The following is a 48,041-nucleotide window of genomic DNA, read 5'->3' on the forward strand; positions in this document are numbered from 1 at the left end:
ATCTGCACAAAGCAAGCCCATGCGCAGCGGCCTCGCCTTACTAAGAATTAAGGCCATCAGATTTGATCAAAATTGACTAGTGCCCGCGCAGCCGCGCGAGGAAGGCTGGGGGCTCACTCCAGCCAGCAATTGGCAGAGGGCCACCAGCCACCGCAGCCGCGGGAGAAATGCCGCGCCTAATTGCCCCAACACAGGCCAACCGAGGGCGGCGGCGGCTGTCTGACGTCAGCCACAGCTCAGCTGTGGCAAGTTCACGGCAGCCGCCGGCGACCGCAGCACTGCTGTGTTCTCTAGCGCTAGCTCCATTCCTTTGAGCGCTGCTGGGCTAGTCCCCTAACGCCACTGCCTTGCCCCCCGCTTTGCATCGCCCTGCAACGCAATCCTCTGGGTGCCAGTGCTTGATCTGGCGCACCTTGGTGTGCGTGGATGGACATTCTTGGGTAGCTGCACCGCAAGGTGGGGCCAGCAAAGCCGATGACGCCTGAGCTCGCTAACTGCGTACTTGAGGGACTCCTGCTGCTCCATGAGGAGCTGTCGCAGGACCCTGAGTCGCCTTGGTACGTAGGCACACCAGACCAGACGCAGGTACTGCATGACGAGCTCTGGATCTTGGCTGGAGAGCTCTACCCCCGCTCCAGTGCTGCTTTGGTAGATGCCTGGTACCGGGTTGGCCGCTCTGCGTTATTGCCGGTGAACTGCACCGGGGAGCTGTTCAGTAGCCGGCACCTCCAGCTGGTGGGCTGATTAGCTCTGCTACTGCTTGCTCCTCCCTGTCCAAGGCGCAGAGGAGTTCAGCTAGCAGGCGGCCTGCCAACCCTCGTCAGCGCTGCACCTCCCAGTAGTGCCAGCAGCAGGTTGAGGGTGGAATCAAAACCCATCTGTAGTTTCTCAAGCGTGCCGGGGCATACCTGACCAACTGGCCGGCCCGCCAAGGCACGTTGACCGCAGACCCCAGCAGCAAGTGAATAGATCAAAAGCTGGGTGCAGATCACTACCGCCAGGGTCTTAAAGACAAAGCGCTCACGATCAAAGGGGGGCTTACTGCCCTGCTGGGCAGGTGGCAGCAAGGGCGGCAGCTCATCGCTCATGGACCTGCTCGCTGGCTCTGTCCTCTCTCTGCTTACGGCTGGCAGGTGAGCAGCCAGCCGGTGCAATTGCCATCGGCTTCCCAGCGGGGCTGCCAGTTCTTCCAGCTGTAGTGCTGGCCTGCTCCGTTGGTATTGGCGGTGTAACCACCTGCCACTAGATCAGCTTCTCCGTTTGGGTCGTTGTGAATGGCGACCGCCTCGGTGAAACCGATCACCACACTCCAATGGCCACCGCCTGATGGAGCAGATACAGAACCGTGATGCAGCCAGCCCACGGCAACTGGCCGTCCCAGGTTGATCTGCTGCTCCAAAGCTGCTCGATCACCGTTGGTCGCGAAGTTGGCCGTCAGCCCCAGTGAGCGCAGCGCTGAGAGTTGGGCCTCTGCACTTGTGCTGTCGCCGTATTTGGCACGGATGACGTTGTACTCATCGTCAGAACTGACCTTGCCCCAGAAGCGGGCGAGCATGGCGCAGCTACTGGAGAAGCACTCGCGGTAGCCGGTGCCTGAGGCATTGTCGTTCTGGTTCTCCCAGGCCACCGTCAGGGGATTGGCATTGCCTGATGTCTCTGGAGCCGAGGGTGCCGATGAGAAGGTCTGCCGCCAGGGTGCGGCCTCGGTGAGGATCGCTGGATCAGCGCTGATGACGGCGAGCCGCAACTGCTCAATCCCCTCGAGTTGCTGGGGCTCTGCCTTCCAGGCATTCCAGAACTGCTGCCAGCGTTCAGCTGTGAACGGTGCCTGGGCGGCAGGAGAGGTTGTTGTCATGGCAGCAGAACAGTCCTTTGCTGTTGCCGTGCCAGACCAGCCCGCTAGACCTAATTTCGTGTACTAGAAGTTGGACGAGTGGGCTGCAGGTTGTCAGCTTTTAGGAGGCGCGCGAGCTTTAAGGCGATGCTTGATTGCCTAGAGGCCGGCGCCGCTATCCAAGAGGCCAGCAGCTGATCCATTGGCTTCTGCTTGGATGGTTTAGCCCCGTTCCTGCCAACGCTTGGGATCTTGGCGTCCATGGACCGCCAGGACAATGATTTCTGTGGCTTCCTTTCGGAAGTAGATCGCGTAGGGAAAGCGCTGCAGAATCACGCGCCGAATTGGCCCCTGCACTTCCGGGTAGCGAAATGGGTGAGCTTGGATTCGCTCAACGGCATCAACCAATGCCACGGAAAACAATGTACCAAGACCCTCCTGTTGTTGCTCGTACCAATCACGGCTGTCGATGACGTCCTGCCGTGCCTCAGGTAGGAACCTGAGCGACATGTTCATGCCAGACCCAAGTCCTGACGAACGACATCCCAGCTAACGGCGCGCTCTGGGTGCTGCTGATGCTCGGCCCAGCGCCGCTCAAGTTCAGTGGCTAGCCCAGCATCAACTGTGAGTGCTTGCTCCTGTTCGGTGGTCTCCAGGCTGTGCCAAAGCGCCATAGCCAGTTGGACCCGCTCAGGTCCTGGCAATTGCAGCAGCTCATCCAGCGTGCTGGCCCCCATGAGAATTCGGGCTTCTGTTAGCTCAACCGTAGCGGCACTGGCTCGGCAATAGCCCCTGACCTCCCTGGGGCTGCTGCCCCCTGTGCCATGGGCCTCACCCTGATCGAGGCAGCCAAAGACGAGAACCGGCTCGAGCACCTGGCCGCGCTCACAGGGGCGGGTGACATTGGTAGCGAGCCGCTGCTAAACGATCTTTGTGCTGGTGGGCTCGACTTAGCCGTTATCTCAATCAAGCGGTCTGATCAGCTGGTTGCAAGCTGTACGAGCACAGGCAAATCAGTCTGGATCGCACCCAAGACCACACGGTCGCTCACTTTGAGATATTCGTGGGCCAGAAGATTGCGGAAGTCGATGATCTGCCTTCCCTCAGGGATTGCAGCAAATAGCTGGGGATCACGCTGGGCAATCACTTTGAGTGCTTCACCGATGATAATGAATTCACGCTCGACAGATGAACGGATCAGGCGCGTGGCGCTGTAGGTGCTTTCATCGATGCCCGCAATCGCATCTTGGATTGCTGACGCGGCTTCCAAAATGTCGTTGAGGTAGGCACTGGAATCACGCTGCATAGATCTCTTGCTTGCTTGCTTCTATCGTTTGCTTGATGTAGGGGTTACGCACCGCATCAGACATCACCAAGTCAACGCGAGCAGCGAGATCCTGCCGTAGATCGTTCAGCAGAGCGAAGTAAGCCTTATAGAGACTGGAAGCATCGAGCGGCTGGAACTCGACAAGCAAATCGATGTCACTTTCACCAGGCCTGTAGTCCGCTCGCAGCACCGAGCCAAAGGCATGCAGCCTTGCCACGTGGTGGCGTCTACAGGCAGCAGTGATGGCCTCCAGTTGGGGCTGTGCAAAGGAAAGGCTCATGCACCCATTGTGCCCAGCTCAAGGCCTCTTTTGGATGCTGCCGATGCCCTTGCCCAGCGAGGCTCATGTTAAGAGCTTGCCAAGCTTTGCCAGAGGGCCATCGCCAGCTCCAATTGCGCAGTGCCTGGTAGCGCCGGCAGCTCAGCCAAGGTGATGGCTCCCATCAGCAAACCTGGCCGCCACGGACTTTGACCCTAGCGGTAGCTTCTCGGCCCAGATGGGCCCTCGGCAATAGCCCCTGACCTCCCCGGGGCGCTGCCCCCTATGCCATGGGCCTCACCTTGATCGAGGCAGCCAAATACGAAAACCGTCTTGAGCATCTAGCTGTGCTCAAGACGTTTTCAGAGGGCGAACTGCTCGCCCAGCTGCCGTTCATGAATATTGCCGGCAGCGGCCTGTTCTATTCCGCTGAACAGGAGCTGCCATCTGTTGGCTTTCGCGCTGTCAACGAGGGCTACACCCAGAGCTATGGCGTGGTGGACCAGCGCGCAGAAGCGGTGCACCTATTTGGTGGTGACGTGGATGTGGATCGCTCGATCGTTGATCTGATGGGCCCTGAGGCCCGTGCCAGCCAGATCGAGATGAAGGTGCGCTCCATGCGGCTGACCTTGGAGGCAACGGTGATCAATGGCGATAGCAGCGCCAACCCCAGGGCATTTGACGGCCTCAGTAAGCGTCTGCAGCCAGGCGATGCGATGGCAATCGACAACGCCGGCAGTGGTGGCGGCAGCGGTGGCAGCAGCACTGCTCCTGGTGCACCGCTTGATTTTGATCGCCTCGATGAGTTGATCGATTCGGTGAATGCCTATGGCGGCAGCAAGGTGCTGGTGATGAGCAAGGCAATGCGCCGTCAGCTCAATGCCATGGCTCGCGCCTCCATTGGCGGTGGTGTTTATCAGACCAGTACCAACTCCTTTGGGATGACGGTGCACCGCTACCAGGACTGCGAGCTGGTCACGGTTGACCGCGATGCCCAGGGCATTGAGGTGATGGGTTACGACGAGGCGGGCGGCACCAGCTCGATTTACTGCTGCACCTTTGGTGATCAAGGCGTCACCGGTTTGCAGGGCCCCTTCCAGGGTCGCTATGGCATTTCGGTGCGGGACCTGGGCGAGGTTCCTGATGCCCCGGTGTTTCGCACCCGCGTCGATTGGTATGTGGGATTTGCCGTGCTGCAAAGCCGCGCTGCTGGTCGCCTCTTCAACATCACACCTGCTAATTGAGCCATGAACGGCAATCCCTTGCTTGATGCGGAGACCACCCTGGTGGGCTGGACCAACCGCAGCGCCATACGCAACTTGGAGCGCACCTTCCTCTCTGGAGAAGAGGTGCTGCTTACAACCAAGCTCGATGCGGCGTCACGCTTCTCAGTAGTAGCAAGTAACCCAGGCTCTGCTGCTGCAGTTGAGATTCAGGTGTCCTTTGCGCCTGTGCTGCGTGATGGCACAACTGGTAGCTGGGTGGTTGCAGCCACCGTGGCGCTGCCAGCAGAAGGCGGGCGGGTGGAGGCGTTCATCAGTGGACGTGACATCCAGCTCAATGCTGCTGATTTAGCCGATGTGGACCTGCCGGCGGTCTGCTTTGCCAAAGCAGAGGTGAGCCCCGAGACCCCAGAGGGGATGCACGTGGGACTGACCGCCACCATCCCCGCCTGAGTGCCATGACGACTCTTGTTCGCCATGACCTAAGTGATCCAGCCATTCCTGAGGGAATGGTGCGGATCAGTGCTGGAGCAGAGCACCGCTACATCTGGCCGGTGCACCTAGGCGGCTGGCAAAGCCTGGGCTGGCAGCTGCAAGAAGCTAGATCAGATCTACCAGATGCACCTACTAACGGTGCTGATCCGCCAGACGCACCTACCGGTGCTGATCCGCCAGACGCACCTACCGGTGCTGATCTGTCAGACGCACCTACCGGTGCGACACCAGAAGAGCTGCTGCCTGGCGTCGTCCCAACCGATCTGATCGCCCTGGAGCCAGAGGAAGTTGCTCAGCCACTGCTTGCAGTTGAACCAGCAGCAGTGCCAGAAGCGGACTGGGAACCAGAGCCCGAAACAGCAGCCGAACCAGCAGCTGAGCCCAAGCCAGATGCAGCCCCTGCGCCAGCAGCAGCGCCTGATTTTCAGGCCATGACCAAGGCGCAGATCCTTGAGCACTGCTCCAGCGTTTATGGCGTCGAGCTTGATGGCAGCCAAACCAAGGCAGAGCTGGTGGAGCAGGCCACGGCACTGGCGCAGCAACCCGAGCAGCCGCTGAGTGATCTGCTGCTGGATGCCCCCCTGATTTAACGAGGATCAGCAGATGACCATTGCCATGCGCACCAGCGTTGCGATCAGCAGTGGTGGCATCAGCGCGCAGCTGATCCGCCTGCTGCCACCTGCTGGCTGTCCTGGTGAGGCGGTGTGGGTGCCGTCCAATGAGGTGCAGCGCTGGGAGCAGCTGGGGTTTGGCCGTGCGCCTATCCCGGCGGCTGATCTGGAACTGAGCTGGCAGCCTGCTGGGGCGGAGTCGGGCGGGCTGATCCCGATTGAGCTGCTACTCAACCCACGCACCACGCCTCCCAATGCGGTGACGGTTGATTGGGGCGATGGGGTGAGCGAAACCCTGCCCTGGCCGGTTGGCGGCGATGGCAATGGCCGGCTCCAGCACGGCTACGCCAGCCGCAGCGACTACACGATCACAACAGAGCTCACCAGCAGCGGTGTTACGGCAACGCTGCTGGTGAGCTTGGCGGGCTGTCCGATTTGGTCACCGGAACCACCAGCACCAGGTCCTGGTCCAAATCCAGCCCCTGGCTCTGTGCTGCCGTTGATTCCTGGTGCTGGCCTAAGTGGCGCTGCTTACGACGGCAGCACAACCCAGCAGTGGAGACTGACGCCATGGAGTGGCGGCAGCAGTGCTGGTGGTGTGCCGCCCAGCGATGGCTCAAGCGCCTTGTTCCTTTGCGCTGATGGCACCTGGGCCATGCCGCCGGGCGGTAACGGCGGCACTCAGTGGTTTAACGGTGCTGGACCACCGCCGCTGACGATCAGTGGTGCTAACCCCGGTGACTACTACCTGGACAACCTCAGCGGCAACTTTTATGTGCTGGAGGGTTGATCGGCAATAGCGAGTAGGTCGCACCGCGAGGTGCGCTACGCAAATTCGCACCAAGGGGTGCGCGCGGCAACGTTGCAGCTGATTGATGCCCTGGAACCAGAGCTTGAACCTTGTTGGTCCAACAGGTCCTGCAGGTGCTGCTGGAGCAAGCGGAGAACCAGGTGCTGCTGGCCCGGCTGGAGAAAATGGTCCTGCAGGTGAAGTGGGCCCTGCAGGTCCGCAGGGTCCTGCTGGACCAGCGGGCCCGTCTGGTGAAAGTGGTTCTGCAGGTGTGGCTGGCCTAGCTGGTGATGTGGGTCCTACTGGCATAGATGGTCCCCCTGGAGAACCTGGCCCTGCTGGCCTTGATGGACCCCCCGGCGTCGCTGGACCCCCTGGCGAGCCTGGCCTTACTGGAGAAGCAGGACCAGCTGGCGCTGCCTGTAATACCGAGTTCCGCGTTGATGCAGGTGTCCCGCAGTACTACCTAGCAGCAGAAGGTCGCTGGGGAAACCTTGCTGTTTTGGCAGTGGCTTCTGCGCCCGCTACTGCCATGGCTGAGCTGGATCCAAACCTTGAGGCCCGCTCCCTTGATTCAGCCATAAGCCAAGACGACACCACCTCTGGCGCGGGTCAATGAGCTGGCTAGAAGCGCTCAACCTTGCCGGCCCAGCTGGTGCTGCTGGCGCACAAGGAGCGGCAGGAGCACCAGGCCCTGCTGGAGCACCTGGGGCAGCAGGGGCAGTAGGCGAGCCTGGTGCTGCCGGCCCTGCTGGCCCGCAAGGAGATCAAGGGCCCCTTGGCCCTCAAGGTCCCCAGGGCCCTCAAGGAGCGCCCGGCGTCCAAGGCAGCCAAGGCGCTAAGGGTCCCCAGGGACCGCAAGGCCTTGCAGGAAATCCCGGTCCAGCAGGAGTGCAAGGCGTCATGGGGCCTACTGGTGCAGCGGGGCCACAAGGCCCTGCAGCTACAAGTGATTTCCAGGTGCTTGCTGGCGTTCCCCATGCCTATATGGCAAATCAGGGGACTTGGGTGCCGCTTGGCATTGAGCCGCTTGCTCCTGTTATTCCAGAGGTGGGCGCACCGATTGGCGGCGGCTACTTTGCTGGCTTGATTAGCCATACGGCAGATGGCAACCCCACCCATTACCTAATCGTCGCGCCGCGTGATGCGGGTGCTACCGGCGGCTCTAATACCGGCACGCCCGAGGTGTATCCGCAGGCTTATAACCCGACCTATAGGGACTATGGGCCAAGCGGTGGTTGCGGCAGCAGGCATGACGGCTGGGCGAACACCGAGTGGATGATCCAAAATGGTGTTCACCCTGCTGCCCAGTGGTGTGCGGCATTAAATATCAACGGCTACGACGACTGGTACATGCCAGCGCACTACGAGCTGGAGATTGCCTACTTCCATCTCAAGCCAACCGCTACGCCGAACGTGGCTGATCCAGCCTATGGAGATGGGATCAACCCATATGCAGTGCCAAGGCGTGACTACCTATTCCCCCCATACGTGCCAGCCCAGTGCTTAAACCCTGCCTTTCAGTGGGGCGGCGCGGAAGCATTTATACCACTTATTCACTGGACATCATCAGAGAGGGATACGCGCGATTGCTATGTGTTGAGTATGGATAGTGGTTTGTTCTCTTGGATGCCCAAGGTGTTTATTTCGCCCGTGCGCGCCATGCGCAAGATCCCCTACGGGTCGCTCTAGTCCAGTCAGCTTGCTCAGCGTCCCTGCTGGTGCGATACGGCAATAGCTGCTGTTGACACACCGGGCTGCTGGCCCGTTTGACCATGGCTTGGGTAGCAGGCGGCTCTCTTAAAGGTCCGCAGGGTGAGCAAGGCATTCAGGGCGCCCAAGGCGTGCAGGGCCTTGCTGGCGCTGATGGCGCCCAAGGCGTCCAAGGACCACAAGGTGAGGCTGGTATCCAGGGTCCGATTGGTCCTGATGGTGTTCAAGGCCAGCAGGGCATCCAGGGTGCTGCGGGTTTGGGCATCACCTTTAAGGGCCAGGTGGCAACAGAAACGGAGCTGCCAGCTGATGCAGCCCAGGGCGATGCCTACATCGTGCAGGCCGATGACTCCTTTCAGGTGTGGGACCTCGCCACCAGCACCTGGGTGACTGGCGGCTCGATCCAGGGACCCCAGGGAATTGAGGGCCCTGCAGGCGTTGCTGGCATTCAAGGAGAAATAGGCCCTGCTGGAGCTCAAGGCGTGGAAGGACCAGCCGGCGTCCAGGGCATGCGCGGTACGGGCTGGTTCAACGGCAGCGGCGCTCCTGCGGAAGATATCCCTGGCTCTATTCCAGGTGACCTGTACCTGGATAAGGACAGCGGCAATGTGTACACGTTGAGCTAAGTGGCGAGCTGGTCGCTTGCTGCCAACCTGCAGGGCCCTGCTGGCCCGAGCGCTGTGTCGGCTGATGCCGGCAACAGCGCCAGGTTGGGCACTGACGCCAAGGTGTTTGTGCCCTCCTCCCTTTACGTCCTGCCCATCGCGACAACTTCGTTGTTGGGCGGCATCAAGGTGGGTGCTGGGTTGAGCATGACGGCCGATGGCGTGCTCAGCGCTGCGATGGCAACCACCTACGTCAATAAGGCTGGCGATGTGATGAACGGCCCGCTGCGCTTTGCCAATAGCGGCGGTGTTTCAACCTTCAATGGCCGGGACGTTTACCTGTACTACGACGGGACCTTCTTTCGCTGCCAGCTGCCGTCAGCTAGATCGGCCTGGCGAATTGAGAACAGCAGCGGCCAGGTGACCTTTGGCTCTTGTCCTGCAGCAGCTAGCCCGCCGGTTGCGGCCAGTGACCTGACCAATAAGGGCTATATCGACAAGCTCGTGAGCGCGCTTTTAGATGAGCTGCTGGGTCTCAAAGCAGAGGTGGCAGCCCTCAAGGCTGTGACCTGAGGCCTTGCTACTGGCTTGTTGTGCTCTCCGCAGATCGGTCCAGCGATCGCAACGCTGCACCAAGGCATCAATGCACCGCAATGTGCCACAGGGAACCTGGCAGTAGGCACCAGTTCACGCGAGCTTGAGCTCATCTCTGTTTTGAGTAGATGAGCTGGTCTGATCTGGAGCGGTTGGTGGCTGATGCAGAAAGCAGCCCGGCGCTCCAGCAGACCCTCAGCCAGTGCCGTAGTCGCCAGGAGCTCCTGCGCACCGCCCGCCAGCTGGGCTATCGGCTCACCAGATCTGACCTGCAAAACGCCTGGATGGAGCACCACAACACAGCGGAGCCGCAAGAGGTCGATCAAGCCTCCAATTACTAAGCCCAAACGCTTCTGCAAGGACTGGCGTGCTCTAGCCAGTCGCCTGCCCCAGCCAGTCCCCCGAGCCCGCTCGAGCCACACAGCGAAGCCGGGCGCGACAGCATGTAACGAAGTTGTTACATGGCTCTCATGACAGTCGGGGAAGTCTTTCTAGAGTCCATCTCTAGTGGTGTGATCACGGAGCATGAGATCTCCTGGGTTGCCTCCCATCAAGGCGCCTTTGCCCGCCACGAGGAAGCCCTGGCGCTACGGCTGGGGCGCTTAGTAGATGAGGGACAGATCAACCTCGGCTGCCGCCTGCCGAGTCGTCTTGTCCAGCACAAGCTTGTGCTCAACGAATGGATCGAACCGCTGGGCCGCCGCCGCGGCAGGGCCGCGGTTTGCGCCTGACGCCCCATCAGCTCCAATGACCCAAGCCAAAACACTGGATTACTGGCAGAACATGCGGATCGCCATGGAGGCGGCAGGGGCAACCTCAAGTGCCATCTACAAACGAGCCCTGGCGATCACCCAGGGGCTTCCAGATCCCCTTGCACCTCAGGATTCAGCTCGGTCGTAACCGCTTGTCCCCTTTCTGAGGCGGGGGACGCAGGTCCGGCGGCCCTTCAAGGAAGCCAGGTCAGGTGCACAACCCTCACCCCCTTGCCACAACCATTCACACCCTGTTACATTGGCAGTAACAATCCGTAACACACATGGCTGATTCCACCACCCGCTTTGGTTTCGTTGCTTTCGCTGAGACCTGGAACGGCCGTATGGCCATGCTCGGCTTTGTGATCGGTCTTGGCACCGAGCTCCTGACAGGTCAGGGCATCCTTTCCCAAATTGGTTTGGGTTGAGCGTCATGGAAACTGACTACACCGTTGCAATTTCAGTCGTTGCTCTGATCACTGCCGTGCTCTCTGCAATGACCATCTACGTGCTGAGTCGTCCGACTGATCTAGCCAAGAGGGTTGGATGATTTCCGCAATCACCATCGTTCTTATCGGTGCCTGGATTGTTGGTGCTCTCAACCAGCCAGATCTTGCCGATTGAGCTTGCAGCTCTCGTTTATTCATCTTCCAATAAGTTGCTCCGCCACCACAAGCCATGACCAACACTCCTTCTAACGACCCAGCGCTTGATAACAGCGCGGAACAGCTGACCCTCATGGAGCAGCTCAAGCAAGTTGAACTGTTTAACGGCCGCGCAGCCATGGTTGGCATCGTCACCGGCATCGTGGTGGAAGGCCTCACCGGCTTTGGTATTGCCCATCAAATTGGCCTAGGCGCCCTAGTGGATGGCTATGCCGCCTGCCGTACCCAGTTCCTGCCCTTCTGCTTCTGAGCTTCTGCAGACCTTTTATTTTCTGACCCCTAGGTATTGCCTTGGGGTTTTTTGTTGGATGCCAATGGATTAACCGGCGGCCTCCAAGACCGCCGGCTGGCCGGCTAGACGGACCAGCGCAGGGGAGGCTCAAGCTCTTGGGGCTCTTCTTCCAGCTGGATTAGCCACCAGGCGGCTGGATAGGCGGGCTCGGGCTGTGGCTCCTGCCATTGACCGGAAGCTTGTGCTTCTTCCCATGCATCAATGAGGGACTGCATGGTGGTGGAGAGCGGGAACATCGCTGTGATGCAAAGAACGCGCACCTGACACCCCGAGAAGCGGGGAAAACTGGAGAGCGGTTTTGCAGAGCCGATGGCACCCCTCCACCCAGCTGAGGTGCTGAATGGAAGCTTTTGCTCAGCGCACCTAGTGGTGCGGCAGCGGGCATGGGCCTTTGCGGAATGCCCGAGCGGGAGCGAGCGGCTGGAGCAGGCAGCCCGCTGCTCTACTTCCAGCTGACAAGCGGGCAGAAGGGGCAATGGAACCCGAGCAGGCGGGAGCGGTGGAATCCCCTGACGGGGGCGTCCCGCCGAGTGGTGTAAATCCCTGGGCTCAGCACCGGCGTAGCCGGTGCTGACGGTCCGTTGCTCAGAGCCCTTGCGGGGGAATGGGTGGGCTGGTCTGTGACTCTGGTCGGAGCACTACCACCTTCCCGAGACCAGACCATGCCCATCTCCGATTCTGCCGCCACGGAACTGGCGCAGCTGCTTGGCAGCGGCACCGCCGGCGAGCTGATCCCCGAACTGGTGCGCCAGGGGCTGCAGGCCCTGATCGAGGCCGAGGCCGCTGCTGCCCTTGGTGCCGATCGTCACCAGCGCACTGACCAGCGCCGGGGCCACCGCAACGGCAACCGTGATCGCCTGCTGGCTACTCCGGCCGGTGACATCCAGCTGCGCATCCCACGCTTCCGCACGGGCAGCTTCTTCCCCTCGCTGCTGGAGCCCCGCCGTCGGGTGGACCGGGCCCTATGGGCGGTGGTGATGGAGGCCTATGTCTCCGGCGTCTCTACCCGCAAAGTGGACGAGCTGGTGGTGGCGCTGGGCTGTGAGAGCGGCATCTCCAAATCGGAGGTGAGCCGCATCTGCCAGGGCCTCGACACCCAGGTGCAGGCCTTCCTGAACCGGCCCCTGGAGTTCAGCCGGTACCCGTACCTGTACCTCGATGCGACGTACCTGCACGGGCGTGACCAGGCCCGCAAGCAGGTGATCTCCAGGGCCGTGATCGTGGCGGTCGGCATCACCGCCACGGGCCAGCGGGAGGTGCTCGGCATCGAGGTGGGCGACAGCGAGGACGAGACCTTCTGGACCGCCTTCCTGCGGCGCCTGCGGGAACGGGGCCTCTCGGGCGTGCAGCTGGTGATAAGCGACGCCCACGCCGGCCTCAAGAAGGCCATTGCGCGCTGCTGCCAGGGCTGCAGCTGGCAGCGCTGCCGCGTGCACTTTGCCCGCAACCTGCTGGCCAAGGTGCCGAAAGGCAGCCAGGACATGGTGGCCGCCGCCCTGCGCTCGGTGTTCGTGCAGGCCGATGCCCAGGCCGTGGAGCAGCAGTGGGATCAGGTGATCACGATGCTCACCGAGAACTTCCCGGCCGCTGCGGCCCTGATGGAGCAGGCCAGGGAGGACGTCCTCGCCTTCCGCAGCTTCCCACCTGAGCACTGGCGCAAGATCTGGAGCACCAACCCGCTGGAGCGACTCAACAAGGAGATCAAACGCCGCACCCGCGTCGTCGGCATCTTCCCCAACGACGCCGCGATCACCCGCCTGGTGGGAGCGCTGCTGCTGGAGCAGCAGGAGGAGTGGCAGCTTGATGGACGCCGTGTCTTCTCGGAACTGTCGATGGCCAAGCTGGACAAGACCAGCGATCAGCTCCAAGATCAACCAACAGCTGCAATTGCTGCAGCTGCCTGATCACTGATCTCCGATCAGATCACAGGCCTCGGGATTTACACCACTCCAAGGGACGCAACCCCCCTGACTCGCTGTTGTCCAATAGGTCTGTCCGTGATTTGCACGGCTTGCACGGTTTATGTGCACGGTTTGCACGGTTTATTCAGCGGCTGCAAATGCCGCGGAACCCCGACCAGGCGGAAGCGGGTAGAGCAAGAAAGGCCGCTGCTCTGGAGTGTTTCCTGCTCTCTTTTGCTCCCCTGCCCGCTATTCCTGCCACCAAGCCAGCACCCCAATAAAAGGGGGCCGATGGCCCCCCTGATGGGCTCAGCAGACTGAGACGGTGACGCCGGGTAGGCCCTGGAACTTGCGGGCAAAGGCAAATGCTTTTTCAGCAGGAATTAACCGCATCTTCTTGACCGGCTTACCGCGCCTCCCGAAGTGCTCAACGGTGCAGGGCACAGCGCCACTCTTTTTGATACCGGGCGCATAGCGATGGACGATTAGCAGGCGGATATTGCAGACGGGGCCTTGTGGAGCTGCCATGGGAATTTTGGCGAGGAACCCCCAGGTGACGCCCCACGGCGCAGCAGCAGGCAAGGGTGGCGTAGCCACTTGCGTAGCCCTTTCCGTCTGCGAGCAAGTGAGGGCAACCTGCAAGGGGTGCTCGACCAATTACCAGCAGTGACCAACCCCAAAGGTGCTGGTTCTTTCCGCCTGCTGGTTGCTACGGCCAGGATCAACCAAGCAAGGGGGGGCTGAGTGCTGCCTCTACGCAGTAGGGGCGCGGTGAGAACACCTCAAGGGATGCGGTGCTCCGGCCAGGCAAGAAAAAGCACTTGCATTTCAGGCATCTGGTATCAGCCACGCATGAGTGCCCAGTAGGGGAAGGGGCCAGAGGCCCCATGAAACCGGCCTAGCCGGCTGGAGCTTCTGGCTCCGGGCAGATCAGATCCACCGCCTGCCGGGCTGCGCTGATCACCTGCAGCAACACCTTGGGGGATTGGCGCAGCACTGATATCCAGCTGTGGAGATAGGCGGCGTGATTAGAGAGCTCACAGCCGATCTGCAGCCGCTGCCCCAGCAGAACGCTGCCCAGCTCGGCCACAAGCTCTTCTCGGGCATAGCGGCTGGAGCCAAAGGAGCCGGATTGATCCCGCTTAAGCCGCGACTCGTGGCCGGTGGAATGAATGGCCTCGTGGCCCCAGGTGGCATAGAGAGCTGCGGCCCCGTGGAAGCTCTCGCGCAGCGGCAGCTGGATGCGATCGGAGCTGGTGGAATAAAAGGCCCGCTCACCGCCCCAGCTGGCTGGCACTGGCCAAGCAGAGAGAACGTGCTCGGCGCGGGCGATCGGCTCAATCTCTGGCCGGGCTTCTGTGGCTCGCCTCTTTGGGGATGGCATCCGTGCGGCGATCAAGCCAGCCAAGCCATCGCCCTCGAGATCGCAGGCATTGAATACCGGCACTGGCCGGTAACTAGCCCAGCTGTGGAGCACCTTCTCGCCATTAGACGCCTCCTTCTCGCTGGAGTGCAGCTGCGGCCGCAGGATGCGGACGGACTTTGAGCCTTTGCGGGGGAAGATGCCCAACTTCTTGGCCTCCCCAAAGCCACACCAGAAGGGCAGCTCGGCGCCACGCATGGCCATGCCGAGCTCCAAAAGGATTGGATTGCTGCCGCGGTAGACACGGCCTGTGAGCAGATTGATGTGAACACCGCCGGTGGGGCAATCCCAGGGCTTGCGCCATGGCGTGCTGCCAGCTTCTAGGAGCTCGATGAGATCACGAACCAGCGCTTCTTCTGGCGAAGGACCTGAGCTCTTGCTGCGTGATTTTGGTGATGCGGCCATTGGATAGGGCGCAAAGGACTTGAAGTGATCGCGCTGGTGAGAGCAAGGGCGGCGTTAGCCGCTCGCATAGCCCTTGCGCCACCTGCGCACACTGAAGTTCCCTGCGCGTACCAAACCCTTCCCCTACAGGCTCAGTCGCACCGCCAGGTGCGCTCTGTAAATCAGCACCGCTAGGTCCACTTGGCGGCGAAAGAGATAAAGCAGGCCGCCGATATGGCGGCCTGCAGGAACTCAGATAAGTGCCACCTCCCCAGGGAGCAGAACACGGCGCTTCTGAGCAGCTGCCAAGACTTCTTGGCGATAGAGCTCTTCTCCAGCAGCGCTAAGGGCTGAATCGATGGCATCGATTCGTGCCAAGCACTGAGCGATGGCAGGCAGAACTTCCTCTTCTAGGAGGGTGATTTCCTCTTCTCCATAGGGCTGCTCGCTCCAGGTGCGGCGCAGCGGCAGATCACGGCGCAGCAGCTGCTCGATAGAGCGCGAGGCGCGATCAAGCAGCAGGAAGGGATCTTCTTCTGGCCGGCAGAACTTGGACTGGGCAGCTAGTGATGCCATGGGATTCGGCGCCAGGTGTGGCGCAGCGATGGGACCGATCCCAGAGGCGTACTGACGCAGGAAGGAAGCACAATGGAGAGGACCCGGAGTAAGCCCCACCGGAAGCCGACCCAGCCAGAGCGAGGCTTCTGCACTGGTCAGGTCAAGGCGGCACAGATCAGATCTTGCGCAAGCGCGGCTTGCCAAGGTGATGCACCGCATGCACCACTACGCCAAAGAGACCTGAGCGATCAAAGACCTCCAGGTCCAAAGGAATTGCTGCCTCTCCTGGCCGCACCGGTTCAAGTAACCACTGCTCCCCCTGACGCAAGAGCGGCCGCATCAAGAAGCTGCCCTGGTGGGCAACAACGACGACATGGCCGGAGCAGGGTTCCACACTGCGGTCGATCACCATCAGATCGCCGTCGTTGATCCCGTGCTGACGCATGCCATTGCCGCTGGCCCGCATGTAGAAGGTGCAGACCGGGTTGGGAATCAGGGCGGCATGGAGATCCAATCCCTCACCCAACGAACCCAAGCAGAAGGGCACAGGCTCGCCAATGGGCAGGTCGGCCAAGATCAAACCAGCAAAGGCGGCAGTACAGCTGTTCTACTCCTGGTGAGGTGGGTTGGGTTGGGCCGGCTCAGCTGCCTGCTTCTGGCCAGGGAAGCAGCTTCATATCCCCCACCTTGTTCCAGGTTTTGCATTTGGGATCAGCCAGCCGGTAGAGGGTGTTGCCGTCTGGCCCGTTCTTGGTAACGACCAGAACCGGTGCACCAGGCCAGCCGATCCGCCAAAGCTGCTCACCATCTGCCAACACAATCAAATCGCCGGTGGCAGGGTGTTTGAGGTCTGGGCTCATCGCTGCAGCGTAGAAACCCATTGGCGGGTCTATACCAAACCGCAGCCCCCTCCGGCGCGAGCGGAACAAGGACAAGCCAAGGTGGATTGCTCGATGGATCTTCTGCTGGGTGGCTCAGTTTTCGATGTCGCCTGAAAGCCGCCGGGTGCTTAAGCAGGTCCACCGCTAGTGCCATAGCCGCCAGGAGCCCCTACGCACTGCCCGCCAGCTGGGCTACCGGATTACCAAAGGCGACCTGATGCCTGGTTGGAGCACCACAACGCAGCGGAAGTGCATGGAGGGGGTAAAGCCTCCAATTACTAAGCCCAAACGCTTCTGCAAGGACTGGCGTGCTCTAGCCAGTCGCCTGCCCCAGCCAGTCCCCCGAGCCCGCTCGAGCCACACAGCGAAGCCGGGCGCGACAGCATGTAACGAAGTCGTTACATGGCTCTCCGGCCAGTCGGGGAAGTCTTTCTAGAGTCCATCTCTAGTGGTGTGATCACGGAGCATGAGATCTCCTGGGTTGCCTCCCACCAAGGTGCCTTTGCCCGGCACGAAGAAGCCCTGGCGATTCGGTTGGGGCGCCTAATGGACGAGGGGCAGATCAACCTTGGCTGCCGCCTGCCAAGTCGACTTGTTCAGCACAAGGTTGTGGTGAACGAATGGATCGAACCGCTGGGCCGGCGCCGCGGCAGAGAGACCGTTTGCGCCTGAAATCGCAGTAGCACTAATGACTCAAGAGCAAAAACTCCACTACTGGCAGAACATGCGCACTGCCATGGAGGCTGCCGGCCAGACCTCAGGCGCCATCTACAAGCGCGCCCTTGCGATCAGCCAGGGGCTACCAGATCCTCTTGCAATCCCCGAGGGTGCTCAGCCCTGACTGCAGCTTCCATCAGCGGGTGGATGGCGGTCCTGGCCTTCTAAATTGTTTCTCTGAGATCGTCGCTGAGAAGGACTCTGCCCTGGGCCCTCCGATCGTCTACCACCCGGCCTATTCAGCTCCGCTGCCGAGCAGCCATCGCTTTCCGATGGCGAAATTCCAGCAGCTCCACTCCCTGCTGCTGAAGAAGGGGATAGCGTCGCCGAGCCAGCTGCACACACCTCTACCAGCACCCCGCCGCTGGCTCGAGCTGGTACATCAACGCAGTTACCACGAGGCTTTCGCCAGAGACAAACTCAGTGCCGCCGATCAGCGCCGTATCGGTCTTCCCGCCACCACTCCCTTAGTGCAGCGCACCTGGCTGGCGGTTGGGGGGACGGTGCTCACAGCCCGATTGGCGCTTCGCTACGGGGTGGCCTGCCACCTTGCCGGCGGCACTCACCATGCCTTCTCTGATTACGGCAGTGGCTTTTGCATCTTCAACGACTGCGCCGTGACGGCCCGTGTGCTCCTGGCCGAGGGCGCCGTGGAGCGGTTAATGGTGGTCGATCTCGACGTGCACCAGGGTGATGCCACAGCGGCGATCTTTGCTACGGACCCACGGGTGTTCACTTTCTCCGTCCACTGCGCCAGCAACTTTCCGCTGCGTAAACAGAGCAGCGACGTCGACGTCGACCTTGACGATGGGGTGGAAGACCTTGACTACATCAGAGCTATCGGCGATCTAATTCCCGACCTGCTCGATCAGCATCGGCCCCAACTAGTGCTCTACAACGCAGGGGTGGATCCCCATAGAGACGATCGCCTCGGACGGCTCTGCCTAAGTAGCGAAGGGCTACTAAACCGCGACCGGCTTGTGCTCAATGCCTGCCTAAGGCGCGGCATCCCAATTGCCACCGTGATAGGTGGCGGCTACGACCTATTGGAGCCACTCGTAGAGCGCCACAGCCTGGTGTTCCGGGCCGCCGCAGAGCAGGCCAGACTTCATCGGCTCTAAACAGATCTCAATCATCCGCCCAGATGTAGCTGGTGAGCAGGGCACAAGTGTTCGTGGCCTACGTGGGCCCTGATCACCTACGGCTGCCGGCCTGCGGAAGTTTTCTCCCTGAAGCCAAAGGTTTGCACGGCGACAATTAGATAGGCTGGCGCGTACGTAGTTGACACCGGGCAAAAGGTTGTTGGCACAGCAGCAGCGCATGATGGGACTATTAATTACTGCGGTGACGATGCATATTCTGGTGAATGGACCAAAGGCTGTTTCCCGATTCTGGTTCGAGAGGGGGCTGGGGAGGACAGAGAATGAGCCTGGTCAATTCCTGATTGCTCCACAACGCTATGCCTGCTGATGTGGTGATCGGAGGGAAAACGCTGCGATTGGTAAGGCGAAGCGATGTCGCCGTTGCCCTGCGTGTGGCAGCCCATTTCCAGCGCCGCATCGCTGAGGATGACTGGCGCCCCTACCAGAGCAGAAAGGATGCGGTACGGGCCTGGACCCGGCTGGGCGGCATCCGCCTTCAGGTGATGGAAGCACTGAGCCTGTTGAACGAATCCTGAACCTCTGCTGCGCCCACAGCACAAGGGCTTACGGACACGCAGGGCAGATCGGCTGAGAGCCGGGGTCTACTGGTCCTTGATCTCACCAAACAGCCGGGCGCTCAGGCAGGTCCTGCGCCAGTGCCATAGCCGCCTGGAGCTGCTTGCTATGCACTGCCCGCGTCCTTAGAGGAAGTCTGTCATTCGCAGCTGTACTCACTGCAGCCGCTGGAGCCATAAACAAAAGTCTATAATATTTAGAGATGTGTTAACTAACAATTTTTGCTGATCGTTGAAGTTCGGTAGTGGTGCGGCTTTCCGCCTCGCACCCACCAAGACGTGATCGCGAACATTGGGTGGTCTGACATTCATTCTTTCAAATGTCCACTGAAGTTAAAAATTGGGCAACGGTAGCAACCGCAATGGAAGCTCAGGGCGCAACGGATAGTCAGATGTACATCCGAGCAAGAGCTCTTGCCAATGGTGAGGTCGACCCATTGCCTACAAGCTTCCCCCCAGCCCCTTTTACAATCTCAGAAGTCCAATAGTAAAACCCATAAACAGCAAGGTCCCTTACATGGGGCTTTGCTCCACCAATAACATGTCCAATCACCGACTTTCACTGGAGCAAAAGTTCCGACTGGAGACAGCGTTCCGCGAGATTGATGCTTGCGATGACATTGAAATGCTTCGCGAAGTTGCAAAACAAATAATTACCTCCGAAGAAAATGAAAAAGCCGCAGTGCGGGAAGCAATCACGCAGATCAGGAGGGAACTGGAGGTAGAATTTAGTAATAAATATCGCAACCATAATAATTATGCATCTATTGCAAATCAGGATTTTTAGTAGTCCATTTTTGCCTATTACTTTGTTTTGGGAGCCCCAGTTGCAACAACTCAAACCCTAGTCACAGCCTTGATTTGACACCCGCGACGCCACCAAAAAAGTGACGGCGAGTGATAGAAGCCAAGGATTGCACTGGGCCCCGAGCTCAGCCCTTCACCTTGAGCCACACTGCCAGCAGCTTGTGGCGGTCCTGATTGCTACTCGCACAAAGTGGGGCCAATGAACTCAGAACAGCTTCAGGGCCTAGCTGTGCTGGCTCTGGCGATGGTGCCGGTGGCTCTGCTGTGGTGGGTCTGGATCCGGATGCTGGACTGATTGCTGCCTGCTGCCGCTGTGCCCAGTTCACCCCTATCGGCGCCAACCACGACGGCGAAACACCAAAAACTCTTCACGGAGTCGCTCGTGAAGGGGTGTGATGTCGACCATCTGCTCCCGTGCCGGCACATTCACGACAGACCCGGTCCGTTCCGCCTCCTTCCTGAGTTGACGCAACACCGGAATCAAGATCAGGGCAATGACGAGACTTGTCATTAACAGCACCGGCAGGACGCTGACTGTCATCGCCACGAACAAGGCCGCTGCCAGCACTTGTCCGGCGACTGCCAACCACCTTGGTCTCGCCCTACTCGGCAACTGCTTCATCCTTCAACCCTAAGGGGGCTCCTTTAACCCAATGCGCCCGTAGATTTATCTGCCTGGTTTTAGGTGTTTCTCGAAAACCGCTGGCACATATTTGATGCCCGCCACAACATCCCGCGCTGCGGCCGGGTGCTGATTGCCCGCGGCCGCGATGCTGCAGATGTGCCCTTTCTGCGCTCCTTTGGGGAGCATGAGCTGGTGGGGTTTGCGGTCACCACTGAGCTCGCTGCAGCCGCCCCGCTGCTGGCCTGAACTGACGGTGCTGAGCCGCTGGATCTGAGCCCCTTAGCTCAGAACCACTCCATTAGCGCCTTGGCCTACGACGAAGGCGGCAGCGGTTGGTGGCCGCTCTCCACGCTCGTGTTTGAGCAGTAACTGGGGAGGAGGGCCTCAGCCCCCACCCACCAGCTGCTTGCGCAGAGCCTCAAGAGCCTTCTTCTGGGCCCGCTGCACCGACATGGCGCTGATTTGCAGCTGCTCTGCTGCAGCCCGCAGCGATAGGCCCTCAAGGATGGTGAGCCTCAGGGCCGTGGCTTGAGCTGCCGGCAGCTGATCTACTAGCTGCTCCAGCGCCAGATCATCAGCGGGGCCGGCTGCTTCTTGCTCTGGGCTGGCCAGCTGATCGAGCAGGCAGGGCTCGCCAGCGGCGTGGCCATCAAGGCTGATATGACCCAGGGGGCATTGACCCTGCTCATGCAGCTGGCGTGGGATGCGCACCAGCCGCACCCGATCGCGCAGGTGATGCTGGAGGGCACCTGAAATGCAGCGGCGCAGATAGGGCTCAGCTGGCTCACCCGCTTTGCAGCGCAGCACTGAACGGAGCAGGGATTCTCTAGCTACCTGGATCAGATCCTCCCGCTCGACCAAAGGGAAGAAGCGGCGGGCTACAGCTGAAGCAACGGCATCAGCCAGAGGCAGGTGCTGGAGCACCAGGGCATCGCGGGCACGGAGGGCAGAGCGGGAAAGCGGGGCAGCCATCTGGGGACGGCAGAGAACCCCACCCCCAACGGCCAGCCGCAGGGATGTGACAAGGACGCCCCACCGGGGCGCATGGCCCGATCCTTGACGCAGCGCGAGGACTGGACGAGGGATTTAGGTGGGTGTTTGACGGCTCGGTGGCAACCAGCCCCAACGGCCCCGCTACGGCTGAAAGGTCCCAGCCCTAGGGATCTGCCAGCACGGCCTGTATCGGATGCCCAGTTGACACTGCTGCAGGGAAGCTGAGGCCGGCATGGCCATCAACGGGAAGCGGCAATCCCAGCCTCCTTTTTCGCATGAGAAATGGCTGCAAAGGGGAAGGGGTGGGCAACAGTGAACTCGCTGCGATTCACGGCCATGCAACTGATCCAACTGGAGCGGGACGACTGGAACTTCTTCTGCCCGGCTACCGGTGAGCCTGTTTTTAAGGAGACGGGAGAGCCCAATGCCTCAACGGTGCGTGGCTTCTGGTGCCATGAGGTGCAGCGGCGTCCCATGGAGTGGTGTAACTCGGGGGGATCAGCCCCGGCGTAGCCGGGGCTGACGGCTCGCCTCCCTCAGACATCAGCTGTGGCAATGGGTGGGCCGGTCTGTGACCCTGTTCGGAGAACTACCACCAAACCGAACACAGACCATGACCCTTACCCATAGTGGCGCCTCCGAGCTGAGCCAGCTCATGGAGGGCACCACCGCTGGCGCCCTGATCCCTGAGATCGTGCGCCGGGGCTTCCAGGATCTGCTGGAGGCCGAGGTCTCCGCTGCCATTGGAGCCACGCGCCATGAACGCTGCCCCGATGAGCGATCCACCCACCGCAACGGCTACCGCCAGCGACTGCTCACCACCCAGGTGGGGGATCTCAGCCTGGCCATCCCAAAACTGAGGCAGGGCAGCTTCTTTCCAGATTGGCTTGAGCCACGCCGCCGTGTCGATAAGGCCCTCTACGCCGTGGTTATGGAGGCCTACACCGGCGGCATCTCCACCAGGAAGGTTGATGCCCTGGTGGAGGCATTGGGCGGCGCCAGCGGCATCTCCAAATCGGAGGTGAGCCGCATCTGCCAGGGGCTCGATGAGCAGGTCAAGGCCTTCCTGCAGCGGCCGCTTGAGCATGCCCGCTTCCCCTACGTCTACCTCGACGCCACCTACCTACACGGACGTCTGGGGCAGAACATGCAGGTGGTATCGCGGGCGGTGGTCGTGGCCATCGGCATCAATGCCCTCGGCTACCGAGAAGTGCTCGGCATTGCCGTGGGCGACAGCGAGGCCGAGGGCTTCTGGCGCCAGTTCCTGGGCTCGCTCAAAGAGCGCGGCCTGGACGGCACTCGGCTGGTGATCTCCGATGCCCACTTGGGGCTGACGGCGGCGATCAAGCGCATGTTCCAGGGCAGTAGCTGGCAGAGGTGCCGGGTGCACTTTCTCCGCAACCTGCTCAGCCACGTTCCCAAAGCCGGCCAGGACATGGTGGCCGCTGCCATGAAAGCGGTGTTCGTCATCCAGGCCCCCGATCAGGTGCGCTCCCACTGGCAGCGAGTCACCGAGATGCTGCGCAAGCAGTTCCCGACAGCTGTGCCCGTGATGGACGCCGCCCGAGACGACGTGCTGGCCTTCCTCCACTTTCCCCAGGAGCACTGGCGCAAGGTGTGGAGCACCAACCCCCTCGAGCGCCTCAATAAGGAGATCAAAAGACGCACCAACGTGGTCGGCATCTTCCCCAACGACGCTGCGATCGTGCGGTTGGTAGGTAGCCAGCTGCTGGAGCAGCAGGAGGAATGGCAGCTGGAACGCCGGCGCTTCTTCTCCGAAGCCACCATGGCCAAGATCCCGGAGCCAGAAGAAGCACTGGAGCTCACTGATGCTGATCCGTCCGCCCAGCCAGGCGAACCCATCAACTGAAAGGCACCAGCTCCACACTCGATCTACACAAAACACATCGATCGCTGAGTTGCCAATTCAGCGATCAGGGTTCATAATGGATAAACGGAGCTGCGCAATCAGCTTCCAGGCAGTCATCCCCTGCCTGCCACTGTTCACCCTCCGGAGAGGGTCACAGGACCTCCTGAGTTACACCACTCAGAGGGGCGCTACCCGCTGCCGCCGCCGCACTCCAAGACCTAAAGACCGCAGGCCAACAACTGGCCGATGCAATCACCCGCCTGGCTGATGCAATGCAGCCCGAAGACGCTGCCTAGAGTTGCTACAACTCAGGCGCGAGTGATGAACACCATCCCGCAACGCGATCAATACACCTATCCGATCTGGCGTTGCGATGACGATGAGCCGCGCGTACCTGAACCCGATCCGAAGGCGAGCGCACAGGCGCGGAGAGCATGGCGAGCACCAAGCCCCGGCCAATGGGTCCTACCTGCCACTGCTTAGTGAGGGTTATCCGTGCCGCCCTTTCTCTCTAGATTAAGCTCCCAAATTATGGGACAGAACATCACAATAAGGAAGGATTGGCCGCGGCAAGCTATAAAAACCCCAACCCGTGTCCTTAACGGGTTCGCCTATGGCGTCCGGTCCCCAGCCTGTACGCAGATTCTGGGACAGATCTGTTCGTATGCCTACCGTCACCCTGGCTGATGCCGCCCGTGTTCTGGGGTTCAAAAGCAGGAGCACCCTCTACCGCCTGAAGGATGCGGGCCAGCTCGATCAGTACCTGAGGCCGGACGGCCCCAGCGGCCGCCAGCTGCTGGAGCTGGCGCCCAGGGGCCTGCCGCCACTACGGGAAGCGGTGGCCCGGCTGATCCGCCCCCAGGTCAACAACCAATTCGGAGCCCGGCAGGCCCGGCCGGATAAGCGCTGGAGCCTGGTAGCCGCGGCCCTGGGCGATGAGCTGGCCAACTGCGGGGGCCTACAGCTAACCGCCGCCGAGGCCCAGGCGATCGCCGCGGCCCTGCCCGATGCCATGGGCGAAGCCTTCGGGGCCCAGGGGCTGGAGCTGCTGCGGGTGGCCCTGGCTGATCGGGGCTGCTGGCTGGCTGGCCCCGGCACCCCCACCAACCCCGACGCGGAGCGCGAATGGTGGGCCGAATGGGGCCGCTACGAGCCCGGGGAGCCGGTGGAGGATGGGCCGTTCTGGGATTCGGTGGCCGGAATTGCTGGCGGAATGATGGGCCCCCCGTTCCATGGGATGAGCGGCCCCACAGCTGCAGAGCTGCATTTTCAAATGCGGGATGCGATCGACGAAGTAGGCCGCGGCGCCCGATGGGACCCGGCCCACTGGGATGCCGCGTCGGCCCGGTCACTGCTCGACGATGCCGACGTATCCGCCGGGCTGTGCCCTGATTCCCTGCCAGAGCTGGAGCGGCTGGCGGCTGGGGGCCTGTTGCCGCCTGATCTGCAGGCCCTGGCCGATGCCGCCCTGCAGCGTTACCAGCAGGGGGCCACCGCCGCGGCCTGAGGTGCGCCGTTTGCTGAGCTGGCCCCGGTTTAGGTGCCGTCGATCTTCTCTTCTACGGTGAAGCCCGCTGGGGGCTGAGTTGTGCTTCGTTTGCTGCTTGTGCTGGGTCTGCTTGCCTTTGGTGCCGGTGAAACAAGAGCGCAAACCTGCTCCAGCTTCCGTACCTGTGATGAAGCCATGCGCTCCCTGCAATCGGGTAACCGGGCTTTAGATCGCAACGGCGATGGGGTGCCATGCGAAACCCTGTGCAAGGGAGCAGGGGGAGCCTCAGCCCCGCGTCAGCAGGCCCCGCCCAGCTCTAGCGGGAGGCCTTCGGGTTCCTCTGCCCCCAAGCGATCCAGCCCCAGTCCCCAGCGGGAGGCCAAGCCAGTTGCTGCCGCTGCTGGCCCTGTGTCCCTGGTCAGCGTTGGCGACGGCGACACGATTCGGGTGAGAGGTTCCAACGGTCAGCCCGTCACGATCCGAATGGCCTGCATCGATGCCCCCGAAACCGCCCAGGGTGATAGCGGCACACAGGCCACCCTGGTGTTAAAGCAACTGCTGGGTGCTGGGGGGCTAGAGATCAGACCCCAGACGGTGGATCGATACGGGCGGACGGTGGCTGAGGTTTATGCCGGTGGCCGCAACGTCAACCTGGAGATGGTGCGACTGGGCATGGCTTATGCGTACCGGCAGTATCTGAGCGGGTGTGACGAGAACGCCTATTTAGGAGCTGAAGCACAGGCTGAGCGGGGCAGGCAGGGAGTGTGGCGCTGGGGGAACGAGGCCAAGCCCTGGGACTTCAGGAAGCAGCAACGGGCTAACTGAGGCCCTGGCCGCGGCCTGATCGGGCCGGCACCATGGCCAGACCTGCCTAGGCCTGCCGCGGCCCCTGCTCCAGCCGCTGCCGATGGGGAAGCCCGCGTCCGGTTCACGGTTGATCTGCCCCGATCGCTTCACAAGCGGTTAAAGCTGGCCGCGATAAATCAGGAACTGCCGATGCCCGACCTTGCCCGGCAGGCCCTGGGGGAGTGGCTGGATTCGCGGGGCTGATCGCCGCGGCCCCTGCTGCCTTGCTTGCTTGCTGCCTGCCTGACTTGCTGAACTGCTGAAACACGTAACGAATCGCCGGGTAGTCCGGCGCAGCTGGAGGTACTGGAACGCTTCGCTACGGTTTATGCGGCGGTGCTGGCCCTGGCTGAGGAACTGAAGGGAGACCGTCCGAGCTGAACGCGGATGGTTCGTGGGGCCAAGGCTAGTTGGGCTGTTGTGTTATTTCTGCTCTGCGACGGTTCCCTCTACAGGGCACGAGGAAAGAAGGAGCACTAAAATCAGGTTAGCGTTCCATCCATCGCTATTCACATTCCATCCATCGCCATTCGCAGAGCCCTAATCGCAACGCTTGCCAGCTTTGTGATCGCGCCAGAAGCATTTGCCCAGTGCGCGGCAAGTGGTTGGTGTGCTGGAGGTATTAGTGCCGAGGGTGACGCTACCTACATAAAGGTTTTGAGCCGCAGTGGTAAATATGTCACCGTCCAGAGTCAGAAGGTTCGATCCAACGGTGTCGTAGCGCAGGCCCGCGAAGTTTACGACTGTCAAAATGGTCGAGCGAGGTTGACAGCTGCCCTCATAAATGGGGTTTGGTTAACTATGTCTCGCATTGACTGGGATGAAGTTTTGCCAAACACCGTTGGGGAGGCTGACTTCAACGCGGCCTGTCGGTAGGGGTATTGGATCTGACCGCGGAGTCCGCGGACGATCCATGAACAGGTGTAACAGCCCCACTTGTACTAGGCACAACGAGCGCCGCACTGTTACCGCCCTAGCGCTGGAGGCGATCGAAGCGGCCCTATCGGGTGGCCTGCGGGCCCCTGGTGGCCCCTGCTGCTGGCCGGTACCGTCTGGCTACCCGATCGGGTACCCGTGCCCCTGGCTCAACTAAACCTGAAGCTGCCCCCTGTCGTGCTGGCGCAATGGCGGGCCCTGGCCGCGGCATCCACCCCAGTAGCGCGATTGTGCCAAACGCAGACGGTGGCAGAGACTTTCAATTCATCGGCGCTGCTTGGTTCAATGATCTACTTTTCCTCTATCGCTCGCCGGTTTGAGCCATGAGACGTAATCTAGCTATCCGACTATTCCTCACCGCAGTCGTCTCTTTCCCCATCTGGTTCGCACCAGTCCTCACGGCATCAATCAACGTTTCCGAAGGTAGAGCCCCGTGGGAGGACAAAAAGTTTGTCCTCGATATTGAAGCGGCAAAGCTTGCCCAACATGGCTACTACAGCTTTGAAGACGCACGACAAGGAATAATTGATAGTCGTGCGAGGGAGGAGCAGATCCGCGAATTTAAAGCGCAAGGTGTGAGCGAGTTCCTTTTAAGCGCGTTGGGCTTCATTGTCTTCACGGGCGTTTTGATCCTGATATGGCGCACGCCACCCCCCAAATCTTGAGCTACAAGCGCCCCCAGGCCATCGCGTAACGGTGGTGCTCAAGGAAGGCGAACCCGGCACCTGCGGCCCTCAGATGAACGCCCCATGCCCCGCCAGGTGCCAATTTCCCACCAATTTCCCACTTTCACCCAAAAGCCGGATCGAGAATAACTGCGCTGCAATGACTCTGGCCTACAGGCAGCTGCCTTCTAAGCAGCCGGTCGTTGGTTCGAATCCAACAGGGGGCGCTTTCCAAATCAACTGCACGGACGCGGTTGGCCGATGCGATGGAGCAGAAAGCTCAGAGCGGCTCAGTTCCCTCGCTGAGGATCGCCAGGTAGGCGTCGTAGGCGAACAGACGATTGCGCTGGCCGCCGGTGATTTCCCGGGCGATGCCGAGTTCCACCAGGATCTCGAGGGCCTTGCCGGCAGTGGGGAAACTCAGTCCGCTCAGCTCCTTGAGCTTCTTGGTGCTGGTGAGCGGCCGCCGGCGCAAAGCGGCATAGCCCAAGCGCACGCTGGGGCCTGATCGGCCCAGTGCTTCCAGCCGCGCTTCATCCGTATGAAACAGGGCCAGCAGCCGCTGAGCAGTAGCCACCGCGGCTGAGGCCGTGCTCTCCACGCCCTCCAGAAAGAACTCGATCCAGGCCTCCCAGTCGCCCTGCTGACGCACGCCATCGAGCAGCTCGTAGTAGCGGCGGCGGTGCTGCTTGAAGAACAAGCTCAGGTAGAGCAGCGGCTGCTGGAGCACGCCAGCCTCGATCAGCATCAGCACAATCAGCAGTCGGCCCAGGCGGCCGTTGCCATCGAGAAACGGGTGGATCGTCTCGAACTGCACGTGGGCCAGGGCGGCACGTACCAGCACTGGCAGAGAGTGCTCACCGTGGTGGCCGCCATGGATGAACTGCTCCAGCAACCCCATGCAGTCCTCTACTAGCCACGGCGGAGGCGGCACGAAGCGGGCATTGCCTGGGCGGGTGCCACCGATCCAGTTCTGGCTGCGGCGGAACATCCCCGGCAGGCGATCGGCGCCGAGTCCACGGCTCAGCAGCCGGCCGTGGATCTCGCGCAGCAGGCGACAGGAGAGCGGGAACCCCTCCGCCAGCCTGGTCAGGCCATGCTCCAGCCCGGCCACATAGCTGGAGACCTCCACCACATCGTCAAAGGGAACGCCGGGTGCTTCCTGCAGCTCGAACAGCAGCAGATCAGAAAGCGACGACTGGGTGCCCTCGATCTGGGAGGAGAGCAGGGCCTCGCGGCGCACGTAGGCGTAGAGGAACAGCTCGGGGTTGGGCAGCAGGGTGGAGACGCCATCAAGGCGGCCGCAGGCCAGCAGCGCCCGCTCATGCAGCGCCTGCAGTGGACCCGCACGCAACACCGGGGGTTCTGGCGGCAGCGGGTCGGGCACAAAAGCCCGCACCGTTTCCCCGGCGGTGGCGCTGACCTCGTAGTGGCCGGTGGCCTCGCGCCGCATTACCCCCCAGCAACTTTGAATACGCAGCAAGCTTATTCAAAGAAAAGGCTTTTCCTGTGAATTAGGGACCACCCTGTCAAAGCCTCAGCGCTCCACCAGAGACCAGAAGCTCCAGCGGCCGCCAAAGGCTTCCCGAATGCGACCCACGAAGCTCTCATGGCGCTCCACGCCCTGCCAAGCGTCGATACGGGCGGCCAAAAGCTCACAGGTCCGCAGGTGCTCGGCCGCGTGCCGGTAGCGCTTGGTGCGGCCCGTCGACAGGGCAAAAAGCAACATCACCCGCAGCAGCACCGTGGCGGCCAGCGGCTGCTCAGCGCTGAGCCGCTCAGCAGCTGGGGCAAGGATTTCGTAGGACTCACCATCCCAGTCGGGCCCATGGGTGAGCACTAGGCGCCCAGCCCGCGCTACTGCGGGCCAGCGCACAAGGAAGTCGAGGGCCAGCAGCCGCATGGGATGGTCCTCTGCCAGCGCAAAGGCCCGTTCCTCCACCTCCACGTCCTCGAAGGCAGCAAGCCGTTTGAGGTGGTCGCGCAAATGGCAAGCCGAGAGGGTTTTGGTAAAACAAGCCCAACGCAACTGCTGGGCCTCGTCGTTGCGGCCCAGGGCCTCAAGCACGGCGATGCGGGTGTCGTGCCACTCGGGGGAATGCCAGGTAGCAGCAGCACTGGCGGCGCCATCCAGCACGGCCAGGGCCTGCTGGCTGCGGCCCGCCTGCAGCAAATGGCCTGCCACATCCGCGGCGGTAGGGGGCCAGGCCAATTGCTTGGCATCAAACTGGGCCACATAGCCATCCACATCACCCAGGCATTCAGCGATCTGCAGCAGGGCTGGGTGACCAGCGCAGGCACCCCGGTCGCGGCAGCCTTGCTCGAGAAGTCGCAGGCCCGGATCGCCAAGGGCATCGGCCACCGCCGGGATCAAGTCGTCAAATTGGCCGTAGCCGTTTTCAAATACCAGCTCCAGCAGCTGCTCAGCCAGCGCTTCGGCGGGCATGGCGGCCGCGCTGGCCAGCGGCCCGAGGTCAAGCACGGCCCTCTGGAACAGGCCAATCACGATGCCCGTGCTGTCGGAGCAGCGATCGAGCACACCATCTGCCAGCTCGAGAAAACGCAGCAGCAACTCCAGAGCCAGCGGCGGATCCACTGCCGCCACCGGTCCAGCGATGGCCTGGCGCTGGGCCTCCAGATCAACCACCAAGGCTTTGCGCTTGCGCGAATCGACATAGGTAGTGGCACGGGCCAGGGCTGCCAAGCGCTTGCGCACCTCCTGGGCCGCTCCCCCGGCACCCTCAGCCGCAGCTAGCGCCAGCCGCAAACGGCGCTGCATCACCGCACTACCAGCGCTCACCTCAATCAGCAATTCGGCGAGGACGGCCGCGCCTAGGCCTTCGAGGTTTTTGGCATTGAGGGTGCGCTTGGCAGCCATTGCTCCTTATAGGGCTGGTCGCTTGGGGCAGCACTTGGGTGCTCGAACCCGTCTAACACCACCAAGCCTGGAGCGGCGCCGGCGAGGCTCTCCAAACGCAAACGAAGTTCCGCCAGCAACTGCAGCGTTTGGGGCGCACGCACGTATTGCCTTGGCACCAGGAGGGCATCGCCAACCTCTAAAGGCAGCTCTAGGGGCAGCACCCTGCAGGAATCGTCTCTAAGAAGCAAGGAGAGGGGAGTAGCGAAACCAACGACGAGATCTTTAGAATTAACCTGCTGAGATTGCGAAGAATTCCGAATCGGTTTAGGGGTGGTGCCGCCATTCCACAAGCCACAAGCTTCCAGAACAGCCTGAAATTTAGGAAAGGCGCCATCAGGCATGGGCATACAGGGATAGGCAGCCACATCAGCAAACGTCACCTGCTCACCAAGCTCCAGCAACGGGTGAGATTGATCGACCAGCAGCCAAATCGGCATTCGGCTCAAGCCAATGCAGGCAATGGTGGGGTCAGTGGCAGCTGGCACATCGGGGTAGGAAGCGATCCAGACGTCGATCACCCCTTCCCTCAGCAGCTGCAGCGGCTTTTCGTATTCATGAAAGTGAAAACATCCAGCAATCCAACCTGCTGGAGCCGGCTCACAGAGCAAGGGGCCCGACCAGTGCTGCGCCTCCAGACGCAAAGGCCCTCCATTGGCCCACCGCACCGCCTGGTGAACGCGGCGCTCAAGATTTAGGAGTGTCGTATCACCATCGAGGTGCCACTCGGAGCCTCGCCTGGCCAGGGAGAGGCCAAAAACATCGGCGCACCTGCGACTCAAGCGACTCACACTGGACTGACCGATCTGAAGCCTGGCCTCAACCTGATGGCCAGTGCGCAGCCAAATCAGACCGTCTAAGGCAGCTAGCCAATCAAGCTCAACCACCCCCGCCCCAGCAAACCGGGATAAATTTAACGCAAAAAAGCAAAAACACCAAGTGGGGGATAGCAAATCACGCAGAGTTCTGCAGTTTTTGCATAATTAATCATTTGCGGCCTCACTGTGCAGCCGGCAACAACTCAGCACGTCAGCAATTGCGCCAGCCACGAAAACAGAAAAACTAGTAATTGTTGAGCAGCTGAATACCGCCGTGTCGCTCAGCTATGCCAGCGAGACGGGAAAGCAGCAAAGCCTGTAAGGAAAGCAAACGAGGATGATCAATAAAATCCCGGCGACATACAAGCACCTCCCCAGAGGCAAATGGCAACTCCAGGGGCAGCTTGACTAAATCACCCCCAGAAACTTCCATACTGAGCGAAGTGGCATAGCCGATAGTGAGCTCCGCCTCCGTTTTGCCCTCCCAATTTTCGCGCTTATAGCGAAACATTCGCACATGATCGTTCCAGAAGCCGAGCTTCTTTAAGCAAGCCTCAACCCTGGGATAGGAGCCTAGCTGCAGACCAAGGGTTGGATATTGGGCAATATCATCAAAAGACAGCTGGGCTTGATTAATCAAAGGATGACCCGGCCTAACAACAAAAAATATAGGCATCTTCGACAGGGTAATCGAGGTCAGCTCGGGGTCATCGGCAGGGGGGTAATCAGGTAAGCCGGTGAGGCAGACATCAACAATCCTCTCCCTAACTAGCTGAAAATTACGCGGCACTCCAACAATATTGGCAAGGCCAAGAATCCAATTGTCTGGCACAGGAGTGCACAACAAGGGGCCTGACCAATAGGTCGCCTCCAGGCGCAGGGGCCTACGCCCCTGCCACCTAGCCACTTGATGAACGCAGCGCTCCAGCGCCAAGATCGTCGAATCGCCAACGGTGTTCCACTCGCCCTGGATGCGCTGGAGGTCAAGGCCAAAAAGATCCAGACATTTTCGCGATTGCCTGCTGACGGTGGTCTGACTTAGGCCGAAGCGCTTAGAGACCTCTTCACACGTACGCAGCCACTGCAGGGCATCGAGCGCCGTAAGCGCATCAAGATCAACCAATTCCGCGAAAACTGACGGTTGATTTTAGGCCAGGCCTGAGCCATGAAGCGCAATCTCATTCCCTTCGCCATTACCACCCGCTCTTACCTCCGTACTGCCGATGGGGTTTTCAGACGATTCCCTTCAGACCTACTTGGGCATGAAATTCGAGTTGCCAACTGAGCTACCACCAGGCATCTTTTTAGAGCGCTACCTCAAGGCCAACTTCGACGTCTGATGCCCAGTAGCAAAATGCCTACTAGCGAAATTCTCAGTGGCAAGCAGGCGCTGGCACTTGAGCAGCTCAGCCGTCGCCAGGGCTCCGCGATTACGGCAGAGCAGCTGTTTGGCCGCTGGCGGCTCCAGCTGCTCTGGAGCAAGGGCAGGGCCCAACCCAACCCGGCCACGGCAGCCCTGCTGCGGGGCCTGCAGGCAAGTCTGAGCATCGCCACAGGAGACGTCACTCCAGACGCCCCTTCGCTGGAAAGGGGTGATCTCAAGGTGGTGAACAGCGTTCAGCTCGGGGCGTTGCAGCTGCGCTTCAGCGGCAGCGGCAATCTGCGGGGCCGCAGGCCGTTATTGGAGTTTTGGTTTGACCAACTGGAATTGCGGCTCGGCCGCCAAAGCCTCTGGCGCCAAGCGATCAGCCAGCAGCCGGAGCCACGCCGGCGCCCATTTTTCGCCCTGATCGCTCGCTCCGGCGCCGCCGATAACGGCTGGCTGCTGGCCAGGGGGCGGGGCGGCGGATTAGCCCTGTGGGTTCTCGATCCCCAGCTGGAAAAAGCAAGCGACGCCTAGAGGCAAGCGCTCAACTCCCGCTGCAGCAAGGCGAATAAATAATCGGGCTCGCGGTATTGAGTCGGCAGGCAATTGTGCAGGATCTCCAGCCGCTGCCAGCAAACGGTGCGGCGCACCTTGGCGATCGTCTTACCCTCGCGAATCAACAGGCGCATGGCCTTGCAATAAAGCGGATAGTTCGCTTCCAATTCACCAATGGTGAGACCTGGCGCGGGGAGGGAGGTGGTCATGGCACTCCGGCTGGGCGGCCGCAAAGAACCCGATCGGGCCTAGCTCGAGTGTGCGCTTCTGGACAGGATTACCGAGCCCCCCATACGGGGACAATTTTTATTGGTAGTGGTGCTCAGAGCTGCACCATGCCGCAACGCATGCCCTTGAGCACGGCCTGCAACCTGTTATTGACGTCGAGGGTCTTAAGCAGTCGCTTGGTGTAGGTCTTGGCGGTTTCCTCGCTCACCACCATTCGCTCAGCAATCTCCCGATCGGTGAGGCCGCTGGCCAGCAGATCCAGCACTTCGTATTCGCGCTTAGTGAGCCGCGGGCAGCTCAGGTAGGGCAGGGTGCCGGAACGCAGCGAGGGGCTGCGGTAGGAGTGCTGCCCCATCACCGCCAGCACCGCTGCCTGCAGGGGCCGCTGATCGCCGATGAAATCGGCTTCCGCCACTACGGCCTCCAGCCAGGAAGCCTCAACGTATTGGGCCGGGATCACATCCCCCAGGGCCAGCACTACCACCCGCAAGGCCTGATGGGCGCTGCGCGCCTTGCGGGCTAGCTCGAAGCCATTGCCGTCCTCTAAGTAGTCGGTGCAGATCAACAGCGCGTAGGGCTCCCGCACCAGATAGGCCAGGCAGGTGGCCTCATCGGTGACGGCACAGCCGATGCGGGTGCGGTCTTGAAAGCTCTCGCACACTGATCGCAACAGAAAGCGGCCTTTCATGGCGATCGCCACCTTGCCGCTGATAGCCACCGACAACAGCACCTGGTCGAGGGTGGTGCCCTCCAGGCTGCTCAGAAAGGGGGTGAGATCCATCGACCCACAACTCTTGGCAGGGGCGTAAAACCAGCCTAAGACAGATGGCGGGTTCAGCAAATGCGCGGCAGCAGCTCGCCGCTGAGGGGCAGCAGCAGGCGCTCGGTGCCAAAAGAGGTGGTGAGCAGCACCCGCGCTCCCTTGCTGGCCGGCCGCACGCTGCCAATCCAGACTCCGCCACTGGCCGCCAGCAGGGCCTGGGCCTGATCGCGGGCCTGAGGCGGCACCACCACCACAAAGCGACCCTCATTGGCCAGGTGCAAGGGCTCAAAGCCCAGCAGCTCACAGGTGCGCGCCACGGGCTCCAGCACCGGCAGGCGCGCCTCCTCAATCGCCAGCTCCACCGCGGCCGCCTCCGCTAGCTCATCCAGGGCACTGGCCAGGCCGCCGCGGGTGAGGTCGCGCAGGCAGTGAATCCGAACCCCGGCCTCCAGCAGGACCCGCACCTGGGGCCAGAGCGGCGCGCAGTCGCTGAGCACGGGCGGCACCAGGGCCAAGCCATGGCGGGCGGCCAGGATTGCAACGCCATGGCGGCCTAGGTCCCCGCTCAGTAGCAGCTGATAGCCCGGGCGTATCGCCGTGGGGTGGATCGGCGTCGGCGCCTGTACCGCCCCGATGCCACTGGTAGTCATAACTATGCCGTCGGGCTTGCCCCGTTCCACCACCTTGGTGTCGCCGGTAACGATCGTGAGCTCGCAGGCTCGGGCCGCCGCAGCCATCGAGGCCACCAGGCGCCGCAGCAGCGCCAGCGGCAAGCCCTCCTCCAGCAGCAGCGCCACACTCAGATGCAGGGGCCGGGCGCCCGCCATCGCTAAATCATTGGCGGTGCCGATCACCGCCAGGCTGCCAATATCACCACCGGGGAATTCCAGCGGCTGCACCACGTAGCCGTCGGTGCTGAAAGCGAGCGGGCCGGGCGGCAATTCGAGCCGGGCCGCATCGTGCAGCACCTGGGCCGGATCGGTGTAGAGGGCCCGCAGCTCCTGGTTGATCAGCTGCTGCATCAGGGTGCCGCCGCCGCCATGGGCCAGCTGGATGCAGTCGCTCATGGGGCCGGGCGCCGGTAGCGGTGATAGGCGGCGCAGGCCCCTTTGCTCGACACCATCGGTGCTCCCAGCGGCCGCTCCGGGGTGCAGGCCGCCCCGCCGTCAGCCGCACCCCAGTCCCATGCCCCCTGCCACTGCAACTGGGGCCCACAGGTGGGGCAGCCGATCGTTTCGGCGTGGAAGCGGCGATCTGTGGGGTCGTCAAACTCCCGCTGGCACTGGGCACACAGCGGAAAGCCCGCCAGGCTGGTGTGGGCGCGGGCGTAGGGCTCGGCCGTGGCGATCGAATAGCGCGGCCCGCACTGGCTGCAGCTGATGAACGGGTAGCGGTGGCGGCGGTTGGCAGGATCGTGGAGCTCCGCCAGACAGGTGGGGCAGGGGGCCAAATCGGCGACGAGAGACGGGGCAAGCAGGCCAGGCGGCGCCGGAACGAGGGGCGGGAGCCACTCGGGCGCCAGTGGCTCCAGAGCGCCGGGGGGCTGCAACTCCTCGGGCAAGCGCCGCACCAGCAGCTCCAGTGAGCGGCACTCCCCCTGCAACTCCAGCCTTACGGCGCCAGCGACGTTTTCCACCTCGCCCACCAGTTGCAACTCAGCGGCGAGGCGATGCACCAACGGCCGGAAGCCCACGCCCTGCACCACCCCGCGGCACCAGAGGCGCAGCCGGGCCGCGCTCATCGCGCCAGGGCGTTGATCAGGGCATCGAGGCCGGCGCCGCTGCGGGCCGAGGTTTCCAGCACGCGGGCGTGGGGGGCGACCCGGGCGATGGCGGCGTGGGCGGCGGCGCGATCGAAGCCCACCGCCTCGGCCAGGTCGATCTTGGTGATCAGCACCAGATCGGCGCCGTGGAAGATCGGCGCGTATTTAAGCGGCTTGTCTTCTCCCTCGGTGGTGGAGAGCAAAACCACCCGCAGGCTCTCGCCGAGGTCATAGGCGCCGGGACACACCAGGTTGCCCACGTTCTCGATCACCAGCAGTTCAAACTGCTCAAGGCTGATGCCTTGGTGGTGGAGGCGATGCAGACCCTCGGCCACCATTGGCGCCTCCAGGTGGCAGGCCTGGCCGGTGGTGATCTGCACCGACGTAAGCCCGGCAGCCTGCAGGCGGCGGGAGTCGTTGTCGGTGGCCAGATCGCCCACGATCACTGCCAAGCCGGTGGGATCGAGGCGCTGGGCCAGGGCTTCGAGCAGGGCGGTTTTGCCCGAGCCGGGCGAGGAGAGCAGATTCACCACCGTGACGCCTGCGGCTTCGAAGCGCTGGCGCAGGCCGGCCGCCTGGGCATCGTTGCGCTGCAGCAGGGCCGTGTGCAGGGGTAGCTGGCGGGTTGGTTATGGGAGCGGCTGAGGCGCCGGCTGTCCGCAGGAGCAGTCGCTGCACATGTCGGTAATCGGCAGAGGCCAGTTCCAGGCTAGGCACCACGCGGAACCCTTCCGGAATGAGGGTCATGGGGCTCCGTGCCTGCAAGGTTCAGAGCACCACGAGTGCAGACGGTGATCAGGTCATCTGAATGCGAATCAGGCTGTCCCACAGTCGCGTTGGCAGGATCCGGCTGGCGATCACTGAGGCCGACTGGTGACCGCAGAGGTAACGAGCTGATGGGCTGGGGTCGGTGAGGGCTCGCTCGATTGTTAGTGCCACCTCTAGCGGCTGGGAGGCACCCCGGTAGACCGCATCCCAGCTCTTGCGAACGGCACGCATCATGTTGCCGTAGGTGCTGCAAGACAAAGCCCCCTCGATCGAGGGGGCAGCCACATTGGCAAAGTCGGTAGCTATCACGCCCGGCTCAACCACCACCACGTTGACGCCAAAGGCCTTGAGCTCGAGTCGCAAGGCATCACTCAGGGCCTCCAGCGCAAACTTGCTGGCCCCATACCACCCCGATCCGGGTGAAACCCAGCGACCGGCAATAGAGGAGATATTGACGATGCGACCACGACCTCGCTCGCGCATGGCAGGTAACAACTGCTGGGTGAGCCCCATCAGCCCAAAGACGTTGACTTCGAAAATCGCCCGGGCTCGATCCAGGGGCAATGTCTCGAGCGGACCCACTTCACCGAAGCCGGCGTTATTGACCAGCGCATCGAGCGCACCCACCTTGGCGGTGAGCTGCTCAGCGAGCTCGCGGCGTGAGTGCTCATCGCTGAGATCCAACGCCATCACCTCGGCACCCAAGGCTGCCAAGGGCTCCATTGCTTCCAGCCGCCGAGCAGCGGCAAACACACGCCAGCCGCGCTCTAGCAAAAGGCGAGCTGTCTCCGCACCAATTCCGCTGGAGGCTCCGGTTACAAGAACGGTTGGGGCTGGCATTACAAGCTCTGAATTGAAATCACAAAACGAAGATCCCGATGGAAAAAACCTTTCCTAAACTAATCGCACTTCAAATTGGGATTCTTACTAGACGCTGTCGTCCCGCTTAAAGCATGTTGTCGACACGCTTAAAGCTGTTGCCATTTTACTCGACGACGCAGCAGCTCGTTATTTGATGCCCAGCTTGATGCATCCGCAGGTTCCCAAGGGCGCACCTATGTCGGACCATGCCAACGCCGCCTTCAGCTGAGCTCCAGCGAGGACAGCTCCAGCTCGCGGCCTTGCAGAAGCCGGCGGCTGAAGCTATCGCAGCGGAAACAAAGGCAATCGCCCTGTTCGCTATCGAAGCCCTGCTGACAGGACTCACAAAAAAAGCTGGCGATCACAACCTCAATGCGCAGCTCGGCGCCAGAGGCGATCGTGCCGGCCATCACCACCGTGTGCGCGAAGCGCAACGCCTCCGGTTCCACCCCGGCCAGGCTGCCGATGCGCAGGCTGATCGCGCACAGCCTCCATCAGACTGAGTTCATGCATGGCGCAGCAGGGTCAGGGCCTGCGTGGGGGCGGGGGCGCGGGCGCACGGGGGCACGGGGGCGCAGCTTGACTACCAAAACTCCAGCGTGAAAGTCTGCCTCAATTCATCAACCATACGTGTCCGCGCTTATATCTTGAGGCCCAGCTCCCTGGCAATACTGGGGCGGCGATCCACCAACTCCTTAGCCGCTTCAGGGATGATCAAGATCATCTCAAGGTCTTGAGTGGCATGGATAGCCACAGGATTGGGCCGATGACCTGAACCATCGAGAGCCGAGGCATCAGCATTAGCCGCGATAATGGAATAAAGAACCATTAGCCTTGTAGCAGGCAAAATCTACAATTTTTACAAGCCCCTTTGCTTTTGTATTAATAGCCGCATTGGCGATATCTGCGATGCTTAATATCGCAACAGGGCCCAGTCACCAGACCCATGCCAAAGCCAACCTCCTTCTCAATCGAGCAAATAATTACACCGCTTTCGGGGGCCTACCAGGAATAAGTGATTGCAGTCCAATAGATCATAATGTTTTTGACAGGCGAGGAGGGAGCTGATCTTTGCAATAGCTATTAATGGAATTTAACCAGACCCCTGGAATTAACTAGGCAGCAAGCTCACAACTCCAGTGCCAATATCACAATAGGAACTATGTATAGCCAGCTTCCCTTCTGCTTCTGCGAATTTCAGCACATCGCTGCGTCTGGTGAGCTCGGTTGCTGAATGGCGAGCGTTGGCCTGAACAGCTTTGCTCAGATCATCACCACTTTGAAGACTTGCCTTGATCGGTGCCACTAGCTGCTCGAGCAAGGGCGTCAGCGGTGCCGTGTCCATGGCCGCCTTAACCGCGCCACAGCCACTGTGACCCATAACCAGTATCAATGGAGTACCGAGAACGGACACGGCATATTCCAAGGAAGCAATGGCCTCATCAAAAGCTGTGTTTCCTGCAGATCGCACTTCGAAGAGCTCACCGGAACCACAGGCAAACAACCAGCTGGGATCTACCCGGGAATCCGCACAAGACAATGTGGCCGCAAACGGCTTCTGCCCCTGGGCAAGCGCCGCAGGATCAATCTGACATTCGTTTTGCCAGATCCTGTTGAGCACCTGCATGCGCTCGACCGGTGTGGCGATGTCACTGGCCGCTGCCCAAGCCTTGGCGAAGCGCCCATTGCCGCTCATCAGGCGATCCAAAGCATCCTTTGGGGTGCACACCTGAAGGCTGGCCAGCAACTGGGCATCGATCGGATCGGAGGCCCAGGCACGCTGGGCCCCGATCATGGACCAGGCTGCCGTTGCCACACTGAACGCCGTGCCCGCCAGGAGATCGCGCCGGTTCATCCCCATAAGACCTGGCCAGCTGCTGGCACGTTAATCAACACCCCTCAGACAACACTAAAAGCGCAAATAAAGCAGGAAAAAATTTAGGAAGCTGAGCCCACCAGGCCATCTTTCCGTATTGAAGAAAACAAATTAAGGAGCCACTTCCACTCCAAAGAGCGCAGGTATGGGGCTCAGCTCATGCATGGCGCCTCAGCCAGCCCTGCATGAGCGCCTGGGCACGAGGCAGGGCTGCCTGGATCTCAACCGACAGAGTGTTGCCGTGCTCAAAAGCATGGGCCTGGAGGAGGAGCAGGCAGGCTGCAGGAGGTGCTGCTCCATGGCAAACCAAAAGAGGGGGGAGGCGAGCTCCTAATTGTTGGCGGCGATGACCTGATCCGCAGCAAGGCGTTGCTTAGCCAGGACCTAGTAAATCCTGCGAGCAGCTTCCGCAGCCCCTCCAGCAGCGACCATTTGCGCCGCCAGCGCCTGGGCTGCGGCCCGATAGGACGGGTCGGTGAGCACCTCCTGCACCGCAGCACGAATAGCGGTGGGCTGGGGGTGAGCCGTGCCGAGATCCAAGGAATCTCCGGTGCGTCGGAGACGAGCACATACCTCCGGCTTGTCCTCGCCGGCACCGGCCGTCACTAAGGGGCACCCCGAAGCTCAAGGCGGCCTGCACGCCCCGATAGCCGCCGTTGGCGATCATCAGGGCCACCTTGATTAGCAGGAACCCGTAAGGGATATAACCAGCCGCTCGCACGTTCGCAGGCAACGCGCCAAGCGCCTCAATGGATCCATCTGGCCGGCCGGTGGAGACCACCAGCTCAATACGCAGCGGCGTCTGGCCCGCCGCGTGGGTGGAGCAGGAGAGGCAGGGGTCAAAGCAGCGGATTCGGCCTGCAGCCGGTTGAGTAGGGACTCAGGAATTTCGGCGCCCTCGGCCAGCGGTGCCTCGCTCCACCCCGTGCTGGGCCACCAAGCTTTGCCGCAGGCCCACCTCCAGCCGCTCCGCCCCCCGCACAAAGCAGGAGGTACCACGACACACCACACAACGGTGCAATGGCGGAGGAACAAGCCGAAACAGGTGATAAAAACTGGCCACCCCCATCACATCGCTAAGGGGTCGCTGCATGGCAACCGCCAGCTGCTGCAGCTCAGCTCGCGGCAGGTAGCCATGCCGCTGCTGCACAGCATGCAGGCGTTCGATCAGCGATGCATCCAGGGCATGGCAGCCGGGGCGATCAGGTGTCGTTGCCACCAAGGTCGTCCTCAAAGCCCTGATCGGGATCAAACTCGCTCCAGCCGGGGCTGGCGTCGTTAAAGAGTCCATAGCGGGCCGCCTCGTCATCCATCTGGGTATTGCCGGTGGGACGGGTGTCGCAGCTGATGCCGCCATCGGCGGTGGGCTGGCAGTTGTCAAACTCCACCCCAGCCCGGCCTGGCTGCCCCACGAGCAAACCAGTGCTGATGACCCCCACTGCAAGGGCTGATCGAAATATCAGAGCCATGGGAAATATCCGTGCCATGGGGATCGTCAACCAGAACGGCTTACTGGGATGATGGATCCGGTTTGGCCTCTGAGCGATGTACACGGACTGGACTGCCGTGATTTTGCTGCTGTTAACTGCGGCGCCCCTAGCCGTGGTAGTGGCTACCGCAGCCTTCTTCATTTGGCGGAAGAAGAAGCAGACAGGCTGACCTGAAGCCCAGCCTGTCCTTTGAGAATGGCGGCGACGGTGGTAGCACCAATTGCCTGAAGCACCTTGCCCTGCCCTAAGCAATCAAGGCAGGTGCGGTAGCGCTGATCGTCCAGCCGCAGCATGCCGCTGCCTCCGCATTGCTGACAGCGGCAGGAATTTGCGTGGCTTGCCCGCTGCAGGGGCCCATCGGAATAGGTCATCGAAATGTCCCCATTCGAGGACTTAGAGCTATCCACCAGTGTGATCTGCTTTTCCCCACTTGATCCCGAAACCTTCCTTAAGCCTGGGCGCCCCGGAGCACTTGGTCCAGCCGCTCTGAGCTGAGTTGCTGCAGTAATTCAGCGGCTGAAAGGCGGCTGCCAGCTGGCACCAAAGCCGCACTGGCAGCTAGCTGGCCCACCACTGCCGCTGCGTCCATGCCGAGCTGGTGGTAGCCCGCTAGCCCCTCGGCGCCCTCTCGCTTGCTGAGCCTCCGCCCGCTGCCATCGCACCAGAGCGGCACATGGCCGTAGCGGGGCGGGGGCGCGCCCAGGGCCGCCATCACTGCCACCTGGGCCCCCGTGGCTCCCCAGAGATCGTCACCGCGCACCACATCGCTAATTCCCAAAACCAGCTCATCCACCGCTGTGGCCAGGTGGTACGCGAGGTAACCATCAGCCCGGCGCAACACCACATCACCAACAGCAGCTGGCCCATCGAGCTCCCCAGGAGCGCCATAGCTCTCCAGCCAATGCAGGCTCCCGGGCTCCAGCCGCAAGCGCCAGCTGGGCAGTCGCCCCTGCACCGGCCCCCAGCCGCCACTGGCTGCCCGGCAGGTGCCCGGATACACAGCACCAGCACCGTGGGGCGCAGAGATATCGGCGAGCAGGCGGCGACTGCAGCGGCAGGGATAGAGCAAGCCATGGCGCCACAGGGCTGACAAGGCCGTGGCGTAGAACCCACGCCGCTCGCTCTGACGCAGCACCGGGCCGTCCCAATTGAGGCCCAGCCAGGCCAGATCGGTCAGGATGGAAGTCTCAGCACCGGCCCGATTGCGGGGCGTGTCGAGGTCGTCGAGGCGCAGCAACCAGGCGCCCCCCCGCAGCCGGGCGTGCAACCAACTCAGCAGGGCCGTGCGCAGGTTGCCGCGGTGCAGAGCGCCGGTGGGGGATGGGGCGAAACGGCCGCGATACCCCAGCTGGCGCTGGGCCAGACCGGCCTCAACCAGGGCCTGCAGGTGGGATGGCAGCGGCGCAGCAGCCAGCAGGGGGAAGCATCAGTGAGGGGCCCACTTTGCCCTGGGCACAAAAAAAGCGGCCCCTAGGGGCCGCCGTGGCAGGAATTACTTGCAACCAGATCAGCCCTGGACGCGGTCTTTGAACATCTTGCCGGCGGTGAAGGCAGGCACCCGCTTGGCGGGGATCTTGATCTTCTCGCCGGTCTTGGGGTTCAGACCCTGGCGGGCAGAGCGCTCACGGGGCTCAAAGGAGCCGAAGCCCAGGATTGACACCTTCTTCCCTTCTACGACCGAGTCGATGATGGTTTCGATGGCGGCGTCGACGACTTGGGAGACGTCGGTCTTGGTGAGCTCGGTGCGGGCGGCAACGAGGTTGACGAGATCAGCTTTGTTCATGGGAATAGGAAGCCTCGGGGGTGGCGGTCGTGTTGCGACGAAAGGTGGCGAGTCGGAAAACCCCGACCGGCCCTGAGATGAGCGCGCCAATGGTATGGGGCTCTGGCCGCTGCTGCAACACAGAAGTGCTCCGGCGCAACGGTTTTCGTGACAATTTCCCCACATGGGGGGTCCAAGGAGGCTCCAAATGGCTCAAAAGACGAGCCCAGACAGCAGCTCCGCACCCCCATTGACGAGTTTGTCGCCGCGCAGGGCACCAAGCCCACCACCACTGGCGATCCAGTCGGGAGAGCCGGCCGGCAACCAGCTGCGCAGCCGCTCCAAACTGGCCAGCTGGCGGGGCCAATGGAAGGTGCGCGCCGTGCGCAAGGGCGCCAAAGCCGCTGGTCCGGTTGGCAACAGCAATCGCCCACAAAACAGGCCATCGACTGCTCCAGCACGCACCAGCAGCACGCAGGAGCCCGGCGTGGGCCCTGGGGTCCAGAGCAGTTGGACCCCAGGCGCCAGGGTCAGCTGCTCGCCAAAGCTGGTGCACCCCTGCACACCCGGCAGCAGGTAGGCCTCCTGCTCCTGCACCAGCACAGACCAACCCAGGGCCTCCTGCCAGCGCCGGCAGCGGCCGTGGCCCTCGCGGCTAGTGAGCACAAGCCTGCCTGGCCCCACCAGCTCAGTGCGCTGGCGCAACATGGCCAAATTTGCCTCAGTGAATCCCGGACAATCCACCAGCAGATCTCCGCCACCTCCATAAGCAGCGGCCTCCAGCAGCCAGCTGCTTCCCCCCTGGCTATCGCGGCTGGGGGCGAACAGCCACAGACCAGGGCGCACCTGCTGGGGCGGCCGGCCGGATTCGGGGGGTTGGGTCAACTGGGTCAACTTGTTTATGCAGCGGGAGCGGGCAAAAACAGGGCAAGGAGTGGAGCGCGATCCGTCCGGAGACGGGCACCTCAGGCGACTGCCTGCTGCCCCGGCCAATATTCGCGCTTAGCGTCACCGCAGCAAGCTCGGCCCCTTGACGGTCCAATTCAACAGTCCTGAGCTAGCTCCACCCCCGAATCACCACCAAGGGATTCACATCGGCCATCCCTGGCCGCTGGGGGCAAGCCTCACCAGCCGGGGTGTCAACTTTTCGGTGGTGGCCCCTCTGGCCACCCGGATCGAGCTGCTGCTGTTCGCCGACGGTGAGGCGAGCGAGCCAGCGCGGGTGGTGGAACTGGACCAGCGGCACCGCTCTGCTGATCACTGGCATGTGGAGGTGGAGGGTCTGGGCCTGGGCAGCTGTTACGGCTACCGGGCATTTGGGCCGCTGCAGCCGGGCGGCCATGGCTTTAATCCGTCCAAGGTGCTGCTCGACCCTTGCGCCCGAGCGATCGCCGGCTGGCAGAGCTATGAGCGTGGCGGCGCCGTTGGGGCGGCACCCAACACTGGCCACTGCCTCAAGGGAGTGGTAACTGAGCGCGACCGCTTTGATTTCAGCCACGCCCCCCGGCCGCGCCACAGCTGGCAGAAGAGCGTCATATATGAACTGCACGTGGGTGGCTTCACCCAGGGACCGGGTTGTCCTGTGCCAGCGCAGCTGCACGGCAGCTTGCTTGGGCTGATTCCCACCATTCCCTACCTGAAGGATCTGGGCATCACCACCATCGAGCTGCTGCCGGTGATGGCCTTCGATCCCAACGACGCCCCGGCCGGACGCCACAACTATTGGGGCTACAGCCCCTTGAGCTGGATGGCGCCCCATCCCGACTATCTGGTGGGCGATGACCCGCTCAGCGGCCGCGACCAGGTGCGTCAACTGGTGACCGCCTGCCACCGGGCCGGCATCGAAGTACTGCTGGATGTGGTCTACAACCACACCACTGAGGGCAATCAGGATGGGCCCACCCTCAGCTGGCGCGGCTTCAGCGACCGCCTCTACTACCAGCAGAGCGCCAAAGGCGATTACCAAGATGTGAGCGGCTGCGGCAACACCATTGCGGCCAATCGGCCGCTGGTGCGGCGGCTGATCCTGGAATCGCTGCGCTGCTGGGCCACGGAGCTGGGAATTGATGGCTTCCGCTTCGACCTGGGCATCGCCCTCAGCCGCGGCGACAACCTGGCCCCCCTAGACGCGCCGCCCCTATTTGAGGAGATGGAAGCCGATCCAGATCTCGGCGACCTGAAACTGATCAGCGAACCCTGGGATTGCGGTGGCCTCTATCGCCTCGCCGACTTCCCAGCCCGCCGGGTGGCCACCTGGAATGGCCGCTTCCGAGACGACCTGCGTCGCTTTTGGAAGGGTGATGAAAAAACCTGCTGGACCATGGCCCAGCGCCTGAGCGGCAGCCCAGACCTTTTCGCCAACACACCGGTGCATCCGGGTCAATGCATCACCTTCTTGACCGCCCACGACGGCTTCACCATGGCCGATCTGGTGAGCTTCAACGGCAAGCACAACCTGGCCAACGGTGAGGACAACCGAGACGGCGATAATCACAACAACACCTGGAACCACGGTGTAGAGGGTCCCAGCTCCGATCCAGCCATCACGGCCCTGCGCGAGCGCCAGCTGCGCAATCTGCTCACAAGCCTGCTGCTCGCACCGGGAGTGCCGATGCTGTTGATGGGTGATGAGGTGCGCCGCAGCCAGGGCGGCAACAACAACACCTGGTGCCAGGACAACCCCCTCGGCTGGATGCACTGGCAACCCGATACGGGCGACCTGGCCCTGCGCCTGTTTCTGCAACGCCTGCTGCATTTACGGGCCCATCTGGCCGGGCTGTTCAACCCCGAGCTACCCCTTGATGACAAACCCATAAGGCGCAGCGGCGATCGGGGCCACCTCTGGCGCCAGTGGCACGGTGTCGAATTAGCCAGCCCGGACTGGGCGAGCTGGTCCCACACCCTGGCCTGGAGCCTCAATGACAGTCACCAGGGGCCCTTGGTTTGGTGCGGCATGAACGCCTACAGCAAAGCGATGCACTTTGAGCTGCCCAGCTGCCGCCAGGGCTGGCTGCGGGTGATTGACACGGCCCTACCCCCCGGCGAAGACCTGCCTTCCGAGCCTGAGGCCTGGCTGCCCACCGGCGCACCCCTGCAAAGCCGCAGCCTGATGCTGCTGGTGGCTGCCCCCCTGCTGGAAGGCCGAAAGCTTTAAAGAGCGGGCGGCGGGAATCGAACCCGCATCATCAGCTTGGAAGGTGTCGACCCCGTGCCGTCCAGTTGAGTTACGACGCCTAAACGTATAGTCGGGCTAAAATGAAAATAGAGCTTAGAGGACAGGTGGCGAATCAAAGGTTTGGCCCAGCTGGCTTTGGTAGCAAGGAAGAAAAAGAGCAGCATTCCAAGAAGACCAATAAGCAGGCTGAGTTAGGACATTTTCTCTACCAGCAAGGAAGGCTTGAGGAGGCAGTAGCGATTTACGAAGCCCTCATTCAGGGGAAGGCAAAAAGCACCTTAATATTGGGTAATTTGGCAGCTATTTACGCACAAAAAGGGAGGTATAGCGAGGCAGAAAAGCTGCTTGAAGAAGCGCTTTCTGTAGATCAAGGTTTTTCAGAGGGGTGGGCAACCCTCGGCTTCGTTCAAAAAGCCCAAGACAATATCCACGGGGCCATCCGAGCTTATACAATATCCTTGTCATTGGCACCGGACAATTGTTATTGTCATTACAATCTTGGTAACGCACTAAGCCAAGTAGGTCGCTTTAACGAAGCGATTGAGGCCTATGGTCAAGCGCTGGCGCTAAATTCCCAATTCCCAGAGGCCCTTACCAATTTGGGATCGGCATTCCTTGAGGTTGGCAAGTATCAAGAGGCTGCTAGAAGTTGTGTTGATGCTTTGTCCATTACTCCAAACCATTTTGCAGCCCTGAACAACCTCGGCAAGGCCCAGCAAGCGCTGGGCGACAGCCGTTCTGCCATCGATACCTTTAAGAGAGCCATTGCATGTAATGCAACGTCGCCAGATCCTTTCTTTAATCTCGGCAGTGCTTTAAAGAGTATTAATGAGATTAAGGATGCAGCGGATGCCTATCAAGAAGCTCTTCGCTTGAAGCCCGAGTTTGCCGAAGCCCATTTAAACCTAGGGGCTCTCTATGCCCAGCTTGGAAGGGCACCTGAGGCCATCGCCTGCTACGAACAGGCACTGATCATTAAACCCCAACTTGTGGAGGCTCTTTTTAATCTTGCCAAGGCTTATGCCACTTTAAACAGACAAAAAGAGGCAATTATAGCCTATAACAAAGTTCTACTTATCAGCCCAAAACTTGCCGAAGCAGAACGGCAGTTATCCTTGCTTGTGGATGCGAAGGTTGATCTAGCTCCAATGCAGCGAGCGCAGGGGTGCTTAACAACCACCGACTACCCCGGGGAACGGGCCCAATTGTATTTCGCCATAGCTAAATACAAGGATGACTTGGATGATACATCAGCCTTCGACTGCTATCAGAAAGGCAATCAAGAGATGAACAAGACGTTGCTCTGGGAGCGTCCAAACATTCAGCAGTTAATCGCAACCAACGCAGCAATCGCAGATACAAAGTCAACGTGGCAGGATGAGCATGAACCAATTTTCTTGGTTGGGATTCCATGTTGCGGAGCCGATCTAGCCCAATTAGTTCTATCACAAAACCCTAAACTTGGAAAACTTGGGAAGACAGAGTTTCTAAATATAGCATCAAATTATATACTTGACTCAAATATTAATTCTATGTCCGAAGATGTGATTTCCTCTATTAAGGCCATCCACCGTGATTTTGATGTGGCCAAGCCCATCGATGATCATGACCTATTTGGATTCCAGTATTGTTCTGCGATCGCCAGTTTATTTCCACGCGCCAAGATTATCCACTGTTTTCGCAATCCAGTCGATAATTTACTTGCAATTTACACTACTTATTTAGGGACTGAGAATCCGTGGGCCTACGACTTGGATGCGATTATTGAATATTATGACTTTTATCGCCAGATCATGGCCTATCACCAGGCAAGCGCTCCAGCTGCCATGATTCACCTCAATATGGATGAAATGCGAGCAAATCCTTGGATGGAGATTCCAAATCTTATTGAGACCTGCGGGTTCGAATGGTCTAATTGCTATCTAAACATTGAGATTCTCACTCAATGCGATAAACCAGATAGCTCTTTTGCAAGTTGTGGCGGGCTAGCCAGCAAAAAGAAATCTTCTTGGCTATGGCGATCTCAACTGATAAATACATTATCGAAGAAGCTCGAATCACAAGGCTACATGGCCAGTAATTGGGCTTAAGGGATCGCTTACTAGCAGTTATCGCTTTTAAGTTTAGTTATCAGCGGGGCATTTTTCAACACAAAATCCCTTAGGGCCTTTGACGCTGTCTGGGAAAAAGTAAGATCCTGGAATGCGCAATACAGCTTGAGATCCCTATACAGCTCATCAGAAATCTGTACAGTCAAGCGCCTTGTCATTTATCGTTGGCAATGTAATGACGAAGGGCTTTAAGAACAACATCAGTAATTGTGAGGTCTTTTCTTGCGCAATAGAGGCGAAGATCTTTGTGAAACGACTTGGGAACCATTACTGAAAGCTTTTTAGTCTCTTCCTCGGGAAAGGACACTCCGGGCTGGCCAAGCTGCTGAGTGGCGTTGGGGGAGACCAAGCACAGCACTGGGGTTGGGGCGCTGGCCTCGAGGATTGAGTCATGCCAATCGTTGATCTCAATGTTCATTGATGACAGTTGGGAACCGTTGAGCTTGAACCAATCTACGTCACCAATTTAGGGACATGCAACCCCCCTTGTGGGTAGGGTTCTGAGCCCGTCTCCTGCGATAACATCGGGCTTGTGTAAGCCAATAGCAGGAGCTTCACAGGCCCGGCAACAGCCCTTGATGAACCAGATGGATCCTGTAGGATAGGGTGAGAGGTCC

62 protein-coding genes and 2 pseudogenes are annotated in these 48,041 nt (G+C 61.0%); 30 read left to right on the forward strand and 34 right to left on the reverse strand.

Going from position 1 to position 48,041, the window contains the following annotated elements; all coding sequences use genetic code 11:
* The first annotated feature begins 474 nt into the window (after positions 1-474).
* Positions 475-744: a hypothetical protein gene (locus KBY72_RS07150; RefSeq protein ID WP_254961812.1), complete on the forward strand. Its 270-nt coding sequence runs from the start codon at positions 475-477 to the stop codon at positions 742-744.
* A gap of 47 nt (positions 745-791) precedes the next feature.
* On the opposite strand, the gene KBY72_RS07155 is transcribed toward KBY72_RS07150, so the two are convergent.
* From KBY72_RS07155 to KBY72_RS07180, 6 genes are all read right to left on the reverse strand, one after another.
* Positions 792-1,088: a hypothetical protein gene (locus KBY72_RS07155; RefSeq protein WP_254961813.1), complete on the reverse strand. Its 297-nt coding sequence runs from the start codon at positions 1,086-1,088 to the stop codon at positions 792-794.
* A gap of 32 nt (positions 1,089-1,120) precedes the next feature.
* Positions 1,121-1,855 (reverse strand): C39 family peptidase, encoded by a 735-nt coding sequence (locus KBY72_RS07160; protein ID WP_254961814.1) that lies wholly within the window; start codon positions 1,853-1,855, stop codon positions 1,121-1,123.
* Positions 1,856-2,056: 201 nt separating this feature from the next.
* Positions 2,057-2,344, reverse strand: a complete 288-nt coding sequence (locus KBY72_RS07165) for a type II toxin-antitoxin system RelE/ParE family toxin (protein WP_254993315.1) — start codon at positions 2,342-2,344, stop codon at positions 2,057-2,059.
* A 2-nt stretch (positions 2,345-2,346) separates the two neighbouring features.
* Complete coding sequence (locus tag KBY72_RS14425) at positions 2,347-2,709, reverse strand: addiction module protein (RefSeq protein WP_254961816.1); 363 nt, start codon at positions 2,707-2,709, stop codon at positions 2,347-2,349.
* A 104-nt stretch (positions 2,710-2,813) separates the two neighbouring features.
* A complete protein-coding gene (locus tag KBY72_RS07175) occupies positions 2,814-3,140 on the reverse strand; it encodes a DUF86 domain-containing protein (protein WP_254961817.1) in 327 nt (108 codons plus the stop codon).
* Positions 3,130-3,441 carry a nucleotidyltransferase family protein gene (locus KBY72_RS07180; RefSeq protein WP_254961818.1) on the reverse strand — a complete coding sequence of 104 codons (312 nt, stop codon included), beginning with the start codon at positions 3,439-3,441 and terminating at the stop codon, positions 3,130-3,132. The genes KBY72_RS07175 and KBY72_RS07180 overlap by 11 nt, the downstream gene beginning before the upstream one ends.
* 269 nt (positions 3,442-3,710) lie before the next feature.
* Here KBY72_RS07180 and KBY72_RS07185 point away from each other — a divergent pair, with 269 nt between their 5' ends.
* The 13 genes from KBY72_RS07185 (at position 3,711) to KBY72_RS07245 (ending at position 11,118) form a co-directional block, all read left to right on the forward strand.
* Entirely contained in the window at positions 3,711-4,664 is a 954-nt protein-coding gene (locus KBY72_RS07185) for a major capsid protein (RefSeq protein ID WP_254961602.1), read from the forward strand.
* Between the two features lie 3 nt (positions 4,665-4,667).
* Positions 4,668-5,096, forward strand: coding sequence for a hypothetical protein (locus KBY72_RS07190; protein WP_254993316.1), 429 nt, complete (start codon positions 4,668-4,670; stop codon positions 5,094-5,096).
* A 5-nt stretch (positions 5,097-5,101) separates the two neighbouring features.
* The gene (locus KBY72_RS07195; protein ID WP_254993317.1) at positions 5,102-5,728 is read left to right on the forward strand and encodes a hypothetical protein; all 627 of its coding nucleotides are present in this window, start codon (positions 5,102-5,104) and stop codon (positions 5,726-5,728) included.
* Positions 5,729-5,741: 13 nt separating this feature from the next.
* Entirely contained in the window at positions 5,742-6,539 is a 798-nt protein-coding gene (locus tag KBY72_RS07200) for a hypothetical protein (protein WP_254993318.1), read from the forward strand.
* 113 nt (positions 6,540-6,652) lie between these two features.
* Positions 6,653-6,823 (forward strand): hypothetical protein, encoded by a 171-nt coding sequence (locus tag KBY72_RS07205; protein WP_254993319.1) that lies wholly within the window; start codon positions 6,653-6,655, stop codon positions 6,821-6,823.
* A gap of 27 nt (positions 6,824-6,850) precedes the next feature.
* Positions 6,851-7,009, forward strand: coding sequence for a hypothetical protein (locus tag KBY72_RS07210; protein WP_254993320.1), 159 nt, complete (start codon positions 6,851-6,853; stop codon positions 7,007-7,009).
* 490 nt (positions 7,010-7,499) lie between these two features.
* Complete coding sequence (locus KBY72_RS07215) at positions 7,500-8,231, forward strand: hypothetical protein (RefSeq protein ID WP_254993321.1); 732 nt, start codon at positions 7,500-7,502, stop codon at positions 8,229-8,231.
* Positions 8,232-8,314: 83 nt separating this feature from the next.
* On the forward strand, positions 8,315-8,878 hold the full coding sequence (locus KBY72_RS07220; RefSeq protein WP_254993322.1) for a hypothetical protein: 564 nt from the start codon (positions 8,315-8,317) through the stop codon (positions 8,876-8,878).
* The gene (locus KBY72_RS07225; protein WP_254993323.1) at positions 8,879-9,430 is read left to right on the forward strand and encodes a hypothetical protein; all 552 of its coding nucleotides are present in this window, start codon (positions 8,879-8,881) and stop codon (positions 9,428-9,430) included.
* A gap of 149 nt (positions 9,431-9,579) precedes the next feature.
* A complete protein-coding gene (locus KBY72_RS07230; protein WP_254962023.1) occupies positions 9,580-9,792 on the forward strand; it encodes a Nif11-like leader peptide family natural product precursor in 213 nt (70 codons plus the stop codon).
* 129 nt (positions 9,793-9,921) lie between these two features.
* A complete protein-coding gene (locus KBY72_RS07235) occupies positions 9,922-10,182 on the forward strand; it encodes a hypothetical protein (protein WP_254936676.1) in 261 nt (86 codons plus the stop codon).
* Between the two features lie 305 nt (positions 10,183-10,487).
* Positions 10,488-10,631: a chlorophyll a/b-binding protein gene (locus tag KBY72_RS07240; RefSeq protein WP_254962025.1), complete on the forward strand. Its 144-nt coding sequence runs from the start codon at positions 10,488-10,490 to the stop codon at positions 10,629-10,631.
* Between the two features lie 250 nt (positions 10,632-10,881).
* Positions 10,882-11,118 carry a chlorophyll a/b-binding protein gene (locus KBY72_RS07245; protein WP_254962026.1) on the forward strand — a complete coding sequence of 79 codons (237 nt, stop codon included), beginning with the start codon at positions 10,882-10,884 and terminating at the stop codon, positions 11,116-11,118.
* A gap of 104 nt (positions 11,119-11,222) precedes the next feature.
* On the opposite strand, the gene KBY72_RS07250 is transcribed toward KBY72_RS07245, so the two are convergent.
* Positions 11,223-11,375 carry a hypothetical protein gene (locus KBY72_RS07250; protein WP_254962027.1) on the reverse strand — a complete coding sequence of 51 codons (153 nt, stop codon included), beginning with the start codon at positions 11,373-11,375 and terminating at the stop codon, positions 11,223-11,225.
* Positions 11,376-11,822: 447 nt separating this feature from the next.
* Between KBY72_RS07250 and KBY72_RS07255 the strand changes: the two genes are divergently transcribed.
* A complete protein-coding gene (locus KBY72_RS07255; protein ID WP_254993324.1) occupies positions 11,823-13,064 on the forward strand; it encodes an IS256 family transposase in 1,242 nt (413 codons plus the stop codon).
* Between the two features lie 306 nt (positions 13,065-13,370).
* Here KBY72_RS07255 and KBY72_RS07260 read toward each other — a convergent pair whose 3' ends face one another.
* The 5 genes from KBY72_RS07260 to KBY72_RS07280 all read right to left on the reverse strand — a co-directional run bounded on the left by KBY72_RS07260 (position 13,371) and on the right by KBY72_RS07280 (position 16,307).
* Positions 13,371-13,643 (reverse strand): hypothetical protein, encoded by a 273-nt coding sequence (locus KBY72_RS07260; RefSeq protein WP_254993325.1) that lies wholly within the window; start codon positions 13,641-13,643, stop codon positions 13,371-13,373.
* Positions 13,644-13,959: 316 nt separating this feature from the next.
* Positions 13,960-14,889 carry an ArdC family protein gene (locus KBY72_RS07265; RefSeq protein WP_254962241.1) on the reverse strand — a complete coding sequence of 310 codons (930 nt, stop codon included), beginning with the start codon at positions 14,887-14,889 and terminating at the stop codon, positions 13,960-13,962.
* Between the two features lie 231 nt (positions 14,890-15,120).
* Positions 15,121-15,444, reverse strand: coding sequence for a hypothetical protein (locus KBY72_RS07270; protein WP_254962242.1), 324 nt, complete (start codon positions 15,442-15,444; stop codon positions 15,121-15,123).
* 157 nt (positions 15,445-15,601) lie between these two features.
* Positions 15,602-16,000 (reverse strand): LexA family protein, encoded by a 399-nt coding sequence (locus KBY72_RS07275; RefSeq protein ID WP_254993326.1) that lies wholly within the window; start codon positions 15,998-16,000, stop codon positions 15,602-15,604.
* Between the two features lie 67 nt (positions 16,001-16,067).
* Entirely contained in the window at positions 16,068-16,307 is a 240-nt protein-coding gene (locus KBY72_RS07280) for a hypothetical protein (protein WP_254993327.1), read from the reverse strand.
* Positions 16,308-16,709: 402 nt separating this feature from the next.
* On the opposite strand from KBY72_RS07280, the gene KBY72_RS07285 reads away from it, so the two are divergent.
* The 5 genes from KBY72_RS07285 (at position 16,710) to KBY72_RS07305 (ending at position 19,528) form a co-directional block, all read left to right on the forward strand.
* Entirely contained in the window at positions 16,710-16,979 is a 270-nt protein-coding gene (locus KBY72_RS07285) for a hypothetical protein (protein ID WP_254993328.1), read from the forward strand.
* A gap of 16 nt (positions 16,980-16,995) precedes the next feature.
* A complete protein-coding gene (locus tag KBY72_RS07290; protein WP_254993329.1) occupies positions 16,996-17,148 on the forward strand; it encodes a hypothetical protein in 153 nt (50 codons plus the stop codon).
* An 82-nt stretch (positions 17,149-17,230) separates the two neighbouring features.
* A complete protein-coding gene (locus KBY72_RS07295; RefSeq protein ID WP_254930882.1) occupies positions 17,231-18,145 on the forward strand; it encodes a histone deacetylase in 915 nt (304 codons plus the stop codon).
* A 338-nt stretch (positions 18,146-18,483) separates the two neighbouring features.
* On the forward strand, positions 18,484-18,702 hold the full coding sequence (locus KBY72_RS07300; protein WP_254930876.1) for a hypothetical protein: 219 nt from the start codon (positions 18,484-18,486) through the stop codon (positions 18,700-18,702).
* Positions 18,703-19,282: 580 nt separating this feature from the next.
* A complete protein-coding gene (locus KBY72_RS07305; protein WP_254930877.1) occupies positions 19,283-19,528 on the forward strand; it encodes a hypothetical protein in 246 nt (81 codons plus the stop codon).
* Between the two features lie 348 nt (positions 19,529-19,876).
* On the opposite strand, the gene KBY72_RS07310 is transcribed toward KBY72_RS07305, so the two are convergent.
* Positions 19,877-20,089, reverse strand: coding sequence for a hypothetical protein (locus KBY72_RS07310; protein ID WP_254962376.1), 213 nt, complete (start codon positions 20,087-20,089; stop codon positions 19,877-19,879).
* Positions 20,090-20,233: 144 nt separating this feature from the next.
* On the opposite strand from KBY72_RS07310, the gene KBY72_RS07315 reads away from it, so the two are divergent.
* On the forward strand, positions 20,234-20,419 hold the full coding sequence (locus KBY72_RS07315) for a hypothetical protein (protein WP_254930879.1): 186 nt from the start codon (positions 20,234-20,236) through the stop codon (positions 20,417-20,419).
* Between the two features lie 138 nt (positions 20,420-20,557).
* On the opposite strand, the gene KBY72_RS07320 is transcribed toward KBY72_RS07315, so the two are convergent.
* On the reverse strand, positions 20,558-21,145 hold the full coding sequence (locus KBY72_RS07320) for a sigma-70 family RNA polymerase sigma factor (protein WP_254930883.1): 588 nt from the start codon (positions 21,143-21,145) through the stop codon (positions 20,558-20,560).
* Positions 21,146-21,478: 333 nt separating this feature from the next.
* Between KBY72_RS07320 and KBY72_RS07325 the strand changes: the two genes are divergently transcribed.
* The 5 genes from KBY72_RS07325 (at position 21,479) to KBY72_RS07345 (ending at position 26,972) form a co-directional block, all read left to right on the forward strand.
* Positions 21,479-21,679 carry a hypothetical protein gene (locus tag KBY72_RS07325; RefSeq protein ID WP_254993330.1) on the forward strand — a complete coding sequence of 67 codons (201 nt, stop codon included), beginning with the start codon at positions 21,479-21,481 and terminating at the stop codon, positions 21,677-21,679.
* A 100-nt stretch (positions 21,680-21,779) separates the two neighbouring features.
* Entirely contained in the window at positions 21,780-23,036 is a 1,257-nt protein-coding gene (locus tag KBY72_RS07330; protein WP_254931691.1) for an IS256 family transposase, read from the forward strand.
* Between the two features lie 664 nt (positions 23,037-23,700).
* Positions 23,701-24,543, forward strand: a complete 843-nt coding sequence (locus KBY72_RS07335; protein WP_254962286.1) for a hypothetical protein — start codon at positions 23,701-23,703, stop codon at positions 24,541-24,543.
* 81 nt (positions 24,544-24,624) lie between these two features.
* Positions 24,625-25,350, forward strand: coding sequence for a thermonuclease family protein (locus tag KBY72_RS07340; RefSeq protein ID WP_254962280.1), 726 nt, complete (start codon positions 24,625-24,627; stop codon positions 25,348-25,350).
* A gap of 1,280 nt (positions 25,351-26,630) precedes the next feature.
* On the forward strand, positions 26,631-26,972 hold the full coding sequence (locus tag KBY72_RS07345) for a hypothetical protein (protein ID WP_254962279.1): 342 nt from the start codon (positions 26,631-26,633) through the stop codon (positions 26,970-26,972).
* Positions 26,973-27,252: 280 nt separating this feature from the next.
* Here the strand turns inward: KBY72_RS07345 and KBY72_RS07350 are convergent, their stop codons facing one another.
* The 4 genes from KBY72_RS07350 to KBY72_RS07365 form a co-directional block, all read right to left on the reverse strand.
* Positions 27,253-28,425 (reverse strand): Fic family protein, encoded by a 1,173-nt coding sequence (locus KBY72_RS07350; RefSeq protein ID WP_254962278.1) that lies wholly within the window; start codon positions 28,423-28,425, stop codon positions 27,253-27,255.
* An 84-nt stretch (positions 28,426-28,509) separates the two neighbouring features.
* Positions 28,510-29,850: a DUF6880 family protein gene (locus KBY72_RS07355; protein ID WP_254962277.1), complete on the reverse strand. Its 1,341-nt coding sequence runs from the start codon at positions 29,848-29,850 to the stop codon at positions 28,510-28,512.
* Positions 29,805-30,776 carry a hypothetical protein gene (locus KBY72_RS07360; RefSeq protein ID WP_254993331.1) on the reverse strand — a complete coding sequence of 324 codons (972 nt, stop codon included), beginning with the start codon at positions 30,774-30,776 and terminating at the stop codon, positions 29,805-29,807. Before KBY72_RS07360 ends, KBY72_RS07355 begins: the two co-directional genes overlap by 46 nt.
* Before the next feature lie 175 nt (positions 30,777-30,951).
* Positions 30,952-31,830, reverse strand: coding sequence for a LysR family transcriptional regulator substrate-binding protein (locus KBY72_RS07365; protein ID WP_254961010.1), 879 nt, complete (start codon positions 31,828-31,830; stop codon positions 30,952-30,954).
* A 216-nt stretch (positions 31,831-32,046) separates the two neighbouring features.
* Here KBY72_RS07365 and KBY72_RS07370 point away from each other — a divergent pair, with 216 nt between their 5' ends.
* Complete coding sequence (locus KBY72_RS07370; RefSeq protein ID WP_254993332.1) at positions 32,047-32,607, forward strand: hypothetical protein; 561 nt, start codon at positions 32,047-32,049, stop codon at positions 32,605-32,607.
* Here KBY72_RS07370 and KBY72_RS07375 read toward each other — a convergent pair.
* From KBY72_RS07375 to KBY72_RS07415, 9 genes and pseudogenes are all read right to left on the reverse strand, one after another.
* Positions 32,604-32,837, reverse strand: coding sequence for a DUF3136 domain-containing protein (locus KBY72_RS07375; protein WP_254961008.1), 234 nt, complete (start codon positions 32,835-32,837; stop codon positions 32,604-32,606). The genes KBY72_RS07370 and KBY72_RS07375 overlap by 4 nt on opposite strands.
* A gap of 113 nt (positions 32,838-32,950) precedes the next feature.
* Positions 32,951-33,637 (reverse strand): response regulator transcription factor, encoded by a 687-nt coding sequence (locus KBY72_RS07380; RefSeq protein ID WP_254961007.1) that lies wholly within the window; start codon positions 33,635-33,637, stop codon positions 32,951-32,953.
* Positions 33,638-33,690: 53 nt separating this feature from the next.
* Positions 33,691-34,686: a hydrogenase expression/formation protein HypE gene (hypE, locus tag KBY72_RS07385; RefSeq protein ID WP_254993333.1), complete on the reverse strand. Its 996-nt coding sequence runs from the start codon at positions 34,684-34,686 to the stop codon at positions 33,691-33,693.
* A pseudogene (locus KBY72_RS07390) lies at positions 34,683-34,781 on the reverse strand (hypothetical protein); the annotation flags it as partial. The gene hypE and the pseudogene KBY72_RS07390, both read right to left, overlap by 4 nt.
* Before the next feature lie 45 nt (positions 34,782-34,826).
* Positions 34,827-35,360: pseudogene (locus tag KBY72_RS07395) on the reverse strand (acylphosphatase); the annotation flags it as partial.
* Positions 35,357-35,992 (reverse strand): hydrogenase nickel incorporation protein HypB, encoded by a 636-nt coding sequence (gene hypB / locus KBY72_RS07400; RefSeq protein WP_254993338.1) that lies wholly within the window; start codon positions 35,990-35,992, stop codon positions 35,357-35,359. The gene hypB and the pseudogene KBY72_RS07395, both read right to left, overlap by 4 nt.
* A gap of 184 nt (positions 35,993-36,176) precedes the next feature.
* Positions 36,177-36,989, reverse strand: a complete 813-nt coding sequence (locus KBY72_RS07405; protein WP_254929941.1) for an SDR family NAD(P)-dependent oxidoreductase — start codon at positions 36,987-36,989, stop codon at positions 36,177-36,179.
* Between the two features lie 242 nt (positions 36,990-37,231).
* Entirely contained in the window at positions 37,232-37,444 is a 213-nt protein-coding gene (locus KBY72_RS07410) for a hydrogenase maturation nickel metallochaperone HypA (RefSeq protein ID WP_254993334.1), read from the reverse strand.
* Positions 37,445-38,121: 677 nt separating this feature from the next.
* Entirely contained in the window at positions 38,122-38,805 is a 684-nt protein-coding gene (locus KBY72_RS07415) for a carbonic anhydrase (protein WP_254993335.1), read from the reverse strand.
* Positions 38,806-39,174: 369 nt separating this feature from the next.
* On the opposite strand from KBY72_RS07415, the gene KBY72_RS07420 reads away from it, so the two are divergent.
* Complete coding sequence (locus KBY72_RS07420; RefSeq protein WP_254929945.1) at positions 39,175-39,495, forward strand: hypothetical protein; 321 nt, start codon at positions 39,175-39,177, stop codon at positions 39,493-39,495.
* A gap of 271 nt (positions 39,496-39,766) precedes the next feature.
* Here KBY72_RS07420 and KBY72_RS07425 read toward each other — a convergent pair whose 3' ends face one another.
* From KBY72_RS07425 to KBY72_RS07450, 6 genes are all read right to left on the reverse strand, one after another.
* The gene (locus KBY72_RS07425; protein ID WP_254993336.1) at positions 39,767-40,105 is read right to left on the reverse strand and encodes an NAD(P)H-dependent oxidoreductase subunit E; all 339 of its coding nucleotides are present in this window, start codon (positions 40,103-40,105) and stop codon (positions 39,767-39,769) included.
* Positions 40,089-40,355, reverse strand: coding sequence for a hypothetical protein (locus KBY72_RS07430; RefSeq protein WP_241518144.1), 267 nt, complete (start codon positions 40,353-40,355; stop codon positions 40,089-40,091). The genes KBY72_RS07425 and KBY72_RS07430 overlap by 17 nt, the downstream gene beginning before the upstream one ends.
* Before the next feature lie 158 nt (positions 40,356-40,513).
* Positions 40,514-40,669, reverse strand: coding sequence for a hypothetical protein (locus KBY72_RS07435; RefSeq protein WP_254961004.1), 156 nt, complete (start codon positions 40,667-40,669; stop codon positions 40,514-40,516).
* A gap of 155 nt (positions 40,670-40,824) precedes the next feature.
* Positions 40,825-41,793 carry a tRNA glutamyl-Q(34) synthetase GluQRS gene (gene gluQRS / locus KBY72_RS07440; protein WP_409995482.1) on the reverse strand — a complete coding sequence of 323 codons (969 nt, stop codon included), beginning with the start codon at positions 41,791-41,793 and terminating at the stop codon, positions 40,825-40,827.
* A 90-nt stretch (positions 41,794-41,883) separates the two neighbouring features.
* Entirely contained in the window at positions 41,884-42,159 is a 276-nt protein-coding gene (locus KBY72_RS07445; protein ID WP_006911342.1) for an HU family DNA-binding protein, read from the reverse strand.
* A gap of 192 nt (positions 42,160-42,351) precedes the next feature.
* Positions 42,352-43,023: an MBL fold metallo-hydrolase gene (locus tag KBY72_RS07450; protein WP_254961003.1), complete on the reverse strand. Its 672-nt coding sequence runs from the start codon at positions 43,021-43,023 to the stop codon at positions 42,352-42,354.
* Between the two features lie 202 nt (positions 43,024-43,225).
* On the opposite strand from KBY72_RS07450, the gene KBY72_RS07455 reads away from it, so the two are divergent.
* Positions 43,226-45,292, forward strand: coding sequence for a glycogen debranching protein (locus tag KBY72_RS07455; protein WP_254929971.1), 2,067 nt, complete (start codon positions 43,226-43,228; stop codon positions 45,290-45,292).
* A 125-nt stretch (positions 45,293-45,417) separates the two neighbouring features.
* On the forward strand, positions 45,418-47,403 hold the full coding sequence (locus KBY72_RS07460) for a tetratricopeptide repeat-containing sulfotransferase family protein (protein ID WP_254993337.1): 1,986 nt from the start codon (positions 45,418-45,420) through the stop codon (positions 47,401-47,403).
* Between the two features lie 175 nt (positions 47,404-47,578).
* Here KBY72_RS07460 and KBY72_RS07465 read toward each other — a convergent pair whose 3' ends face one another.
* Positions 47,579-47,842: a hypothetical protein gene (locus tag KBY72_RS07465; protein WP_254961001.1), complete on the reverse strand. Its 264-nt coding sequence runs from the start codon at positions 47,840-47,842 to the stop codon at positions 47,579-47,581.
* Positions 47,843-48,041 lie beyond the last annotated feature (199 nt).

Origin of the sequence: Cyanobium sp. BA5m-21 (genome assembly GCF_024346235.1) — a bacterium.
GTDB classification, from domain to species: domain Bacteria; phylum Cyanobacteriota; class Cyanobacteriia; order PCC-6307; family Cyanobiaceae; genus Cyanobium_A; species Cyanobium_A usitatum.

Bases quoted from the DNA above. Each gene is read 5' to 3' on its own strand.
- KBY72_RS07150 (WP_254961812.1), top strand. From the start codon at position 475: ATGACGCCTGAGCTCGCTAACTGCGTACTTGAGGGACTCCTGCTGCTC.
- KBY72_RS07155 (WP_254961813.1), bottom strand. From the start codon at position 1,088: ATGAGCGATGAGCTGCCGCCCTTGCTGCCACCTGCCCAGCAGGGCAGT.
- KBY72_RS07160 (WP_254961814.1), bottom strand. From the start codon at position 1,855: ATGACAACAACCTCTCCTGCCGCCCAGGCACCGTTCACAGCTGAACGC.
- KBY72_RS07165 (WP_254993315.1), bottom strand. From the start codon at position 2,344: ATGTCGCTCAGGTTCCTACCTGAGGCACGGCAGGACGTCATCGACAGC.
- KBY72_RS07175 (WP_254961817.1), bottom strand. From the start codon at position 3,140: ATGCAGCGTGATTCCAGTGCCTACCTCAACGACATTTTGGAAGCCGCG.
- KBY72_RS07180 (WP_254961818.1), bottom strand. From the start codon at position 3,441: ATGAGCCTTTCCTTTGCACAGCCCCAACTGGAGGCCATCACTGCTGCC.
- KBY72_RS07185 (WP_254961602.1), top strand. From the start codon at position 3,711: ATGGGCCTCACCTTGATCGAGGCAGCCAAATACGAAAACCGTCTTGAG.
- KBY72_RS07190 (WP_254993316.1), top strand. From the start codon at position 4,668: ATGAACGGCAATCCCTTGCTTGATGCGGAGACCACCCTGGTGGGCTGG.
- KBY72_RS07195 (WP_254993317.1), top strand. From the start codon at position 5,102: ATGACGACTCTTGTTCGCCATGACCTAAGTGATCCAGCCATTCCTGAG.
- KBY72_RS07200 (WP_254993318.1), top strand. From the start codon at position 5,742: ATGACCATTGCCATGCGCACCAGCGTTGCGATCAGCAGTGGTGGCATC.
- KBY72_RS07210 (WP_254993320.1), top strand. From the start codon at position 6,851: ATGGTCCCCCTGGAGAACCTGGCCCTGCTGGCCTTGATGGACCCCCCG.
- KBY72_RS07220 (WP_254993322.1), top strand. From the start codon at position 8,315: ATGGCTTGGGTAGCAGGCGGCTCTCTTAAAGGTCCGCAGGGTGAGCAA.
- KBY72_RS07230 (WP_254962023.1), top strand. From the start codon at position 9,580: ATGAGCTGGTCTGATCTGGAGCGGTTGGTGGCTGATGCAGAAAGCAGC.
- KBY72_RS07235 (WP_254936676.1), top strand. From the start codon at position 9,922: ATGACAGTCGGGGAAGTCTTTCTAGAGTCCATCTCTAGTGGTGTGATC.
- KBY72_RS07240 (WP_254962025.1), top strand. From the start codon at position 10,488: ATGGCTGATTCCACCACCCGCTTTGGTTTCGTTGCTTTCGCTGAGACC.
- KBY72_RS07245 (WP_254962026.1), top strand. From the start codon at position 10,882: ATGACCAACACTCCTTCTAACGACCCAGCGCTTGATAACAGCGCGGAA.
- KBY72_RS07250 (WP_254962027.1), bottom strand. From the start codon at position 11,375: ATGCAGTCCCTCATTGATGCATGGGAAGAAGCACAAGCTTCCGGTCAA.
- KBY72_RS07255 (WP_254993324.1), top strand. From the start codon at position 11,823: ATGCCCATCTCCGATTCTGCCGCCACGGAACTGGCGCAGCTGCTTGGC.
- KBY72_RS07265 (WP_254962241.1), bottom strand. From the start codon at position 14,889: ATGGCCGCATCACCAAAATCACGCAGCAAGAGCTCAGGTCCTTCGCCA.
- KBY72_RS07270 (WP_254962242.1), bottom strand. From the start codon at position 15,444: ATGGCATCACTAGCTGCCCAGTCCAAGTTCTGCCGGCCAGAAGAAGAT.
- KBY72_RS07280 (WP_254993327.1), bottom strand. From the start codon at position 16,307: ATGGGTTTCTACGCTGCAGCGATGAGCCCAGACCTCAAACACCCTGCC.
- KBY72_RS07285 (WP_254993328.1), top strand. From the start codon at position 16,710: ATGGCTCTCCGGCCAGTCGGGGAAGTCTTTCTAGAGTCCATCTCTAGT.
- KBY72_RS07290 (WP_254993329.1), top strand. From the start codon at position 16,996: ATGACTCAAGAGCAAAAACTCCACTACTGGCAGAACATGCGCACTGCC.
- KBY72_RS07300 (WP_254930876.1), top strand. From the start codon at position 18,484: ATGCCTGCTGATGTGGTGATCGGAGGGAAAACGCTGCGATTGGTAAGG.
- KBY72_RS07305 (WP_254930877.1), top strand. From the start codon at position 19,283: ATGTCCAATCACCGACTTTCACTGGAGCAAAAGTTCCGACTGGAGACA.
- KBY72_RS07310 (WP_254962376.1), bottom strand. From the start codon at position 20,089: ATGACAGTCAGCGTCCTGCCGGTGCTGTTAATGACAAGTCTCGTCATT.
- KBY72_RS07320 (WP_254930883.1), bottom strand. From the start codon at position 21,145: ATGGCTGCCCCGCTTTCCCGCTCTGCCCTCCGTGCCCGCGATGCCCTG.
- KBY72_RS07330 (WP_254931691.1), top strand. From the start codon at position 21,780: ATGACCCTTACCCATAGTGGCGCCTCCGAGCTGAGCCAGCTCATGGAG.
- KBY72_RS07335 (WP_254962286.1), top strand. From the start codon at position 23,701: ATGCCTACCGTCACCCTGGCTGATGCCGCCCGTGTTCTGGGGTTCAAA.
- KBY72_RS07345 (WP_254962279.1), top strand. From the start codon at position 26,631: ATGAGACGTAATCTAGCTATCCGACTATTCCTCACCGCAGTCGTCTCT.
- KBY72_RS07350 (WP_254962278.1), bottom strand. From the start codon at position 28,425: ATGCGGCGCGAGGCCACCGGCCACTACGAGGTCAGCGCCACCGCCGGG.
- KBY72_RS07355 (WP_254962277.1), bottom strand. From the start codon at position 29,850: ATGGCTGCCAAGCGCACCCTCAATGCCAAAAACCTCGAAGGCCTAGGC.
- KBY72_RS07370 (WP_254993332.1), top strand. From the start codon at position 32,047: ATGCCCAGTAGCAAAATGCCTACTAGCGAAATTCTCAGTGGCAAGCAG.
- KBY72_RS07375 (WP_254961008.1), bottom strand. From the start codon at position 32,837: ATGACCACCTCCCTCCCCGCGCCAGGTCTCACCATTGGTGAATTGGAA.
- KBY72_RS07380 (WP_254961007.1), bottom strand. From the start codon at position 33,637: ATGGATCTCACCCCCTTTCTGAGCAGCCTGGAGGGCACCACCCTCGAC.
- hypE (WP_254993333.1), bottom strand. From the start codon at position 34,686: ATGAGCGACTGCATCCAGCTGGCCCATGGCGGCGGCGGCACCCTGATG.
- KBY72_RS07405 (WP_254929941.1), bottom strand. From the start codon at position 36,989: ATGCCAGCCCCAACCGTTCTTGTAACCGGAGCCTCCAGCGGAATTGGT.
- KBY72_RS07415 (WP_254993335.1), bottom strand. From the start codon at position 38,805: ATGATCGGGGCCCAGCGTGCCTGGGCCTCCGATCCGATCGATGCCCAG.
- KBY72_RS07430 (WP_241518144.1), bottom strand. From the start codon at position 40,355: ATGGCTCTGATATTTCGATCAGCCCTTGCAGTGGGGGTCATCAGCACT.
- KBY72_RS07435 (WP_254961004.1), bottom strand. From the start codon at position 40,669: ATGCTGCGGCTGGACGATCAGCGCTACCGCACCTGCCTTGATTGCTTA.
- KBY72_RS07445 (WP_006911342.1), bottom strand. From the start codon at position 42,159: ATGAACAAAGCTGATCTCGTCAACCTCGTTGCCGCCCGCACCGAGCTC.
- KBY72_RS07465 (WP_254961001.1), bottom strand. From the start codon at position 47,842: ATGAACATTGAGATCAACGATTGGCATGACTCAATCCTCGAGGCCAGC.